The sequence below is a fragment of the Enterococcus sp. 9E7_DIV0242 genome, assembly GCF_002140975.2.
In the GTDB taxonomy this organism is placed as follows: domain Bacteria; phylum Bacillota; class Bacilli; order Lactobacillales; family Enterococcaceae; genus Enterococcus_L; species Enterococcus_L clewellii.
The window spans coordinates 2,835,687-2,893,357 of the sequence record NZ_CP147247.1; the positions used below are offsets into that span (position 1 = coordinate 2,835,687).

A 57,671-nucleotide genomic window follows, 5' to 3' on the forward strand; every position below is an offset into this window, starting at 1 on the left:
CCAGAAAGGCAGTCGGGGATCTAGTGTATCAAGTTCTTCAAAGAAACGCTTGGCGTCTCGATGAGTAAAGGCATATTTGAGAAATTGAACAGTATCGTAAGCAATGCGCAAGGTTGAATCATAGCTGAGTAATTCATCGACAATATCTGTTTGAGTTAATGGACGTTTGAACAGTGAATGATAGGGACGATGTTGACTATCAAGTTCAGAGGAATCTTTTAAGAGTAACTTCCAATACCGTTTGAGTCGACGATATTGCTTCTGTTCTTGCGGTGAGGAATGCCGAAAGGCATTCATTGTCTTTATCCGCAGTTGATTTAACGCTCGATTCATCTGTTGGACAATGTGGAATCGGTCAGTGACGAGTTGGGCATTTGGAAACACAGACTTGAGTAATTGATCATAGCTCGCATTCATGTCCATGACCAGGTACTTTACGTTTTCTCGAGCTTCTTTTGTGTAACGCATAAAGTGTCGGGTTAAGTGTGTTAACCGTCGGTCTTCAAGGACTTCAAGAATCTTGTTGGTTTCTCCATTAACACAAATAAAACTCATTGCTCCTTCACAAGATTTCATTGATTTGAATTCATCAATACATAAAATTTTTGGAAGAAATCGCCAGTTTGGAGAATAAGAAGTAGCTAGCTCTTCCATTAAGCGAAGAACCGTCACGTCTGAAACGAAATGTTTTTGGGCAATCTCTTTCCTAGAAACATTTTTCTTTAAATCAAGCATGATTTGGAGGCAGAGCTGCTTCGATAAATGATGATGCTCTTCAACTAACTCTGTTTGAGCGTGAAAAGTAGCGTGACACTCATGACAACGAAAGCGTGAACGTTTCAGCTCCAATAATGTCAAGCGACCATTAAAAACAGGTAATTGAGTATATGTCCGATGGTAACCGTTTTTGATAATCTGTCCTTGATTTTTAATGCCACAGTTTCTACAATGTGTAGGTATATACGTAAGTGTTGCTTTGATGACCTGAGCCTTAACACCTTTTGAATGACTGTATTCAAGCCAATCCTCTCCAAAGGAGAGATGTTTATCTGTTAGTCCAAGCAATAATCTGGTATTCTTATCCATAGAGGAACAACCTTTCTGATGATTTGTGGTTTTTGTCGATTTCATTTTATCAGTTTGTTGTTCCTTTTTTGTGTTTGAACACTCAAAAAAATGCTGGTGAGTTTTCCTTTAGGAATTTCCACCAACACAATATATTGTAGAACCTTAATCCCTTGAGGAAGCGATCGACTTTTTTTGTTCTATTATTCAGAATCGTCTGAATTGTCAATTTTGTTCAATACATATCGGCCATTTTCGGTATAATGATAGGAAAAGGAGGGGAGCGGATTGGAGAAAAGAACGGTCGTATTTGATACAGATCTATCGATTGAAGCGTATCAGTTTGAAGGGATAAAGCAGAAATTTCCGAATCACTTTCATGAATTCTATGTTTTGGGGTTTATTGAAAGGGGGCGTCGCTATCTTTCCTGTAAGCAAAAAGAGTACACTATCGATGCGGGCGATCTGCTGCTCTTAAATCCCTATGATAATCATTTTTGTGAGCAGATTGGTGCTGAAGCCTTGGACTATCGAAGCATTCATATTATGCCTGAGCGAATGAAAGAGCTGACCATGCTACTGACAGGGGAGGCATTTTTACCTGTTTTCAAGCAAAATGTAGTAGTGGGCTATGAGGGGCTTATTGAGCTAAAAAGCATACATAAGCAAATCAATTTAATTGAAAACAGATTGGAAAAAGAAGAGACTCTCTTTCTATTTTTAAAGGATATCTTGGAAAAATATGCGCAACCTCAGCGCACAGAACAACAGTTGTCCGGAGGTGTTGGATTAGCGTGCGCATTTATAGAAGAACATTATACAGAGCAGGTGACACTTGAAGCGCTGAGCCAGCATACTGGGATTAACCCATTCACATTGATTCGCCAATTTACTAAGGAAAAAGGGGTAACACCCCATCAATATTTGACCACAATTCGAATTGGTGCAGGTAGGAAATTTCTGGAGCAGGGGCTATCTCCATTAGAAGCTGCCGGCTGTTGCGGCTTTGCTGATCAAAGCCATTTTTCAAGATATTTCAAGCAGTTGATTGGCATAACACCAAAGAAATATATGGATATTTTTAGATGGGAGACATTAGATGAAAAAAATCGAGAACCATAAATTATATGGGCATCTTGCCGCGTTATTTACTGTGGGGATTTGGGGGATGACCTTTATCTCTACAAAAATTCTACTGAATGACTTTACCCCTTTTCAAATTCTATTTTTGCGATTTTTACTAGGGTATCTTTTATTATGGCTTGTTTCGCCCAAGCTGCTGAAGGTCAAGGATAAAAAAGAAGAAGGCTTCTTTGCTTTAGCCGGATTATTAGGTATTGTCTTGTACTATTTTTTAGAGAATTTGGCTTTGACACTTACCCATGCTTCAAATGTTGGAATCATTGTGTCAGTCGCCCCTTTTTTTACCGTTCTTTTGGCTAAAGTAGTTACTCCCGGTAAGCAAGTGAATCGCTGGTTTTATATTGGTTTTCTTGTTTCTCTTTCAGGAATCATCTTAATCAGTCTTAGTAGTTTATCGGTGCTGGAAATTCATCCAGTCGGGGATCTGTTAAGCGTGCTGGCGGCTGCAATTTGGGCAGGTTACTCATTGGTAACAAAAAAAATCAGCAGTTTTGGGCATAATGTTCTGTTGGGAACACGCCGTACGTTTTTCTATGGATTGCTTTTCATGCTGCCGGTTTTATTAGTGACGGGAACACCGATGGTCAATTTTAGTAAAATATCAGGAATGAGTCTGTTGAATTTACTGTTTCTTGGGGTTGTGGCTTCTGCAATCTGCTTTGTGACTTGGAATTATAGCGTCAGTAAGCTGGGAGCGGTTCAAGCGAGTGTCTATATCTATGCTGTACCAGCAATCACTGTTGTGACATCGGCATTGTTTCTGGGTGAAGCTTTTACACCGATCATTGCTCTGGGAACAGTCTTGACGACGGTGGGGTTATTTGTATCAGAGCGCTCTTCTGATAAAGAGAGTGAGCAAGAAATACTGTAGAAGAAATAATGAGTAGGTCTCAATATAGTATTCAATTAAATAAAAAAACCTGTTTCCTTAAAAAGGAAGCAGGTTTTGAATTATTGTCTATTAAACACGCTCAATCTTACCAGATTTCAAAGCACGAGTTGACACCCAAACTTTTTTAGGTTTGCCATCTATTAAAACACGAACTTTTTGTAGATTTGGTTTAACAGTACGTTTTGTCGCGTTCAAAGCGTGAGAACGATTGTTTCCGCTGCTTGTTTTACGACCAGTGAAATAACATACTTTTGCCATTGTGAATTTCCTCCTTTGCTTTGATCTTGGAGCGTTAATATTCAGCTCATACCAGACTAATTTATCATATTTGACGGGACTTTGCAAGAAAATTTTGATCATTATAAAAAATCGCCTCTTTTTTTACGTTCAGGAATTCCTGAACGTTTATATGAGAGAAAAAGAAAGGAAATAGATAGTTTAAGAGAATATCGTTAGATGTTGAAAGAATTAGCTAGAATATAAGTAACCTATTTATTTGATTGCTTTGGTGATCATGACTGAAAAAGAAGGTGATGATAATGATAAGAATGAATATGGAGAAAGAGGTGTTCAAGGAAGTAATAGAAAATAGAGAAGATTTATTGACACTTATTAAAAAAGAACAGACTAAACTTCCAATGATTCCGTATGAAACATTGGAAATGATTCAAGAGGCAAATGGCGAGAAATTACCTCTGCTTAGACTTTTCAATTGTTTAGAGGAACAGCCAAGTATGGCTGAAACTTCAGAGAAGTTGGATTTCCGACTCATTATTATTTTTGAAGAAGTTTCTTATGTGAAGCAAGCCTCTGAAAAAAAAATATTTCTTGGAAACATAGCATGTGGCAATCAATTAGCTAGAAATGCTCATTATATCATTTTGCTAAAAAACTCTCCCATACAGAAGGATAATTTTTTAGCAAAAATATCCTCTATATTGGATGAAGAAATGATTGAGTACAAGAAAGAAACAATCGATATTCCTCTTTTGGCTGTTCCTCCACCATGGGAGGTGGAACAGGTCATTAAAACCAATTTAACTATTACAGAAAAAATCTGACTACTGGATTTCCAGCAGTCGGATTTTTTTGTATGTTTAACCAATTTCAATTAGAAAAGGATGCTGTTTCCTTCTACATTCTCTTTTTCTAATGGCATCTATTTCCCCAAAAAGATGGGACAGCTTCTATTTTGAGCATCACGATATATTCCATTCGATCATTAGACAGCTTTGATTAAGGAGGCAACAGTGTATCGATATAAAAGTGAGAAGGAATGTATTTGCACAAGAGACAATGATTCTATCCCTTACTTTAATAGAATAGTTAGCGGAATTGTCAAAACGCCACACGCTTACGTATACGTCAATGAAAAGAGCTATTATGATAAACGGTTAGGGAATCATTAACGTATAAAAAGCTATTAATAATGACGCTAATGCCCACTTTCCTCTGTTTTAGGTCGAAAAGGGTTATGGCATTTTATTCTGAATATAATAAGTAGTGTAAGGCAGATCAAAAAAGCCTAAGACAATAAGATGATTTTGAAGGAGGAGACTAAAAATGCAACTAGTTAATAAAAGCAATTATCTAATTAAAACAAATAATTTATTTAAAACTTACAAAGAGCAGCATGCTGTAAATGAAGTATCTATGACAATCAATAAAGGTGATATTTATGGCTTCATAGGAAAAAATGGTGCGGGGAAAACAACGTTTATTCGTTTGTTAACACAGCTGATTGAAAAGAGTTCTGGGGATTTGGATTTTAATGCAGAAGGAAAAATGAAGATGGGGGCAGTGATCGAAGGCCCGGTTTGTTACCCTTATATGTCTGCAAGAGACAATTTGAAATACTATGCTATTCAACGAAACATAAAAACTGAGAAACGAATCGATGAAGTTCTTGAATTCGTCGGCTTGGCAAATGTGGATAAGAAAAAAGTATTTAAGGATTATTCATTAGGAATGAAACAACGATTAGGAATTGGACTCGCGATATTGGACAATCCGGAGTTTCTAATTCTAGATGAGCCTGTTAATGGTTTGGATCCACAAGGGATTGTTGAGATCAGAGAAATTATTCATCGTTTAAATAAAGAGTTTGGAACGACGATTTTGATTTCCAGTCATATATTATCCGAGCTATCACTCGTAGCGACAAGATACGGAATCATCAATGAAGGAAAACTGGTGAAAGAGCTGACACGTGAGGAATTGGTAGAAGAATGCGGAAAATCTATCTCTTTGAATACTTCAAGTAATCCGTTGGCTATTCAAATTTTGAAAAGCTATGAGTACCAGATCGAAGAAAAAGATGGAGTGATCTTCATCAAAGATGAAAAAGAAGCAATGGCTGGAATCGGAAAATTGTTATTTGAAAATGGCATCTATTTAACTTCTTTAGGCTATAAGGAAGAGAATTTAGAGGAATACTATTTAAATCTAATAGGCGGAGGAAATGGCAATGATTAATACATTAAAAGCAGATTTTTACAGAATCATTAAAAGTTCATTGGGGTTTTATTCAATAGCTGGGCTTATCGTTTTGGGGGTTGTTTTCGGTTTTCTCGCTTCCGCAGATAACGCACCGCAACTTATGGTGCAATCTGGGTTGTCAAATGGCGCGTTATTGATCCCTGTTTTTTTAACAAATATATTCATGATTGCGTGGGGACATGAGTTTAGTTATCGCGTGGTCAACAACTCGTTGATTGCCGGTATGAAGCGCAGCACATTCTTTTTCAGCAAAACAGTATTGACGTTTTTACTAACAATTCTTTTTGTAATGACATTTGCTGGAAGTTTAATTGGTACTGCTTGGATACTGAAAGGTGGATTTTCACTAGTCGTAGCGCTAAAACCATTAGTGGCACAGCTACCATTGTATCTAACAGCAAGCTGTTTAGGGATTCTACTATTTAATGCACTTAAGGCGTCTTATATTTCAGTAGCAGCGTTCATTTCGATTGCTTTCGTTGGAGATACGATTTTCTCAAATATTGTGTCGACGTATCTTGGAAAACTAGATTTTATTTTAGATACGCTGTTCTTTTCCAACTTACGCATGGTTACTGATTTGTCGGCTGTTTCGGCCAGTCAGTTTCAGACGATCATGATCAGTAGTGTCCTATATGGTGCGGTTGCATTGTTTATCAGCTTTAGTTTATTTAGTAATAGAGAATTCAAATAAAAATAAGAAATTAGGGAGAGATATAGTATGAAGAAAAAGTTAATAATTTTAGCAGCAGTATTGGCAACAGGAGGATTCTTTGGATACACAGGGTTTGCAGGGATGAAAACAGAAAATCAAATCGATCTATCCTGGGAATTAGATGATACAAAAATAGAGAAAATTGCTTTGATCGGTGCGGAACAGAGTATAGATGTCACCGTTTTAGAGACAGGAAGTGAGCATACGCGGGTAGTGCTTTCTGGAAAAGTATCTGAAGACAATGAAGCATACCTAAAAAATACGGTGGCAAAAGATGACAGTCTTGAAATCACATTGGCAGAACTGAATCAATTTCGTCTTATGACAACAGCCAATGGAAAAGAGCAATTAAAGCTGACCGTGGAATTAGGAAAAGATGCTTCTTATGAAGTGTTGGAAGTCAATAGCGTTGTAGGAGATGTACAAGCAACGATTCAAGGAAGTTTTGACGGTGAGTACCATTTAGAAACGAATGAGCAAGGAGAAGTGAAAGCAGTTCCTGAAACGAAGAAAACGAGTAAAGATCAAGTACGAATCGATACGATGGGAGATATCACAGTTGAAAAATAGGGAGGAGCAGAAGCTATGTATGCGCATTATATGCAGAAATCAAGTACAGATTGCGGTATAGCTTCACTGAGAGTCATTTTATCTCAACTGGAAATTAAGATAAAAAATGTTAGTGAACTATATAAGCACTACAATCTTAAGAAAGATCAGGGGTTGTCATTAGGTGAATTGAATGAAATCCTACTTAAATATGGTGTTGTTTCAAGTGCCTATGAGGTCAGAGATTTTGAAGAATTAGAAAAAGTTGAGCAGCTGCCGATGGTATTAGTAGTTGAAAATGAGGGGTATGCGCATTATGTTGTGGTGCATGCAATAGAGGGAGAGCATTATACCGTTTCGAATCCGGCAGAGCCTAATTTAAGAGTCTATGAAAAAGAAGAGCTGCGAGCGATATTCTTGGGCTATGCCTTGTGTATTGAAGAAATACAGACTGCGCCCCAGCAAAGTAGTAAAAAATCTAGAGTTAATTTTAGGTGGAAAAGAGAAGCAGATGTGGGCGTTGCTCAAATTCTTTATAAAGAAGTAATGAGCAGTCTATCTTTTAAAACAAAAGCAAGTATGGTTTTCCTACTTTTTCTGAAATATGTATTGCCTTTTGCTACGACAATGTTTATTCAGGCATTGATGCAAGGGATCACGGCGACATCAACAACAATTGATATTTTGAAACCGATTTTTGTTGTCGGCTGGCTGATCTTCTTCTTCTTTATCGTGAATGTACGAGAAGGAAAGCAGAAGGTAAAACTGGAAAATGAGATTCAAGAGAAAATCTTGATGAGCTACTATAATCAAAAAATCAGTGACTTGGATTCAGGAAAAAATTTAGAAAATGTAACGGGGTATTTCTGGAATTTAGTCAATTCGGTTTCTGGTCTGTTTCAAAAATTTTATTTTAAGATTAATATCAGTTACGTCGTTGTTTTAACTATTATTCTGGCAAATATCTCTAGCTGGCTGGCATTGGCCTTACTGTTTTGGAGCGGAGTATACACCTTGTATTTACGGAAAAATATACAGACAATTCGCAACAATGAGATGGACATCATCGGAAAATCATCCGTGTTTTCATCAGCAATTGAAAATAATATCAAGTCTTCACTAGATATCAATGTTTTTTCAAAAACAAGACAATCCGGTACGTTCGTCAAGGATAAGATGAAGAGTTTCCTGTCCGCTCGGTTGAACAATAGTGTGACCGAATTGAATGTCGTATCTGTCTATCAATCGTTGGTTACCTTGATGAGTCTAAGTGCCTTTGTCATTCTAAGCATTATGACACTGTATGGGGAACAGGATATTCTGATCGATACAACGACGGGGATCTTTATCATCTCAATTATATTGAATAGCTTATCACCAGTTGTACAAAGTTGGTTGATGTATCAAAAAAGTACAGTAGCTATCGACTTTATTCAAAGCTCCAATGATTACTGCAGCAATGTAGAGATTGCGGACAAAGAAGTATTGGGTATGGAAACAATTGAAGTGATAGCAGCCGATCATTTGGATTTCAGCTATAGCCAGGGAAAAGAAATATTTAAGAATTTTACGATAAAAATGGATGCAGGAAATATTTATGGAATTAGAGGAGAAAATGGTTCGGGGAAATCAACACTGATCAAATTATTGTCAGGTGTATTGCGGCCAGATGATGGCGAATTTATCATCAATAACACCTATCATTTGCCTTCATTGAAGGAAACAAATATCAACGAATACATCGGAATGTACTCTCCGGAGTTTAATCTTTACAGCAACACAGTCGGACGAAATATTCGGTATAAGGTGTTCAACGAAGAGCTGCAGGAATGGGAGAAAAACCAATATGAAGATATTTTTGGTTTGAAGCTTTCAAATAATCATTTAGTTCAGATGGATGCTGCAAATTTGTCTCAGGGACAAAAACAAAAAATACTTTTAATGAGAGCTTTGTATGAAGAAAAGAGCATCTATATTTTTGATGAACCTACCGGTAACTTGGATAGTGACTCTAAAGCAGCATTGATGACAAAGATTATTGCATTGGCGAAAGAACAAAATAAAATCGTTATTTTGATCAGCCATGAAAAAGATGTCTTGGATTGTTCAGATGAAATCATTGAGGTATATAAAAAGGAGGAGCGCTATGAAAAAGCTTATTAAAATCATTGTTCCCTTAGCTTTGATAGGCGTAGGAATAGTATTTATGGGATTTAATCAAAAAAGTGACTATACAGAAAACAAAATAGAAGCAAAAAAATTAGAGGAAATGAAAGCAGAGAATGAAACGGTTTTTGTTGTCGTAGGTAACCGCTCCTGCTCATCGTGCCAGGAATACAAACCGATAATGGAAGAAGCAATTGGAAAAACGAATGCAACAGTTTATTACATGGACACAGATAATTCTAAAAATAGTGGTTTTCTAAAGGAAAACAATGTAACGGTAACACCAACCATTTTGATGATTAAAGATGGTGAACTGAAACGATTAGAAGGAAGTCGTAAATTAGAAGAAACGGAAGAAATTTTGCTTGGTAGAGCAGATTTCTAGATAAGGAGAAAAAAATGAAGAAAAAATTGATGATTGCAGCTGTATTAACGGGGTTTTTTACAGTTAACTTAGTAACAGCAAATTATGCGTACTCATTAAGTAATGAGGTTGAGGCGAAAGAAGTAGAATTGATCGAATCAAAGGGCAACTATCCGGAAATATATGACACGATTGATGCGATAACAGTTCCTACCTTCAAACAAAAACTTGTACAAGAAGAGTCATTTTACCTTTATGTTGGACGACCAACATGTGGAGATTGTAATGATTTTGAGCCGGATCTGATCGATTTGATCAACGAGTATGATCTTGAGGACAAGCTACTTTATTTGAATGTAGCCAAGCTTAGAACGGATGAACCAGCTTGGGAAAAGTTTAAAGAAACCTATGACTTGATTTATACACCGACCCTTGCCAAGTTTGAGGGAGGAAAATTGATCAGTAAAGTTGAGTGGACGCCTGAAAACGGGATTTCGGCGGACATGGTGGAGACATGGATCAATGAGAATGTAGAAAATGGAAAAAATGAAGGGATGAATGGATAAGATGAAGAAATTGAGTACGAAACAAAGCAAAGAAATTCAAGCGGGAAAATATCTTGCACCGGCTAGCTCATGGTGGTTATATCAAGTTTTCTGCCGCTCTTGGAGATAGAAGAGATCAAAAATTGAACCTACTGTGAGGAACATAAAATGAATAAGAAACGGCTAGAAGAAATTCAAGAAGGAAAAGTAACAACAATAGTGTTATTCATAGGCAATGCCTGTTGGATGTAATGGGTTTTGTTGACGAGCAGCAATGATTCAATCAAATAAAAACAAACGAAATCAATAAAAATTAGGAGGAAATATCATGTTTAAATTGAGTATAAAAAAAGGCACGGAAATCAAAGCAGGAAAAATGTTCTGCGTATTCGATATTTTTGGTCATAAATTACTTTGCTTTACTGTTAAGTAGGCAGTTTTAAAAACGAAGAACTATCATGTATACGAAAAAAGCTGATTAATAGAGCAGAAATATAAGAGAGGGGAGAGCATACTATGTTTAAGTTGAGCATGAAAAAAGGGACGGAGATCAAAGCAGGAAAACTGTTTTGTCTACTGGACATCAACGGGTACAGATTATTCTGTATCAATTATTAAGTGAAGACCATCATAATTGATGATAAAAAAACAAAAAATAGAAAGTGAGGAAAACAAAATGAAAAAATTAAGTCAAGAAATGAATGCGGAAGTCAAAGCGGGGATAAGAATTTGTGCATTTAACGTTTTTGGAATCAAACTATTTTGCTACTACACTTAAGCAGATAACAATAAAATGAAAAACAAAAGATGGAGGAAAATAACATGAAAAAAATGACGAAGGATCAACAAGAAAAAGTAAAAGGCGGCAAATTTTGCGTAGTGGATGCATGGGGCTTTAAATTATTCTGCTGGTATTAAGCCGCAGAACATAAGAACGAGTAAACAAACTAAAAACGAAAGAAGAGGGAAAACAACATGAAAAAAATGACAAAGGATCAACAGGAAAAAGTAAAAGGCGGTAAATTTTGTGTAGTAGATGCATGGGGCTTCAAACTATTCTGCTGGTATTAAGCTGCAGAACATAAGAACGAGTGAACAAACTAAAAACGAAAGAAGAGGGAAAATAACATGGAAAAAATGACAAAGGATCAACAGGAAAAAGTAAAAGGCGGTAAATTTTGTGTAGTAGATGCATGGGGTTTTAAACTATTCTGCTGGTATTAAGCTGCAGAACATAAGAACGAGTGAACAAACTAAAAACGAAAGAAGAGGGAAAATAACATGGAAAAAATGACAAAGGATCAACAGGAAAAAGTAAAAGGCGGTAAATTTTGTGTAGTAGATGCATGGGGTTTTAAATTATTCTGCTGGTATTAAGCCGCAGAACATAAGAACGAGTGAATAAACTAAAAACGAAAGAAGAAGGAAAATAACATGAAAAAAATGACAAAGGATCAGCAAGAAAAAGTAAAAGGCGGCAAATTTTGCGTAGTAGATGCATGGGGCTTCAAGCTATTCTGCTGGTATTAAAAAGTAAAAAAAGATGAAAAATGGAACAGGATATCGTTCGTGATATCCTGTTTGTTTGTGTTTACGTTTAGGTATCAATAATGAACGCTCAGGAAAAAATCAGTGTATTTTTAATCATCTTGTGCATGGTAATTAATCATTTACGCAAGAAATACTTGTACCTAGGATTTATTTGATAAAGTTAATTCAAGGAAACGGAGGGAATAAACGGTGGAAAAAACAATTTGGAATCTGTGGAATGTAGAAAATTATCTTAGCAACAGAATCTTAGCATTTATTTTAGAAGGACGGAACGAGATGGATCGCATAAGTTACTTAAAATGTAAACTGGGCGTAGAATCGATCGTTGTTAACTTGTCCAAGCTCTTATTCATTTATACATCCGCATTAATTCTGAGCGTTGGAGTTGAAACTCTTATTCTACATCTTAGTTTTCTAACAATTCGGGTGTTTGCGTATGGCGAGCATGCCGGAAGCAGCTTTGGTTGTATCATCAGTAGTATTTTATTGTTTGTCGGTTCAACTAGCATGCTAGTTGAAGGCTTGCTCTTTTCGGAAGGAGCTTTACTATTCTTACAGTTGATCAATGTGTTGATCTTAAGTAAATATGCACCAGGAGTCACAAGTAAAAATCCAGTTGGCAGTGAAGAGAAAAAAAGGAGACGAAGGATCCAAGCAATGTGTTCTTGCATGGTTGTGACTGCATTTGCAATGTGTGTCCCTGTACTGCTTATTCAAAATCTACTCATTGTTGGTAACTTTTTATCAAGCGTAACCGTATTACCAGTGCTATCAAAAAAAATGACAGAGGAGAATGGAAAATGAAAAATTTATTAGTCGGATTGTTTACTACTTGGGGAGGACAAAATTTGGTTATGTGTTGTGGGGGATTTCTTGATGAAGTAGAGATCCCTAAAGAATTATTAAATGAATTGAAATGATAATATTACAGCAGTCTTACGGGCTGCTTTTTTATTTGGGAAATTTTCAGTTTGCTTTTACTCTTTCTATAAATGTATAATTTAACTATCTTTGTGGAAAGTTGGACAATTTATGGAAGAAAGTGATGTCATATTAATAGCTGTAATATTTTTTCAGATGATGTTTGCCTATATAACTTTCAAACTGTTAATGGGGAAATGGTCGTTTAAAAAAATAGAAATTGCCCTTTTAGTAATAGGTGGCATTGTTATGGGGAATATTTTTTTATACTCCAACACTTTAGAGATGATCTTGTTAATCTTATATTTATTAGTTTTAGGTTTTATATTTGTTGATGCAAATAAATTTTTCATTATGGGTGCAATATCCTATTCAATGATTATCATGATCATTTGTGACCACATATCTAGCATGTTAGACGTATATCTATGGCATAATAACAATGTTGGTTCAAACTTTCTATCTGCGGTCTTACACATGACAGTAAGTATTGGCTTAGCTATAGGTATAGCATTCTTAATCACTGAAATCAAACCATCTATCGAAAAAAAAGTCCCATTCCTATCTGAATTCTACCCAATCATCAGTATCATGGGAATATTCATGATGGTGATCTATTACAGTAGCATTTTCCTTGGGAAATACCTAGGCAACAATGTGGAGATCATTACATTGAATCTGGTCTTTTTTATTTTCTATTTCTTCATCTCGATCGTCGCATTTCTAATGTATGCCAGCTCAACAAAAAATCGATATGAAGCCCAACAAAAAGAACTGGAGTATCTATCGAATCAGCGGTATATGGATGTGATGGAAAGTCAGTTCAAAGAAATCAGTAAGTTTCGTCATGATTATAAGAATATTTTGACTTCCATGGAGAATTTCATTGTGGATCGTGACATGGATGGGTTAGATGAGTATTACCATTCTATGTTGAAAACTTCTTCTAAAGTGATCGAACAAAATAATTACAAGTTGGAAAAGTTGGGGAATATTCAATTCAGAGCATTGAAAAGTATTCTGGCATCAAAGCTGATTACCGCACAGGAAAAAGGGATAGATGCTCGTATCGAGGTAACGGAGACAATTAACAAAGTAAATATGGATGCGGTATCATTGGTTCGACTGATGGGCATCTTTTTGGATAATGCAATCGAAGAACTGGAAGAATTAGGCAAGGGAATATTGTCCGTTGCAGTTTATCAGGATGAACAGGCCGTTCATTTGATCATTCAAAACAGCTGTCGAGAAGATATACCTAAGCTGCATCAATTGAAGACGAAAGGATTTTCAACAAAAGGGACGAATCGTGGAAATGGTCTGAGCAATGTCCAAGACATTGTGACCGAAGCAGAGAATATTCGATTAGCAACAACGATTGAACACCATTTGTTTACACAGAAGCTAGTCATTGAGTAATAAAGGTATATGTATTTATTAAACCTTATTGTATATTAAAGTTTCTTTTTGTATTATTCAATTTGCGTAAGTTTTTACAAAGATGTATAATTTAATTATCTTTGTGGAAGGTTGGGATTTTGTTGGAAATAAAGGAGTGGATACCTACAATTGCTGTGGGTTTTCAAACGATTTTTAGCTATATAGTTTTGAAATTGTTGATAAATGATAGAAATATCAGAAAAATAGAAAGTATTTTATTGATATTTTTTTCTACTATAATAGGAAGTACATTCTTTTGGGTAGGAACATACGGAAGCGTTCTAATGATTTTGTTTTTGTTGCTCTTCGGCTTTTACTTTATCCCAACAAGAAAATTGTATATTGCAGGTGCGTTATCCTATTCGTTGATATTTATGGTCATAAGTGATCATATTGCAGGTGTAGCTGATGGATATATTTGGGGTACTAAAGGGATATCAACGATTTTATGGGATACGTTCTTACACATGACAGTAAGTATTGGCTTAGCTATAGGTACAGCATTTTTAATTACTAAAATCAAACCATCTGTCGAAAAAAAAGTCCCATTCCTATCTGAATTCTACCCAATCATCAGTATCATGGGAATATTCATGATGGTGATCTATTACAGCAGTATTTTCCTTGGAAAATATCTAGGCAACAATGTAGAGATCATTACCTTGAATCTGGTCTTTTTTATTTTCTATTTCTTTATTTCGACCGTCGCGTTTCTAATGTATGCGAGCTCAACAAAAAATCGATATGAAGCCCAACAAAAAGAACTGGAGTATCTATCGAATCAGCGATACATGGATGTGATGGAAAGTCAGTTCAAAGAAATCAGTAAGTTTCGTCACGATTATAAGAATATTTTGACTTCTATGGAGAATTTCATTGTGGATCGTGATATGGATGGGTTAGATGAGTATTACCATTCTATGTTGAAAACTTCTTCTAAAGTGATCGAGCAAAATAATTACAAGTTGGAAAAGTTGGGGAATATTCAAGTCAGAGCGCTGAAAAGTATTCTGGCATCAAAGCTGATTACCGCACAGGAAAAAGGGATAGATGCTCGCATCGAGGTAACGGAGACGATCAACAAAGTAAATATGGATGCGGTGTCATTGGTTCGCCTGATGGGCATCTTTTTGGATAATGCAATCGAAGAGCTGGAAGAATTAGGCAAAGGAATACTGTCCGTTGCAGTTTATCAAGATGAACAGGCTGTTCATTTGATCATTCAAAACAGCTGTCGAGAAGATATACCTAAGCTGCATCAATTGAAGGCTAAAGGGTTTTCAACAAAAGGGACGAATCGTGGAAATGGTCTGAGCAATGTTCAGGATATCGTAACCGAGGCAGAGAATATCCGATTAGCAACAACGATTGAACACCAACTGTTTACGCAGAAGCTGGTTATTGAATTTTAACTATAGAGACACGAAAAAATTAAGGGAGTTTTTACAAAAGGAGGAGAAGAAATGCTGTCTATTATTATCTGTGAAGATGACTGGAAACAACGCCAGATGTTGGAACAGTACGTGAAGAATTTTATCATGATCGAAAATTTGGATATGGAGTTGGCATTTTCAACGGGTAATCCGACTGAGGTGTTAGAGTTCGTTAAGAGTAAGCCAAAATTTGTGGGGCTATACTTTTTTGATGTGGATTTGCAGCATGAGATGTCTGGGTTGACTTTGGCAGCTGAAATTCGGAAATACGATGATTTGGGGAAAATCGTATTTGTGACAACACATGGCGAGTTGTCTTATCTGACATTTACATATAAAGTGGAAGCAATGGATTATATCATCAAAGATACACAGGAAAATATTCAGAAACGTGTATGTGAGTGCATCCAAATCGCCCATGATCGAAGCCTGAATGATCGGAGCGGGAAAAAGCATTTCTTTAAATTTAAAGATGGGGATGCGATTCGATCAGTAGATATCAATGATATTATTTTCTTCGAGTCTTCTATGTCCTCGCATAAAGTCATCATGCATTTGGAAAATGGAGAAGAAGAATTCTATGGTGCTTTAAAGGATATTGAAGATCAATATGAAGATTTTTATCGTTGCCATAAATCATTCTTGATCAATAAAAACCATGTTGCTAAAATACAGAAGAAAGAACGTGTTGTGGAAATGAGCAATGGCGAGACGTGTCTGGTTTCTGTACGGGCGATGAAGAATTTGTAATAAACATACTAAGATTAGTGGGTAGGTTGTGACAGAAATGATTAGCTTCAAGCGCCAGGTAGGTACTTTTCATCATCTGTTCTGCTCGAAAGAGCACTCACAGTGATTCTAAGCAATAAGGCGAAAATTCCGAAAATGACAAGAAACACGGAATGGAACATTCCGGTGTTGATTGATTCCTACTTGGTATCCAATAAATTTTTGCGAATTCTCGTCTTATTGTCGAAGAGCCTTGAAACACAGTGGTTTACCACTGATGCATTCTCGCTTGTGGCTCGTCGCAGTTTAGGGTCTATGAGTGTCGAGCGGACATCGACGCAGCTCGCTGCTAGTAGCTATTTCGGGAACAACGTTTATCCGGTATCAAGGGGCTGAGACAGACCAATGTCACAGTCCCTTTCCTATTTAAAAATAGTAAACCACGATAGGACGACCTGCAATTAGTTATGAAGATTTTCTTTATATATAGCCTTCTTTGATTTCCTTTCTTTTCATTAATCCTCAGCTATGTTAGAATGTTAAGGAAGAAAATAGGGCAATTGTGCTCTTTAAGGAGGCTTTCATCAATGGCTGTAAAAATCAAAACATCGGCAGGTACCATTGAGATTACCAATGAAGTTATTGCTACAGTAGTCGGCGGAGCTGCTACAGATATTTATGGAATCGTCGGAATGGCTAGTAAAAATCAAATTAAAGATAATCTGAATGAGATTTTACGTAGAGAGAATTACTCAAAAGGCGTGGTTGTACGCCAGGAAGAAAATGGTGTCGCTGTAGACGTGTATACAATCGTCAGCTATGGCACGAAAATTTCTGAAGTTTCTCGTAATGTACAGGAAAAAGTGATGTACAATCTTGAAACATTGCTGGGCGTTACTGCAAACTCTGTGAATGTATTTGTGCAGGGTGTACGTGTGCTGCCTGACTAGAGCAGCTAGCTGTTAGTAAAAGAGTAGATCTCTGAATGGACTAGCAGTGATCTAAAGGAGGATATCTTAGGTGAATGTAACAGAAATCAGCGCAAGTCAGTTCCAGGAAATGGTACAGGCAGGTGCGTCACGTCTGCATGTGAATGCAGAATATGTCAACTCATTAAACGTTTTCCCTGTGCCGGATGGTGACACAGGAACAAATATGAATTTATCAATGACCAGTGGAGCGAAAGCAGTAGCGGACTCCACTTCTGAAAAAGTCGGAGAGCTTGCGACCGCCTTATCAAAAGGATTATTGATGGGTGCCAGAGGAAATTCTGGTGTAATCTTGTCACAACTGTTCAGAGGGTTTTCAAAACAAATCCCAGATGTGACAACATTGAATGCAAAGGATTTTGCGGCGGCTTTCACTCATGGTGTGGAGACTGCATATAAAGCGGTCATGAAGCCTGTTGAAGGAACGATTTTGACGGTCTCTCGTGAAGCAGCTCGTACCGGTGAACGTAAAGCAAAAGAAACAGATGACTGTGTCGAAGTAATGGAAGCAGTGGTTAAAGGTGCGAAACGTGCGCTTGCTAAAACACCGGATTTATTGCCTGTGTTGAAAGAAGTCGGTGTTGTCGATAGTGGTGGTCAAGGTCTTTTATTTATCTATGAAGGATTTTTAGATGTACTATCCGGCAATTACAATCCGGAAGAAGTCTATGAGCCATCTCCGGCTGAAATGGACGAAATGGTAAATGCTGAGCATCATCGTAGTGTGCAAGGGCAAATGGCAACAGAAGATATCCATTTTGGTTATTGTACAGAAATCATGGTTCAGATCGGTGACGGTCCTACAGTTGACAGTAAATTCGATTATGAAACATTCAGAAACTATCTGGATGGTTTAGGTGATTCCCTACTTGTTGTTAATGATGACGAAATCATCAAGGTTCACGTGCATACAGAACATCCTGGTGAAGTAATGAATTACGGACAGAAATTTGGGTCGCTGGTAAAAATCAAAGTTGATAACATGCGCTTACAGCATGAAACAATTCTTGAGCATGACCAACAAACACCGACACCAGTTAAGAAGGAACGTGTTCCTTTTGCAGTGATTGCGATTGCTGCCGGTAAAGGGGTTCAGGAGCTATTTAGAAGTCTGGGCGCAAGCTACATCATCAGCGGTGGACAGACGATGAATCCAAGTACAGAGGATATTTTAAAAGCAATCAAAGAAGTGAACGCAGATAAAGTCATTATTCTTCCAAATAATAAAAATATCTTTATGGCTGCGGATCAAGCAGCAGAAGTTGCCGATTTACCGGTTGCCGTTGTACCATCGAAGACGATCTCTCAAGGGATGACAGCAATGCTGGCGTTCAATGATCAACAATCATTGGAAGACAATAAAGAAAGCATGACAACGATGTTGGAGAGCGTAGTCAGTGGACAGGTAACAACTGCTGTACGTGATACAACCATCGATAATGTAGAAATCAAAAAAGATGACTATCTGGGAATGGTCGATGGAAAAATCGTTATTTCAGAACCGGATATGTTCCAGGCTTCTCTGAACACATTAAACCGTATGGTAGATGAGGACACAGAAATCGTGACAATCATCGTTGGTGAAGATGGTCAGTTATCTGAGGCAGAAAAACTAGCCGCAGCTTTGACTGAGGAACATGAAGACCTAGAAACAGAAATCCATGAAGGCGATCAGCCGGTTTATCCATACCTGTTTTCAGCTGAGTAATCACTTAGTCAGTCAAGACAGATTTTGTATAAAACGCCGCTTTGTGGAACTGGCAGGATAGATGGCTAACAGAGGGAAATTTATCTGTTACAGCTCACTCAGCCGATAAAAGTAAGAGTCTGAACAGTATTCTATTAAGGATATTGGTACAGACTCTTTTCTATAGAAGATACTAAAAAGGGAGCGCTGTTTGTCTAGATCATTTTTTAGCGTTGGCTAGACAAATCTGCTCATTGGTTTCTTTTAAATGAATCGAAGGAAAAGGAAAGGAGGCGCATTGATGAAACTGACAGATCCGTTGCACGTACTTCCCGGCGTCGGGCCAAAGCGTGCAGAAGCATTTAACGAATTGGGGATAAAGACAGTGAAGGACTTGCTGACTTATTATCCGTTTCGTTATGAAGATATACAGGAGAAAGTGATCGAAGAAATCCAAGATCAGGAAAAGGTCACGCTCAAAGGTACAGTTGTTTCAGAAGCAGTTCTCAGTAGATATGGATATAAGAAAAGCCGACTGGTATTTCGAATTATGCAGGATCATGCAGTCATCAATGTATCCTTCTTTAATCAGCCCTATCTAAAGGATAAGATTATTCTTTCAGAAGAAATTGCGGTTTATGGAAAATGGGATGCAAAAAGAAAATCGTTAAATGGCATGAAGATTCTAGCAGCGAAAAACGAAGGAGAAGAGTTTGCACCAATCTACCATGTGAATAAACGGGTTCGCCAAAGCAGTTTAGTCCAGTTGATACGGACTGGATTTGATGAATATGGGCAACTGGTGGAAGAGAGCCTACCGTTAGAGCTGATTCAAAAATACCGTTTGATGGATCGACGGGAAGCAATGTTTGCTATGCACTTTCCACAGAACCCGGAAGAAAGCCATCAGGCAAAACGACGGATGGTATTTGAAGAATTTTTGCTGTTTCAGTTGAAAATGCAAGGACTGAAAAGGCAGGAGAAGGCAGAAAAGAATGGTCTTTCAATTCAATATGATGTGAAGCGATTGAAAGAATTTACGAAAAAGTTGCCTTTTGAGCTGACACAAGCGCAAAAGAAAGTCACGAATGAAATCTGTCGAGACTTGATGAACCCTCACCATATGCAGCGTTTGCTTCAAGGAGATGTTGGGAGCGGTAAAACAGTTGTAGCTGCGATTGCCTTATATGCAGTAATGACTGCTGGATTTCAAGGTGCGTTGATGGTGCCGACCGAAATATTAGCACAGCAGCATATGGAAAGTCTGCAACAGCTCTTTGATCCTCTGGAAGTACGTACCGCGCTCTTGACAGGATCGACAAAAGCAAAGGAACGCCGCGAGATATTGGCACAGCTGGCGGTTGGAGAAATTGATGTGATTATTGGTACACATGCATTGATTCAGCCGGATGTGGTGTTTCAACACCTTGGTTTGGTCATCACAGATGAGCAGCATCGATTTGGGGTAAATCAGCGCAAAATTTTACGAGAAAAGGGTCAAAAGCCGGATGTCCTCTTTATGACAGCGACTCCTATTCCGCGTACCTTGGCGATTACTGCGTATGGAGAGATGGACGTATCGATCATTGATGAAATGCCGGCAGGACGTATTCCTATAGAAACTCGGTGGATTCGTCCTCCTCAAATCGATACAGTGTTGGAATGGATGAAAAAGGAACTGGCAGCAGGGCACCAAGCCTATGTGATTTGTCCCTTGATTGAGGAATCTGAAGCCTTAGACGTGAAGAATGCCACAGAAATTTTTGAGCACATGAGCGCTTTTTTTGCCCCAGATTATCAAGTTGGTCTACTTCATGGAAAAATGAAAAATCAGGAAAAAGATGAAATCATGCAAGAGTTCAAAGACAATCAGTTACAGCTTTTGGTTTCTACAACCGTTATTGAGGTTGGCGTCAACGTGCCAAATGCGACGATTATGCTAATAATGGACGCTGACCGCTTTGGCTTGGCACAGCTTCATCAGCTTCGAGGTCGTGTTGGACGGGGTTCAGATGCTTCTTATTGTATTTTAATGGCGAATCCGAAAAATGAGATGGGCATCGAGCGAATGAAAATTATGACAGAAACGAATAATGGATTTGTGTTGAGTGAAAAGGATCTTGAGTTGCGAGGACCAGGAGAGGTTTTTGGTGCACGACAATCCGGACTGCCGGAATTTATTGTTGGGGATATCATCACGGATTTCAATGTTTTGGAAGTAGCCAGACAGGAAGCATCAGATATTTGGAAGAAAAAAGAGTGGTGGCTACTGCCTGATTATCATGGCTTGGCAGAAGAAATTCAGCCAGCAGATGAAAAACATCAATACTTTGACTGATAAAAAATATGCTATACTGATTGATGAGAAATAGCTGAACAAACGACCAATAACAGGAGCGTTTTTGTCTGTATTATTGAGACAAAGGACATCTTTGTAAAAAGAAACTTAAGAGGATTTATATAGAAGAATTAGGAGGAGTCATTTATGAGAATCGCCGTTGATGCAATGGGCGGAGACAACGCACCAAAAGCAATTGTTGAAGGTGTCATGCTAGCAAAAAAAGATTTTCCGGATATAGAATTTCTGCTTTATGGAAAAGAAAATGAAATCAGAGAATACGTGACAGATGAAACCAACATCACGATCATTCACACGGATGAAAAAATAACTAGTGATGATGAACCAGTTAAAGCGATTCGTCGGAAAAAAGAGGCATCTATGGTCCTTGCTGCGCAGGCAGTAAAGGCCGGAGAAGCAGATGCGATATTCTCAGCGGGGAATACCGGCGCGCTATTAGCAGCAGGTCTGTTCATCGTTGGGCGGATCAAAAATGTTGAGCGACCTGGTCTGATGTCCACTTTACCTGTTATAGGACAAAAAAATGGTGGGTTCGACATGCTTGATTTAGGTGCGAATGCCGATAATAAACCAGAACATCTTGTCCAGTATGCTGTTTTAGGTTCTTTCTATGCGAATCGTGTGCGTGGAATAAACAAACCAAGAGTCGGATTGCTGAATAACGGAACAGAGGAAACAAAAGGGAGCGAGCTGACGAAGAAGACCTTTGAGCTTCTGTCGGAGAATAAAACGATCAATTTTATCGGAAATGTCGAAGCACGTGACCTGTTGAATGGTCCGGCGGATGTCGTTGTAACAGATGGTTTCACCGGTAACGCAGTGTTGAAATCAATCGAAGGAACAGCCTTGAATATGATGTCGTTGTTAAAAACCTCTATTCTAGATGAAGGAATTAAAGGGAAAATGGGCGCGATGCTACTTAAGAACGCACTTAGAGGGATGAAATCTGAAATGGATTACTCCAAACATGGCGGCGCGGTATTGTTTGGCTTGAAGGCACCTGTTGTAAAAACACATGGGGCAACTGGGCCAGATGCAGTCCGGTACACTATTCGTCAAATTCGTACGATGCTGATTACGGATGTGGTTTCTCAGCTTGTGGAATATTACGAAGGAAAATAAGCCGTAGGCAATTGTTGAGAGTAGGTAAACAAGTGGTGAATGAAGCTTAACACCTGTCACCGCAGCAATTTCTACTTGTTTTATTTCAGAAAAATGGATAAATTTTTTTTAAAAACGCAAATGAATTGCAACCAGTCTGTAACAAATTTGAAAAAAAAGTAGACAAAAGTGGATTTTCTGAGTAAAATGTACCATAGCGCTTAAGTCTTTTTATGATTAATGTTTTTAAAGCAGTGGAGGTGAAGACAGTTGACTCGTGAAGAAGTTTTGCAGAAAGTAGCGAATATTATCTCAAATCACTTTGATATTGATGCTGAGAATGTAACTGATCAACTGAATATTAAAGATGACCTGAATGCAGATTCAATCAGTGTGATGGAATTTGTTTTAGAGTTGGAAGATGAGTTTGGAACTGAGATTTCTGATGAAGATGCAGAGAAAATTGAAACCGTGGGTGCCGCTGTAGATTATATAGTAAACAACTTATAATTGATAGGACAAAAAAGAGGCAGAATAGCCGTGCTCAGATCTGAACGGACGCAAGGGCTGTAAGAGAAGAACATGTGTTGTTCCGTCGTTTATTCAGGTTTAAAATTGAGAGAAGAGGTTGGGAGTAATCCTGGCTTCTTTTTTTGTTTAGCTGAACCAGTTCATTCAGCTTTTTTATTTGTCTAGTTTTAAACGTCAGCTCAGTCGACGATAAGATAAATTGCCCTCGTGGTAAAGAGCACCACAAGGGCAGTTTCCTATATCGCTCGGGAGCTACCCAACTTTATTAGCTTTTCTAGTTGTCTAGCTTTATGAACTAGCTCCTTTCAACAATAAGCCAAAACATGTTTTGTGGTAAAGAACACCACATGTCAGTTTTGGCTTATTGCTCGAGAGCTGGGCAAGTTTATTCAGCTTTTCGATTACATCGGAGGACAACCTTTTAAATTTCCTGTAAAAAAAGTATAATAGAGAAGGTTGCAAATAAACTTAAAGGAATGTGGCGAATGGACAACCAGTTAATAAGTGAACTAAAAGAATGTTATGGCATTGTGTTCCATGATGTCAATTTATTGGAACAGGCTTTTACACATTCATCCTATGTGAATGAGCATCGCTACCTGAAACTATCTGATAACGAACGCTTAGAGTTTCTTGGAGACGCGGTACTGGAGCTTTTGGTCTCCCAGTATTTATATCGTAATTTTCCAGAACTGTCAGAGGGAAAGCTGACAAAAATGCGTGCAGCGATTGTACGTGAAGACAGCTTATCCAAGTTTGCCAAAGAGTGTCATTTTGACCAATATATTCTTTTGGGCAAAGGAGAAGAAAATTCTAGTGGTCGGACACGTCCAGCATTGCTCTGCGATGTATTCGAGGCATTTTTAGGTGCCTTGTACCTTGATCAGCAATTGGAAGCTGTCAGAGAGTTTGTATCAAAAATCATTTTTCCCAAAATTGATGCGGGTGCTTTTTCACATGAGATGGATCACAAAACCAAACTGCAGGAGGTTCTGCAGCGTAAAGGAGATGTATCGATCGAGTATCGTTTAGTCAAAGAAGAAGGTCCGGCTCATGATCGGATTTTCTACATTGAAGTCTTTTTAAATGATGCGCTGATTGGAACCGGGCAGGGAAAATCAAAAAAGCTGGCCGAGCAAGATGCTGCAGAACGAGCATTGAAACAATTCTCGGAAGAGTAATAAGCGCTGGAGAGAAAGTAGAATTAGCTGTTCGAGAGGATAACTGTCGCTAGTGGTAACAAGCATCACAAGGTCAATTTTCTATATCGCTCGAGAGCTGAACGACTTCCTTAGCTTTTATAACTTATCTGGCTTAGTGAATTAGACTTGTCGGTAAATAGATAAGAGTGTGGGACAGAACTCAATCCCACACTCCTCTATATATCTAAAACCGAATAAACGGTGGAACAGAAGCAACTACTAGCAGCGAACTGCGTCGATGTCCGCTCAACATCAGTGGTAAACCACTGTGTTTCAAGGCTCTTCGACAATAAGTCGAAATTCAACAAAAATTTGGGATGCAATTTTCGTGAATTCCGTCTTATTGCTTGAAGCTGAACACTTCTGTCCCAACCTCTTCCTAATTTACTCAAAGTCTGATCAAGCTCGTTCAGCTTTTATATCTATCTAGCTTAGTGAATTAGCTCAATCGGCAATAAGTCCAGCTGTCTGCATGATAAAGAGCATCATGAAGACACCTGTTCTTATTGCTTGTGAGCTGTTCAAATTCACTTAGCTTTTATACTTATCTAGCTAAACGAACTAGACTTGTCGGTAAATAGATAAATCTGAGGTAAGCCATTTGTAGATGACTTACTCAGATTTCCTAATTTACTCAAAGTCTGATCGAGTTCGTTCAGCTTTTATATCTATCTAGCTTAGTGAATTAGCTCAGTCGGCAATAAGCCCAGCTGTCTGCATGATAAAGAGCATCATGAAGACACCTGTTCTTATTGCTTGTGAGCTGTTCAAATTCACTTAGCTTTTATAATCGAAAGGAGTATTATTCTTGTTTTTAAAACGTATCGAGATCGCAGGGTTTAAATCCTTTGCAGATCGGACAGTAATAGAATTTGAGAATGGCGTGACTGCCGTCGTAGGGCCTAACGGCAGCGGAAAAAGTAATATTACTGAAGCCGTTCGCTGGGTTTTAGGTGAGCAATCTGCAAAAAGTTTGCGGGGCGGGAAGATGCCGGATATTATTTTTGCCGGATCGGAAGGTCGTAAGCCGTTGAATATTGCAGAGGTAACTGTGGTGCTGGATAACAAGGATCATTATCTTCCTTTGGATTTTTCAGAAATCAGTGTGACAAGGCGCTATCGCAGAACTGGAGAGAGTGATTTCTTTATCAACAAACAAGGCTGCCGTTTGAAGGATATCCAAGAGCTGTTTATGGATTCCGGATTAGGGAAAGAGTCTTTTTCAATCATCTCTCAAGGGAAGGTCGAAGCGATTTTTAATAGTAAACCAGAAGACCGTCGCGGTATTTTTGAAGAAGCAGCCGGCGTACTTAAATATAAGCAGCGAAAGAAAAAAGCGGAACAGAAGTTGTTTGAAACAGAAGACAATCTGAATCGTGTGCAGGATATCATTTATGAGCTAGAAGACCAGCTTACTCCTCTGGCTGCCCAAAGCGAAGCGGCGAAGGAGTTTTTGGCACTCAAAAAGAAATTGACAGAAATCGATGTCAGCTTGACTGTTTCTGAAATCGAACAGACGAAAATAATTTGGGAAACAAAGGCACAGGAATTGTCGGCTGTCGAAGCCGAGTTGGCAGAAATCAGTCAGCGAATTCATCATTCGGAGGATCAGCTATTGCAGCTAAGAAGCCAACGAAATAAACTGGATGAACAGCTGGAACAACAACAAGCACAACTGTTACAAGTAACTGAAGCGTTGAAGCAAACGGAAGGTCAAAAACAAGTGTTGATCGAGCGCTCTAAGCATACCATGCAGTCAACAGCAGAATATCAGGAAAGCTTGACAGAAACCGCTGAAAAGATTCAGTCTTATCGTACAGAGCTTCTGCAGCTAAAAGAGAAGCGTGCACAAAAAGAGCAGGAAAAAGTACAGCTATCCACAGCTATCAAAGAAGCGGAGCTGGAAGTAGAAAAGTACAGCAAATCGTCAAAGGAATTATTGGAAGAGCTACGCAGTGATTATGTGGAAGTAATGCAGGAGCAAGCTAATACAGCGAATGAACTGAAATACCTAGAGCGCCAGTATCAGCAAGAAACAGCAAAAAATAAACAAGCGGTGGAAAAGCATGAGAGCCTAGAAGAGCAACTTTCCGCAGCGCAACAAGAACAGAAAACGCTGGAAGAACAACTGGAAAAATCAGAGCAGCAGCTAGAACAACAACGAACCAATTATACGGCTGCCAAACAGCGATTGGAAAAACAACAACAAGAGCAGTCTGTTAAGCAGAAACAAATGTATCAGACGATGAATCAAGTTCAGCAGGTCAAGGCGAGACGAAAGAGCTTGCAGGAGATTCAAGAGAACTACGCCGGATTCTATCAAGGGGTTCGGGCAGTTCTTAAGCAAAAGGATCAGTTGAGCGGGATTGTCGGTGCAGTGGCAGAATTGATCGAGGTGCCCAAAGAATTCACACTGGCTGTGGAAACTGCTTTGGGGGGCGCGGCGCAGCACGTGATTGTGGAAAACGAAGCAGATGGGCGTTCAGCGATTACTTTTTTGAAGCAACAGCATAGTGGACGTGCAACCTTCCTACCGCTGACTACAATCAAACCACGACAGCTATCCACGGCTATCAGGGAACGAGTGAATACAGTCGATGGCTTTGTGGGAGTTGCCAGCGAGTTGATCCAGTATCCGGGGAATATCAGTCCGGTGATACAGAACCTGTTGGGTGTGACTGTGTTAGCACGTGATTTAGCAAGTGCCAATCAGTTGGCCAAACTAATTAACTACCAATATCGCATAGTTTCTTTAGATGGAGATGTGATGAATCCGGGTGGTTCAATGACCGGTGGAGCGACAAGAAAAGGCAATCAGGGCAGCCTGTTTTCTCAAACGCAGGAGCTTCAAACCTTAACGGAACAGTTAGAACGATTGGAAGCTCAACTGTCAGAAAGTGAAAATCATGTACGCCAATTGACGGAGCAAGTCAAAGAAACAACGGAAGAACTGGAAGCGTTGCGTTCAAAAGGCGAGCAAAGTCGTTTGGACCAGCAGGAGCTGGTTAATAAACGAGCAAATAAAGAAGAAGCAGTGAATCGACTGACGAAGGAAAAACGATTGTTCGAGTTTGAAAGTCGGGAGCTGCATCAGTTTTTAGAAGAGTATCAAGAGAAGCATCAGCAGTTGGAACAGCAGCAAAAAGAACTGGATGTGACGAAAGAGCGGCTAGACCGTGAGATGCAGCAAATCGATCAGGAAGCCAGTCAAATGGAAACCTATAAGGCAAACGCACAGGAGCGTTTGAATAAGCTGCAGGCAGAATGGGCCGTACTCGGTGAGCAGCTATCACATTTAGAAAACCAGATTTCCGATAAACAGTCTCAGTTGGATGAAGTATTGTTGAAGGAAAGTAGTTTAAAGCAGCAGTTGCAGCAGCTGAATGATCATTCTACGGATCATCAGGTCACAGAAGAAGGCTTGGCTGTTCAATTAGAGCAGTTTGCTACGAAACGAACTGAATTGGAAGAAATGATTCAACAAGGGAAAGAAAAACGTCAAGGATTGCAACAGCAAGTCGATCGATTGGATAATAGTCTGACCGATGAGCATAAACAGCAACAGCAATTACTGACGCAGCAAACTCAGCTCGAGGTCGTAAAAAACCGTTCAGAAATCAAACTGGATAATTCTTTGCAGTATCTACAGGAAGAATACAACCTGACCTATGAAAAGGCACAGGCTGATTATCAGTTGGCAATTGAAGCGGACGACGCAAAAATCGAGGTTAAACAATTGAAGCGTAGTATTGAGCGATTAGGGCCAGTCAATCTGAATGCAATCGAGCAATATGAGCAGGTAAATGAGCGACATGTATTCTTGGTAACGCAAAGGGATGATCTGTTGGAAGCCAAGGATCAGTTGTTTGAAACGATGGAAGAAATGGATCAGGAGGTTAAACTGCGGTTCAGCGAGGTATTTGAAGCGATTCGAGGACAGTTCAAAGCCGTCTTCCCCAATATGTTTGGTGGTGGACGAGCAGAATTGGTATTGACGAACCCAGATGATTTACTGAATACCGGGATTGAGATCGAAGCACAGCCACCAGGGAAAAAACTTCAAAGTCTAAGTCTGCTATCTGGGGGAGAACGGGCGTTAACAGCTATTGCGCTACTGTTTTCGATTATTCGCGTTCGACCTGTACCCTTCTGTATTTTAGACGAGGTAGAGGCAGCATTGGATGATGCGAATGTTTCCCGATTCGGTCACTATCTTAGTGAGTTTGAAGATGAGACACAGTTTATTGTGGTGACACACCGTAAAGGAACGATGGAAGCGGCAGATGTATTGTATGGAGTAACGATGCAGGAGTCCGGTGTATCTAAGATTGTTTCCGTTCGTTTGGATGACGTGAATGAAGTCGGAGCAATTTCCACCAGTGCATAGAAAACAGGAGGAACAAAGATGATAAAATTGGTTGCAATCGATTTGGATGGTACCTTGCTGAATAGTCAAAAGCAAATCAGTGATAAAGATAAAAAAACACTGAGTTTGGCAAAAGAACAAGGAGTCAAAATCGTGATTTGTACAGGTCGTCCTCTAGCAGCTATTGTTGGTTATTTGGATGAATTGGGGTTGAATGAACCAGGCGACTACAGTATTACATTCAATGGCGGCTTGGTACAAAAAAATGATACAGGTGAGATTATTGAAAAGGCGCTGATGCCTCTGGAACATATCCATGAGCTTTATGAACTGGCGGTATCATTGAATATTCCTTTGGATGTGTTATCCGAAGGAACAGTCCTCCATTTGCCAACATCAGAAGAATACCCATCTATTTATGGGCGACTGAATAATTTGCTGACATTTGAACCAATAGTATTGACAGAGATGGCTGCAGATCGTATTTACAACAAAGCAGTTGTTGCTATCGATGAGGAATATTTGGATGAACAGATCAAGAAAATTCCGGCTGAGTTTTATGAACGCTATGAGGTAATTAAAACGCGTAGCAATCTTTTGGAATTTATGCCAAAAGGGATCACGAAAGCGTATGGTATTTCGCTGTTAGCAAGAGATTTGGCGATTAAGCAAGAAGAAGTGATGACGATCGGTGATGAAGAAAATGATTTGCCTATGATCGAATATGCTGGAATCGGTGTTGCTATGGAGAATGCGGTGGAAATGGTCAAAAAAGCGGCGGATGTCATTACGAAAAATAATGACCAGTCCGGTGTAGCCGAAGCAGTAAAAGAATATGTATTGAAACCGCTGGAGGGAGCAGACTAATGGGATTTTTTGATCGAATAAAAAAAGCCTTCAAAGCCGATAAACAGGCTGAGCAGGAACAAGAGCAGCTAGTAGAAGAAGTCCCGACAGAGCAGGAAGAGGACAGTAGTGTCGATACTGTGGCTCAAGAAACGCCAATTGTACCTGTTGAGGATGAAATACAAAAACAAGAAGAGACCCCTGAGCTGGAAGTAGAAGCGGCTGCTGAATCAGAGGTAGAAATCGCTGTAACACCAGAACCAATTATAGAAGAAACAGCGCCAACCCTCGAACCAGAAAAAGAGAAACAGAAGAAATATGAAAAGGGCTTGGAAAAAACTAGAAAAACCTTTTCTCAACGGTTCAACGAGCTGATGGCAAATTTCCGTAGTGTGGATGAAGACTTTTTTGAAGAGCTGGAAGAAACGCTGATTGGTGCTGATGTAGGTTTTGAAACAGCAATCAAAATCACCGAAGAGCTGAGACAAGAAGTAAAATTACGCAATGTGAAGAAGACTGCAGAAGTTCAAAATGCAATCATTGAAAAAATGGTCGATCTTTATGAAGCAGAAGGTGTCGATGAAAACAACGCACTGAACATCCAATCAAATGGATTGACTGTAATTCTGTTCGTTGGTGTGAACGGTGTCGGAAAAACAACAAGTATTGGTAAGCTGGCACATGAGTTTAAAGAAGATGGCAAGAAAGTCTTGTTGGCAGCAGCTGATACCTTCCGTGCGGGAGCGATTGATCAGTTAGTTGTCTGGGGCGAACGTGCCGGTGTAGAGGTCGTACGTGGCAACGCAGGCGGCGATCCAGCTGCAGTTGTCTTTGATGCTGTAGCTCGGGCCAAAGACGAAGGAGCAGACATCCTTCTAGTTGATACAGCAGGACGTCTGCAAAACAAAGTCAACTTAATGAACGAGCTTGAGAAAATCAAGCGAGTGATTCAACGTGAGCTCCCTGATGCTCCTCATGAAGTCCTGTTAGTTGTCGACGCAACAACCGGACAAAATGCGATGGCGCAGGCGAAGCAGTTCAAAGAAACCACCGATGTTACAGGCTTAGTATTGACTAAATTGGATGGTACAGCGAAAGGCGGGATCGTTCTGGCGATCCGTAATGAACTGCACTTGCCAGTGAAGCTCGTTGGACTGGGTGAAGGCATCAACGACTTGGAACCATTCGATGCCAATGATTTTGCGATAGGCTTGTTTAAGGGCTTGTTGAGGGAAGAATAAGAAAAAGAGATAGATAAAATAGCTAGTTTTATCTATCTCAATTTTAAAGATGACCGAGTAAAAATTAGATTGGAAAATGGAACTAAGAAATGCTAAAATTATTGAAGTTAATTTACACGAGTGCGTAATGTGAATTTGCTTGTATTTGCATTAACTAGAAAGATTTATTTAATTTAGACATCATGTATGCGGAAAAAGGGGCTGTGACATAACTCATTGTGAGAGCCTATCAAAAAGAAGCGAACCAAAAAATTGTAAAATAATTTGGTTCTATGTCAATTTGTGTTGGTAGGACAAAAAACTGAATAAAATCGTAGAACTTGGAATAAAAATCAGAGACATTCTGGTTTTGTTTCAAGTTCTTTTTTAGAAATAGGAGGACTTCTGCCAATTATCTGGGCAGCTGGCCGGAAGCGACTTGGCAAAAAGCGCCAATTCCATTCCTAAATCGAGTCAAAGTAGCTGTACATGTACTTGGATAACAGCTACTAATTCCCGATTTACCTTTATAGCTGCAGAGATATTGGTTGTGAGCCTCCTTTTAATCTTGAGAAAAAACAAGACCTTGAACAATGTAAATACGTGAACGAAAATGATAGAAATTGCGGTAGCCATAAGCCACTCGTTTGATTACCTTAATCTTGTTGTTCAACCCTTCTGTAATGCCATTAGAAAAAGAAAAACTGAAAGCATTGGTAATTCCTTGTCTGTGCTTCTTGAAGAATCTCAATTTCTTTTTGAACCAGAAAGGCAGTCGGGGATCTAGTGTATCAAGTTCTTCAAAGAAACGCTTGGCGTCTCGATGAGTAAAGGCATATTTGAGAAATTGAACAGTATCGTAAGCAATGCGCAAGGTTGAATCATAGCTGAGTAATTCATCGACAATATCTGTTTGAGTTAATGGACGTTTGAACAGTGAATGATAGGGACGATGTTGACTATCAAGTTCAGAGGAATCTTTTAAGAGTAACTTCCAATACCGTTTGAGTCGACGATATTGCTTCTGTTCTAGCGGTGAGGAATGCCGAAAGGCATTCATTGTCTTTATCCGCAGTTGATTTAACGCTCGATTCATCTGTTGGACAATGTGGAATCGGTCAGTGACGAGTTGGGCATTTGGAAACACAGACTTGAGTAATTGATCATAGCTCGCATTCATGTCCATGACCAGGTACTTTACGTTTTCTCGAGCTTCTTTTGTGTAACGCATAAAGTGTCGGGTTAAGTGTGTTAACCGTCGGTCTTCAAGGACTTCAAGAATCTTGTTGGTTTCTCCATTAACACAAATAAAACTCATTGCTCCTTCACAAGATTTCATTGATTTGAATTCATCAATACATAAAATTTTTGGAAGAAATCGCCAGTTTGGAGAATAAGAAGTAGCTAGCTCTTCCATTAAGCGAAGAACCGTCACGTCTGAAACGAAATGTTTTTGGGCAATCTCTTTCCTAGAAACATTTTTCTTTAAATCAAGCATGATTTGGAGACAGAGCTGCTTCGATAAATGATGATGCTCTTCAACTAACTCTGTTTGAGCGTGAAAAGTAGCGTGACACTCATGACAACGAAAGCGTGAACGTTTCAGCTCCAATAATGTCAAGCGACCATTAAAAACAGGTAATTGAGTATATGTCCGATGGTAACCGTTTTTGATGATCTGTCCTTGATTTTTAATGCCACAGTTTCTACAATGTGTAGGTATATACGTAAGTGTTGCTTTGATGACCTGAGCCTTAACACCTTTTGAATGACTGTATTCAAGCCAATTCTCTCCAAAGGAGAGATGTTTATCTGTTAGTCCAAGCAATAATCTGGTATTCTTATCCATAGAGGAACAACCTTTCTGATGATTTGTGGTTTTAGACGATTTCATTTTATCAGTTTGTTGTTCCTTTTTTGTGTTTGAACACTCAAAAAAATGCTGGTGAGTTTTCCTTTAGGAATTTCCACCAACACAATATATTGTAGAACCAATAATTTTTTGGTTCGCTTCTCTTTTTGATTTTTAGCCCTTTATTTTTCTCTCTAACAGCCAGTTTCATCATATTTAATGCCATGACAACGATGCCTGATTCCTTTCGGACGTTCGCCAATCCTCGAACATGGTATCGTGTGAAACCTAAACAAGCTTTCATACTTCCAAAAACAGTCTCCACATCAATCTTTCGACGCGCGTAAATCTTACTTGTTTCTGAAGTTGAAAGCAATTCTCTTTGTTTTGCCTTAAAATATTCCCACGAAGGATTGACCGTAATCTTTCTTCTGTTTCCTTTTCGAGTCAATGCTTCTGGAATCACCCGTTTATTCTCATCATACTTCTCTGCTTGATATTCTTTGAAATCTCGTACAAATCCCTCTTTATCAGGACGTTTTCGATAGGCATTAAAATTGAATCGAACTCCTTTGGAGTCAATGTAATAGTCTTCTTCTGCATGATACATCCAGTTTATTATTTTTCGTTCATCCGTTTGCCATTTACGACTTTTTTCTTTGCGCATTGTCCCATAAGGGATCAATGCAGTATGTGTCGATAACTCATCCTCCAAATAACGATAGTTTCTTTCAGAACCGTAGCCGGCATCTGCTACAAGGTATGTCTTCTCTTGTTCAGCTATGTTCATTCTTTCCAACAATGGAATCAGTGTTTTTGTGTCTGTTGGATTTTGATAAACGTCATAGCCTAACACAAACTGGTTACAGGTCGCAATTTGTAAATTATAGGCAGGTTTTAATTGACCATTTCTCATCGGGTCTTCTTTGACTCGCATAAAAGTAGCCTCATGATCTGTTTTTGAATAACTATTTCGAGTACCACAAATAGACAGTCGAGTTTGGTGTTCAACCATCCTTTCACGCCGTTCTATCAACTTACGTTTCTGTGATTTTAGTGTCCGCCGTTCTTGTTTCGCTGGGTTAGGAGAGACCTTCTTGGTCTCCTTCACTTTCTCCTCTAGCTCTTCAAGACGTAGCTCCATTCGAGTAATTACTTCATCAACCATCTCTAGCGTGAGGGATGAACCATCAGGGATTTGCTTGTTTCGATAAGCTTCTTTCAATTCCGCCATCATCTGAAGAATGGTCTCTCGATTCATCTGATCAAATTTAATGGTGCTCTTTTTCCAGACAAAGCTGTATTTATTCGCATCGGCTAGAATTTTCGTTCCATCAATAAACACTGTGTCATCAATCAATTGACATTTCCGCAGATAATCGACCAATGAATCCAGCCCTTTAGTAAGTAGGTTCTCTATTTCGACAGAAACCCTAAAACGAGCAATTGTCCGATAAGAAGGCAGCTGTTCTTGCGTCAACCAACGAGCCGGTAGGCTCTCTTCTGCCAGTTGTTCAATCTTACGACTACTGAACACACTACGAGTGTAGGCAAATAAAACTAATTTCAACATAGCAGCTAAGTCGTATTCTCTAGGTCTTCCAAAAAAATAAGGGTCACTGATTTGAAGCGATTCAACTAGTTCATTGATGAACCAAGCCGTATTCTCTTTTTTTGGAATATAGGAAGTAGTAATATCTAAAGTTAGTTGATTCATGTTATAATAAGTATGCATGATTTTAGTCCTTTCGAGGATTAGAATGGGAAGAGTACGGAGTGCAATCTGTACTCTTTTATTGTACCCAAAAAACCTTATGAAATGAACTGGTTTCAGTCGTTTCATAAGGTTTTTTGCTTTTAGAGCTATGACTTATGTCACAGGCCCTTTCTTAATATATTGTTGAGATTAGTTGTTAAGTGCTACGAGTACTATAAAATAAGAGTTTATATCTTTCATCCATTGCTAGTATTATGCTTTACTAATTGTATATAATGATAAAATAAAATATTATCTTGAACTAAAGGTTGGAATAATTTACAATTAATGCATAGTAGAAAGGAGTGATACCTATGCATTTTCTGTACAGCAATACAAAAACTGAAAAGAAGCAGACTACATCAATTGAATTAAACGCCAATTTATTTCAAATTATCATTGATGTAATCTACTTTATAATCAATCCGCCAATTTGGTTACTATGACAAATTTGAAAAGTGTAGTTTGTCTGTGTTTCAGGCACAGGCAAACTTACTTTCCTATTTATTGTACTTAACTATTCTCTATTTGTACACACTATATAGTAAAAAAGGAGGAGATATTTTGCGATTTAAAATTGTTTGTGACGTTTCTGATCAGGTAGTCCCGCTAGATTATCGCAGGAAGATTCTTTCCATGATAAAAAAAGGATTAGAATCCACGGATAAAGAAAAGTATCAGGAGTTGTATGAGTCCAATAAGTTTAAGGAATTTACTTTTTCAGCCTATTTCGGACAAGCGGTATTTCAAAAAAACGTAATTCAGCTGAAGGATAATAAACTCATTCTTAACATTTCTACAGCGAATACGGAGTTAGCCTTCTACCTGTATAATTGCCTGACAAGTTTGAGGTTTAAAAAATTGGATTGGGGAAATGGATTGTCAGTCAAAATTCAAAGTGTTTCCAGAGTCCCGCAGCAATCAATAATAGAGGATTGTGCAATTTTGAAAACGCTGTCTCCAATTGTTGTAAGGGACCATAATAAAGAAACTAATAAAGATTGGTTCTATTCGTTTGAAGCACCTGAATTTTTAGAGATATTAAAACGAAACATGGTGTCCAGTCTTGTTCCGATTCTGGGTGATTATATTCGCTATGATATTGAAGAACTGAAGCTGGAGCCCATTAACATGAAAAAGACCGTTGCCCGTTTCTATGATCGCCAAGTAGAATGTTCGCTTGGGCGTTTCAGCTTGAGTGGAAAGCCGCATTTACTGAATTATTTGGCGCAATCTGGCATTGGATCACTTACGGGAAGCGGCTTTGGGATGTGTGAGCTACAGTAGAAAGGAGGAGATGTCGTGGAAGGGAAAGTTAGTCTGTATCTAGGCGATTGGCAATTCAACGCAGGCTTGATAGGTCTGGTCAATGTTCTGGGAAGAGAAAATGTTGAACTGGCGTATGATCATATCGTTTTCGATTTGAACCAGCTGGATAGATTTGAAGAAGCTTATTTTGCTTATTTTATAAAAACATATAAAAAGCTACTGTCTTGGCATAAGATCGTTTCGTATAAGCAACGACTTGTTCAATTTGAATCAGACGATTTTGAACAGTTTACGGAAACGGATTTGGAAAATCTCAATAAATATATAAAGGATATCCTGAAATACTATTTGAAAAGTGCCAGTTATAAAGCGGCTTATTCATTGATTCCATCTGATACCGATGTTCTTGCATTAGAGAAGGAAATAAAGACAGTGGGGAAAATGAAAAAAGGAGAGACCTTTGCCGATAAAAAGCCGGAGATTATCCAAGAGATAAAGGAGCAGTTACCAAAGCTCAAAGAAGCAATAGATTTTTGTGAAAGTTCTCAAGGGAAAAAATATTTGGCAGCGAAAAATGTCATTTATACAGTGATAAAAAATGGTTGGAATGGTGTTTCTTTTTTGAATCCACAAACCAAAATTCCTGATATGTACGTAGATTATGCTGCAACCTTTGTTCAGCCGGCGAAAGTATATTTGGAAGAAAATGAGGAGGAGCAAACGAAGTATAAATATCATTGTGCCAACTGTAACCGCAAAATTAAGGACCTAAAAAACGATGTAAGCTTTTTAAATGCGACGGGTTTCGATGTGTCAAGAAAAGCAGGGCATGTCTGGGATTCTTTTAACGATACAGCAGTTTGTCCGTTGTGCAAACTTGTCTATTCCTGTGTGTCAGCAGGCTTTACCTATGTATACAATGATGGGATGTTTATCAATGCAAGTACAAATTTGGATGATCTTTACAGAATGAACTATACCTTGAAGCATGAGACGTTAAATGCCGGCGGTGAAAATATTTCGGAGGTGTCGCCTTATCGTGCACTCATTCAAAATTTACAGAAGAAGGATCTGCAGGAGCAAAAGCAACAATTGGAGGATGTCACGTTAGTCAGGTATGAGAATGAAACCTATCGCTTCAATATTTTACCAACCAACAGTTTAAGAACGATTGAGCTGGCTAATAAGCAGTTGGAAGTGTTGATCCCAACAGGGTTTAAGGAAATCAATACCAATTTCAGGATCTATAAATTAGTCCTGCAATCGCTGTTTAATCAGGAAAATCTATTCTATCTGATTCATAAGCTGCTGTATTTCAAGCTGACAAATGTAGGAAATCTCTATTATCAGCCATTTCATGTCAGGAATATCATTGAGATAAACAGTATTTTTCTAGGAGGATTGAATCATATGACAGAGGAAAAAACGAAAACATTGCCTGGAGACATCTCATGGAGGGTCAATCATTTAGGGGAGAAGTTCAAGGCAGAGTACAGTGCACGATTTAATGAAAATAAATTGATCACGATTGCTCATCAAATGCTAGGTGCACTAAAAATCAATAATAGAGATCGATTCATGGATGTTTTATTGAATTGTTATTCGTATATCAACAAGCCTGTGCCAAAGACATTACTAGATGTATTTTCAAGTGATGAAAATTTTAAAACGATCGGTTATAGCTTTGTGGCAGGAATCATTGGAAAAACGGAAAAAACAACTGAGGAGGAAAAATAGATGAAAGCAAAAGGGTTGGCAGTAACAATTATTTTTCAGGCAGAAAGTGCAAATTATGGCGAGTCATTAGGAAATATCAGTGCATTGAAAAAAATCTCAAGAGACAGGGGAGAACAATATACGTACATTTCACGTCAGGCGCTGAGATACAATATGATGGAGCAAATTGGTGAAAAACCGGCTCCTGTCGTTGCTGAAGGAAGTGGGGAGAAAAAAGTCATTCAGTTTGATCCAAGTGCTACGATTACGGATTATCCTGAAATTGATTTCTTCGGCTATTTGAAAACGGAGAAAAAGACTTCCGGGAAGAAACGTTCGGCGAAAGTGCGCTTATCCAATGCGATTTCTCTGGAAACCTATAAAGGGGACTTAGATTTTTTGACGAACAAAGGTCAGGCAGACAAGCTGTCAGAAAACATGAATATTGCGCAGGCAGAAATTCACCGTTCATATTACCGCTATACTATCACAATGGATTTAGAGCAGATTGGTATGGATGATGTGTACGATATCACATTAGCCAATGAAGAGAAAGCCAGAAGAGTCAATCAACTTCTCCATACTATTGCCTTTTTGTATCGTGATATTCGTGGACGCAGGGAAGATTTAAAGCCGTTGTTCATTATTGGAGGACTTTACGATGTGAAAAATCCAGTCTTCCAAAACGCAGTAGATGTCAAGGAGAACAAAATCATTGTCTCAAAAATCGAAGGTGTTTTAGGGTATCCGGAAATTGAAATGGATACAGAAATCGGGATCGTAGATGGTCAGTTTGATAATGACGGGGAAATCAAAGAGAAGCTTCAAACTGTTTCAGTCCCTCAATTTTTTGCGGATCTGACGAAGAAAGTGACTGAGTATTATGCAACAAGCCATTAGAGTAAAGATTTTGCAAGACATGGTGAATTACAAAAAGCCAATGAGCTTCCAACTGAAAGAAACCTATCCTCTGCCTCCCTTTTCCACAGTTATTGGGATGGTACACAAGCTTTGTGGCTATACTGAATATCATGAGATGGACATCGGTGTTCAGGGGAAATATTTTTCAAAAACCAATGATTTGGCGACTCGGTATGAGTTTAAAAATGGCATGAGCTATGAAGCGGGACGCCACAACGTCAAAGTAGGCGACTACGGTGTATCACAGGGGATTTCTACAACAGAGCTGCTTGTCGACGTTGAGCTACTCATTCACATTGTGCCAAAAAATCCGGCTCTCTTAGAGGAAATACAGCGTGCTTTACTGCTTCCAAAAGAATATCCATCGCTTGGGAGGCGAGAAGACCTCGCAATCATTGATGAAGTAAAGGTTGTCTCGTTGGAGAGCAAAGAGGTCGAAGAGGATACGCATTTTCAACATGGCTACAGCTATTACATTCCGGAAACAGTTTATAAAAATGCTCGAGCTAAAGAGGATTATTCGATTCGAAAAAAATACAGCCCTGCACCAGGAACGCGCTATATTCTGACAAAAAAATATACATTGGAGAATGTTGGTAGCGCTAAGAATCCCCGATATTTTAGAAGATGGGAAAAGAAAACCGTTGTTTATGCCTCTAATTTGAAGGTTCTTGAAGAAGGTACGGCACTTTTTGACGAGGATGGTTTCTTAGTATTTCCCATATGATGAGGTGGAGGAAGCATGCATAAAAATGAGTATCTGGCAAAATCTAACGGGGAAACAATCATAGAGCATACACAAAATTTATTAGATAATCTCAGTATTTTACGAAGTTTTTATAAGGATGATCTGTTTGTAGAGGAAGAAATTCTTTGGAATGCCTTGTTTGACGTTTGTCGTTGTCATGATTTAGGAAAAATGGGACCGAAATTTCAAAAAAAATTACATGGTCCCTACGATCCATCAGAGATTCCTCATGGTGTACTGAGTACAGCATTCATTGCTACAAAAGAATGGAAAAATGTTTACGGGAAAAACCTGACAATTGCTATGGTGCATGCCATTGCTTATCATCATGAAAGAAAGCTAGAGCAGTTTGCCCAGACCGATTTGAAAAATGAAATCGAGCTGTTGAAACGTGAAATCGAAAACTTTGATTTTGCTGCATTAAAGCTCTCCCAAAGGAATGGGGTAAAGGCGGTAAGCGGCCGTTATTTCGATCTTGATGACGGAAGACTTTTGGAGGAGGATAATCCGGAAGCGTTCCGCTACTTTGTCCTTCTGAAAGGATTATTGAATCGTCTCGATTACGCTGCCAGTGGTTATTACAAGGTAGAGCTAGCAAATGATTTCTTGAGTGATTCTATGGCTGGTTTGCTAAAGGACTGGCAGAAAGGCAACATTGGGAGCAATTGGAACGAGCTGCAACGATATATGTTGAATCATCAGGAAGAGAATGTTGTTGTAATAGCTCAGACTGGTATGGGGAAAACAGAAGCAGGTCTATTATGGCTGGGGAACAGGAAAGGTTTCTTTACGTTGCCATTAAAATCAGCAATCAATGCCATTTATCAACGTATAATAACAAGCATTGTAAAAGAAAATCAGCAAACTAGGGTGGGGATGCTACATTCAGATACCTATGCTCATTATTTAAAAGGCGTGGAAGGTCATAGCTTCGACTGGGAGGTAGAAGAATATTTTCAGAGAACCAAAGGCCTATCTATGCCTCTAACTATCTGTACACTAGATCAGCTCTTTGATTTTGTTTTCAAATATGCCGGGTCAGAGATGAAAATCGCAACATTATCCTACTCTAAAGTAATCATTGATGAAATCCAAATGTACTCTTCAGATTTGTTGTCCTATTTGATTTTAGGCTTACGTACGATCCAGTCATATGGTGGGAAATTTGCGGTTCTGACTGCGACACTGCCCAGCTTCTTATTGGAATTAATGAGAAAACAGGGAATAGAGTTTACACAACCGGACCATCCATTCGTAGATGACTCATTCGTTCGACATTCTTTAAGCATCTGTCAGGAACCCATTAATATTAAGCAGATAAAAGAACAGTATAAAGAAAATAAGATACTGGTTATATGTAATACCGTCCGCAAAGCAGTGGAGATATTTGACCAACTTTCAGAACATTTTGGTCAGGATGTCCATCTGCTCCACAGTCGCTTCATTAAAAAGGATCGAGCTAAGAAAGAAACAGCAATTTTTCAGATGGGTCAAAGGACTAGTAGTGAATCTGGAATTTGGGTCACTACGCAGATTGTGGAAGCTTCTTTGGATATTGATTTCGATTTACTATTTACAGAGCTGTCGGATTTGAATGGTTTGTTTCAACGTATGGGTCGTTGTTACAGAAAAAGAGCCCTTTCTATGAGTGCATATCCGAATTGCTACGTTTATACAGGAGGTGATGGAGTATGCAGTGGAGTAGGACCAATAATTGATCCATTTATTTTTGAACTTTCTAAGCAGGCACTTTGTCAGTTGGGCAATGGTGTTCTCACAGAATCAGAAAAGGCGGAACTGATTGGTGAAAATTATACCTCTAAGAAACTGAAGGATAGTGCTTATTATGAAAACATCGTGCAGAATATAGCATATATGGATGCATTGTATGACTTTGAATTTGAGAAAAAAGAAGTTCAACAGATATTTAGAAATATTCAAAATATTACCAGTATTCCCAAATGTGTTTATGAGGAAAATCATTTAATTATAGAAGAAAATAAAGGAATTTTAGCTAAAAAAATAAATAGTAAGATGACAGACAGTGAGAAAAAAGAGTTGAAAAGAGCAAAGACGAACGCTCGAACAGTCTTGGCTTCTTATTCGGTAGATCTACCTTTACGTGAGTTGAACGAGAAACAGTTGGAAAGACAGATGTTGAACAAATACGAAACTTTAAATATACTCTCATGTGATTACGATGAACGACGGGGTGTTCAACTAAAAAAATACAAAGAAAAAGATGAATTAACAGAGGTAGAAATAGAAGACAACTTTTTCTAAACCAAAGGAGTGTTCTCATGAGAATTACCGGAACAATGTTTTCTTATTACTATATTTGCCGAAGAAAACTATGGCTGTTTGCCAATCATATTCAATTTGAATCTGGAAATGAAAATGTGCAATTGGGGAAAGTCTTAGATCAAACGAGTTACTCCAGAGAAGAGAAGCATATTTTGATTGATGAAACGATTCAAGTGGATTTCATTCAGAATTGGCAAATTCTTCATGAAGTTAAGAAAAGTACTGCAATGGAAGAAGCTGCAATGTGGCAGGTAAAGTATTATCTCTATTACTTAGAGCAGAAAGGCATAGAAGTTGAAAAAGGAATTCTTGATTATCCTAAGTTAAAAATCAGAAAAGAGGTCATTTTGTCTGAGAAAGACAGAGAGAGGATTCCAAAGATTTTAACAGATATTCAACGAATTGCAGATTCTTCTATTCCAGAACCGTTAGTCAAAAATAAGATTTGTAAAAAATGCGCGTACTATGAATATTGTTTTATTTAAAAAGAAAGGAGTACTAAATGCCGGAAAGCTATTTTCTTTTCTCCAGTGGAGAACTAAGACGTAAAGATAATGTTGTTCGATTAACGGCTGAAGATGGTCGTTTTAAGGATTTAAAAATAGAAACTACCAGAGATATCTATTTGTTTGGAGAAGTAAACACGAATACGAAGTGCCTGAATTATTTATCTGAAAAGAAAATCCCTGTTCATCTGTTTAACTATTATGGGTATTATACAGGTACTTTCTATCCAAGAGAGCAGCATGTATCAGGAAATTTGTTGATTCAACAGGTCACATATTACTCAGAAAAGCAAAAGCGTTTGCTGATTGCCCAAAAAATCATTGAGGCCGCCTGTCATAATATTTTGAGGAATTTGCGTTATTATCAGCAACGTGGTAAGGATTTAGAAAGTTCTATTTCTGAGATAAGACATCTGGAGCGACAAATCTGCAAGACGGAAGCAATAGACGAATTAATGGGGATCGAGGGGAATATCCGGAAGATTTATTATTCTAGTTGGCCAATCATTATCAATCAAAAAATAGAGTTTAAAAAAAGAGTAAAGAGACCACCAGATAACATGATTAACGCACTGATTTCTTATGCGAATACCTTTATGTATACGGTGTGTTTAAGTGAATTGTATGTGACTCAGTTGAATCCAACAATCAGCTATCTTCACAGTGCTAGTGAGAGACGCTTTTCTTTGTCTTTAGATATTGCAGAAGTATTCAAGCCATTACTTGTAGATCGTTTGATATTTTCTTTGCTGAACAAAAACATGATTACAGAAAAAGATTTCGATAAAGAATCCAATTTTTGTTATATGAAACCAGCTGGGCAACAAAAATTCTTAAAAGCTTTTCATGATCGGTTAGAAGAAACAATCAAGCATAGATCTTTAGGTAGAAATGTAAGCTATCGTCGTTTGATTCGTTTAGAAGGCTATAAAGTTATCAAGCATTTGATGAATGAAAAAGAGTATGAAGGGTTTAAAATCTGGTGGTAGCCCATGTATATTATCTTGATTTATGACATTCCTTTAGAGAATAAGGGAGCACGAGTATCTCGTAATGTTTTCAAAATCTGTAAAAAGTATCTCTCACATGTACAAAAGTCTGTGTTTGAGGGGGAGCTTAGTTTGGGTTTATTGAAACAACTAGAAGCTGAGTTAGCTGAATGGATCAGAACAGATACTGATTCTATCATCGTTTTTAAGAGCCGTAATAAACGTTGGTTGGAAAAAGAGTTTTGGGGAGCAGAAGATGATTTGACTTCCAATTTCTTCTAAAAAATCTATCTGTCGACCTGTGGTAATGTAAAAAGACTGGGAGATCGACAGATAGAAAAAATCCCGTGGTTATTGACTTTCTATAGTTTTGTCCCGTAAAATGATTCGTATGAGAAGTGAAAAGTATGGGGTCGACAGAATACCCTCTACAAACCCTTATGTAGCAAGGGCTAAAATAGGGTGGGTCTTAATCTAAACAACGTGTAATGTAAATTCCTCATTGTACCCTGACATTTCAAGTGAGATAGCGTCTTAATCTAAACAACGTGTAATGTAAATGAGTGTAAGTATTGTAACAAAGTAGATATTGAGAATGTCTTAATCTAAACAACGTGTAATGTAAATGTTCCTTAGACATGTTCATTACACTCGCCTGTTCTCGTCTTAATCTAAACAACGTGTAATGTAAATTATAGCAGCAACCATCAAGGAATTGCTGACTTTATGTCTTAATCTAAACAACGTGTAATGTAAATGATTTTCAAGGGACTCTGTGGGATGGTCGATCAATCGTCTTAATCTAAACAACGTGTAATGTAAATGTAGACCGTCGTTCAGTTCTTGTTGCCGGCGAGACGTCTTAATCTAAACAACGTGTAATGTAAATCTTGCCATCCCTCCTTAGAAATCGCCAAGCTCGATTGTCTTAATCTAAACAACGTGTAATGTAAATTTATTTGAAACCTGATAATTAAATAAGGTTTTTCCGGTCTTAATCTAAACAACGTGTAATGTAAATTCTTACATCAAAAGCCAAGAACGTATTTTCAAAGTGTTTTAATCTAAACAACATGTAATATGCATGAAAGCATCGGTTTTCCGGTGTTTTTTTGTTTTCTCGTCTTAATCTAAGCAATGCGTAATGTAAACATTCACGATTAAGAAGCCACCTCTCCATTAATAATGATTTCTCCGCTAAACAGTAGACTATGTAAATTAAGAAATAGCAAGCTCTCCAGTTGTCAATGGTTCTTTATTTAGATGATTACTTGAAAAATCAATATCATCTAAAAATTAAGAAAACATTAAGAAAAAACTATGTCTGTTTATTATATTTCATTTGTGTTACAATTATTTCGAAAGAGTGACTTAGTTGTTTCGTTAATATAAAGGGATTAGATGAAAGAGTAAGATTGTTGGGTGGAGTATTTTGGTCAGTTTTTATGTAGTAACAATATGAGGCTATTTTATAGGATGGAATTGGCTAATATGGACACATTGGCTCTGAGCTTGAAGTGAGTTATGTTGAGTAAGAATTTCGATAGTATCTTTAGAAAAATAGGTTAGTTTATAGGAATAATGAAATTAAAAGAAGCCATCATGTTTTTTATTTCTGTTTTGTTACAAAAATTTCTTTTAAGTAATATAGTTCAGAGAGGAGAGTTCAAAATGAAAAAAAAGTGGATTTTGGGTATTGGGTTATTGCTAAGTATGAGTATGGTTGCTCCGTGTCAAGTGATGGCGGAATCAACAGTGAACAGCAGCGAGCAGTCTGAGGTCGTGAATAATGAGGGAACTGGTGGGCAGACAGATGAGCTAAAAGCAGTAGAAGAAACAGAGGGTGGCGCTGGAACTCAGAATGTTCAAGGAAATGAGATGAAAGAAACTGATGAAGCTGACACAACGAAAAAAACGGAAAACGATGCAGCGAATGAATTGAAGATCTGGGATGTCATCTATGATGAAGAGAAGGATCAGATTACTGGAAAAACAGAGCCGAATGCACATGTGATGGTTGTCCATGTAGATACTGGCAATTCAAATGGTGGGGTATTTGTTGCAGACGCTGACGGTAACTTCACGTGTATTAACTCGATGGCTGGAGTGAATCGCTTTGAAGCATATCTAAATGGGAGAACAAGCGCTCCATATGATATTGAAGTAGTGAAGAAGAAAGTGAACGTATCGTTGAATATTGTGAATGTTACCTACGATATTAAGACAAAGACAATTCATGGTTTAACGGCTCCAAATGCAACAGTTTATACCTATCTTCCAAGTACTGGTGGTCAAGGGATGGTCAAAGTAGACGAATATGGTCAGTTCAGTGTGACCGATCAGTTTAAACCAGGTACAGAGGTCGTTCTGACAGCTCAGGACAGCGCAGGAAGTAAAGGGGAACCATTCAGCTTTATGATTCCTTCTGAAGATGTTATGAACGCGTTGAAAATAAGAGATGTGTATTATGATCACGCAGCAAAGAAACTAACTGGAAAGACGGCTCCAAATGCAACAGTTTATGCGTCGATTGTTGATGGGGGTCAAGGGATGTTTCAGGCAGATGCAAATGGAAATTTTGAAATAAAAGAAGAGTTCAAACCAGGAACGGTGATTCGTATAGGTGCCTATTTAGATGGTGTATACAGTGAGAATGTTGAGTACACGATTCCGGAAGCACCGACAAGTGAGACGACCACGACATCTGTGGAAAAGGCAGCAACAAAGCCGGATGGTAAAAAAGGATTTCCTAAGACAGGTACAACTGTGAATCTGGCCCTTTCGATTGTTGGTGGGCTAGCCGTGCTAGTTGCGGGAGTGCTAATTATTACACGAAGACTTGCTGGAAGAAAAGGCTAGAAGTATCTTATCGAGGAAGAGTTGCGATAATGCTGCTTCATTACTATAGATGAAATACAATCAATGAGTAAAAGCAATTAGAAATGTTGCTGTTTGAATGGATGCAGTCAATGAGTATGTTGGTGATTCGAAAAGAGCATTCATTGACGTCACTGCAGACATTGGTAGAGAAGTAATTACTTGCTTGATTGGCAATGAGGAACAGGGGGCGTAGCTCTTAGTGGCAGGTTCTTCAAAAAATTGGTAAAAAAGAGGGAACAGAGAATGTGGATTGAATGATTTATCTATCTGAGTTGCCTTCAAAAGGAGAGGGGCAATTCAGTAGGTAAAATGGCTTCTGGTCTTTTCTGAAATCTTTAGCGATCCATGAAGCAAGTGAACTTTTTAGGAGTAGAAGGCCGCTTGTGGATCCGATTGGATGGAAATAGGTAAAGAAGCAGTGATGACGGTATTGAATGTGGCGAGTGAGGCTTGCTGCAGCTATGATTTAGATTGAAGTTGGTTGAAATACAAGAGTATTTTCTTAAAATGAGTAGAATGAAAAATAAGGTTAAGATAAAGTACGGATAATCCACACGATTCTCTGAAACCTCTTTTTTAATAAATAAAACACAGGAAAGAAATCTACGATCAGATTCTTACCTGTGTTTCTTTGCTATTTTGTTGTGACACGTCCAACTTCATCATTCTTAGCAGCTGAACCGATTTTGTTGATAGAAACATCTGCTACATGATCCATGTTTGTCAGGACCACTACAACCTCTGTTCCTTTACCGGCTGCTTTTATTTTATCGAAGTCGACATCAGCTAATAATGTGTCTGGCGTGACTTTCTGACCTTCAGTGACATGAAGACTAAAAGGTTCGCCTTTCAGCTCAACTGTGTCTAATCCGATATGAACCAGTACTTCAAGACCTGTATCTGTCAGGATACCGATAGCATGCTTTGTTTCGAAAATAGTTGTAATTGTTCCGGAAACCGGCGCATAAACTTTTTCATTGATTGGTCGAACTGCGTAGCCGTCGCCCATCATTTTCTTTGAAAAGACGGGATCAGCTACTTCGGAAATCGTGATGACTTCTCCGTCAGCTGGAGCGAACAATGTTTCTTTAGCGGCGGTAGCTGTAGGTGCTGCTGTTGTATCTGCAGCAAAACCTTGTGGTGCATTCCCAGCCATTGCCAATTCTTCAGCATATAATTCTCCAGTTGCTTCATCAACTGGATCAACCTTGTTGAAAATCCCTTGTCTACGGAAGAAAATGGTCAGAACAAATGGTAGGGCAATAGCGATCACCATTGCGATAATGAAGGATAACCAATCCTGTGCACGAATGGCCAAAATACCTGGAAGGCCACCAACTCCGATTGCGTTGGCACGTACCCCCATTAACGTAGCGAACATCCCTGCTAGACCGGAGCCAATCATGGCTGCGACAAATGGATAAACATATTTCAAATTGATTCCGAACATGGCGGGTTCTGTTACACCTAGATAACAAGAAATCATAGAAGGAATAGAAATCTGTTCCTCTTTTTTATTGCCTCTGTGTAGGAAGATAACCCCTAATACAGCAGATCCCTGTGCAATATTTGACAAAGCGATCATTGGCCAAAGGTTCGTTGACTGGAAGTCTGCAATCAGTTGTGTATCAATGGCATTCGACATATGATGTAGACCAGTAATTACCAAAGGTGCATATAGGAACCCAAAGACGGCACCAAATAGCCAGTTAAAGGCAGAAGTCAGTCCTGTATTAACAACGCTAGAGATAAAGTTACCGATCGTCCAACCGATTGGACCTAAAATCACGTGAGCTGCAAAAATTGTTGGCAGCAGCGCGAAAAATGGAACAAAAATCATTGAAACGGCTTGAGGAATAATCTTTCGGAAGAAGATTTCCAGATATGCCAACATGAATCCAGCTAGCATTGCCGGTATAACTTGTGCTTGGTACCCAATCATATCGATTTGCGCAAAGCCGAAATCCCAGAATGGAATATCCGCTGCGGCAGTTCCTGCTACGCCATATGCGTTCAATAGCTGCGGCGATACTAAGGTAATCCCCAATACGATCCCCAAAATCTGTGTCGTTCCCATCTTCTTAGCAATACTCCATGTGATTCCTACAGGTAGGAAATGGAAAATCGCTTCACCAGGTAACCATAAGAAGTGGTTGACCCCACTCCAAAATTGAGAAGATTCAACAATTGTCTGTCCGCCAAGCGCACCGAACTGGATGCTTTCTAATACATTTCGGAAGCCTAGAATCAATCCCCCAACGATAATCGCCGGAATGATTGGTGTAAAGATTTCCGCCAGTACACCGATTGCTCGTTGAACGGGGTTTAGATTTTGTTTTGCTGCTGATTTCCCTTGTTCTTTTGATACTCCGTCGATTCCGGAAACTGCTGAAAAATCGTTAAAGAATAATGGCACATCGTTCCCAATAATGACTTGAAATTGTCCGGCATTTGTAAACATCCCCTTGACACTTGGAATGTTTTCGATTGCTTTCTCATCTGCTAAGGACGGATCGTTTAGTACAAAACGCATGCGGGTGGCACAATGACTGACAGCTGCGACATTTTCTTTCCCGCCAATATCTTTTAATAGCTGTTCTGCATCTGCTGTGTATTTACCCATCAGAAAAACTCCTTTCGTTAACTTGTATACACAAGTTGTTTATTTCGACTTAATAATAACTGCTAATCAGAAAAAATGCAAGCGTTTTACAATAAAAAGTTTTTTTCTGCTTGAATTTCTAAAAAATAACGTATTGGTAAAAAGAGGTGGAAATGGATGGGAATATTTGTTTGTTACTATCTGATTTTATTGAATTGATTGACTGTATATATAGTATAAAAAAACAACCGAACAGAATGATGATAACGCTTGAAAAAAAGAATCAAGAATTGTATAATGATTTTGAACATGTATAGACAAGTAAGGGAGAGGCGGCTCATGAAGTATATAAACATAGTCATAGATGGACAACATCTATGTGTAGACAATGAAACAAAGAAAATTGATTTTTCCTATGATGGTAAAGAAGCAGTGCAGGAGATAACTAAGTTATTGGCTGAAAAAGGATTAGATGGTTGTGTGATTCAATATGAAGCGACTTCTATAGAGGTTGAACAGCTAGATAAGTTCCGTTTCCAATTGGAAGAGACCTTAAATGTACCAGTCATTTTTGCATCAGAGATTGTAGATTCTGTTGAGGCGGCTCTTCAATTGGAACGGGAAAAGTGTAGCTGGACACTTGTCTATCATGATTTCCGTCAAGGAAAAGATGAGTATGCAGCTGAGGCATTACTGACAACAGGGAATGGATTTATTGGTCTGCGGGGCACTACGCCGGAAATGCGTATTACAGAGGATACTTATCCGGCAACATATCTTGCAGGATTGTATAATACAGCCGTTTCAACCGTTGAAGGTCAGGAAATCAAAAATGAAGATTTTGTCAACGCGCCGAATCTACAATATTTGGCTGTAGCTGTGGATGGAGAAGTCCTGACTTTTTCGGAGCAGACAGTAAAATCATTTAAACGTACATTGGATATGCGTAATGGTCTTTTTCAAGCGACCGGTATTTTTGAATCAGCTTCCGGAAAGCAACTAGAGATCGTTTCCAGACGTGTAGTGAGCATGGCAGATATGCATGAGTATAGCCTTTCTTATCAACTAACTCCGTTGAATTTCAGCGGATCAGTGACTTTTTTGACTGAAGCAGACGGGACAGTATTTAACTATAATGTTGCTCGCTATAGAAGCTTGACGAATCAGCATTTGACAGTACTTGAGACTGCCGCAGAAGGGGCTAAAAGTCGTCTAATAGCGAAAACATTAGATTCAGGAATCACGATTGTTCAGGAAGCGCAGCTATTTAGCCCAGATTTGGATATTTCTACTGTCCAGACAGAATTGACAGAAGAAAAAGTGATTCAATCTGTTGAACTAGCAGTTGTAGAAGGACAAAGTTATACGTTAGAAAAGAGTGTGGCCATCCACGTATATCGTGCGGAGGAAGCGAAACAGGATCATAATTTTGCTCAGTTTGAGATTGCTGATTTTTCTGCCATTCACGAGGCTTCGGCAGCTGTTTGGGCAGGGTATTGGCAAGAAGCGGCAATGAGTGTTGAGGGAGATATGATGTCCGAAAAGATGTTACACCTCCACACGTATCATATGTTGGTTTCCGGGTCACCGGTTGCGAATCCATCATTGGATGTATCGATCACAGCTAGAGGATTGCATGGAGAAGCTTATAGAGGGCATATTTTCTGGGACGAGCTGTTTATCCTACCGTTTTATATCATCCATTTTCCGGAGATTGCGCGTCAATCCCTGATGTATCGTTATAATAGACTGGCGGCAGCGAAGGCAGATGCCCAGAAAGCTGGTTATCAAGGAGCGATGTTCCCGTGGCAATCTGGCTTGGATGGAACAGAGCAGTCACAAGAACTGCATTTGAATCCAATCAGCGGAGAGTGGGGCGAAGACCACAGTCGCTTGCAACGCCATGTTTCTTTAGCGGTTGCTTATAATGTCTGGCTGTACAATATGAATACAGAAGATAAAGAATTCATGATTCATTATGGGATTGAGCTTCTGCTCGAAATCAGTAAATTCTGGCTAAGTATTGCGGAATATGATGAGCAAAAGCAACGCTATTCCATTTCCGGAGTGATGGGACCGGATGAATTCCATGAGGCGTATCCCGGCAGTGATAAGGGCGGCTTGACGGACAATGCGTATACCAATATGATGGTAGTGTGGCTTTTTGAAGAAATCGAAAAGTTGTATGCATCGTATGATGCAGATGATTTGATGGCCGTACAAAAAAAGGTTGGGTTGACGAATGAGGATTTGGCTCAAATGAATCAAATCAGACAAGAGTTGAATTTGACAATCGACGAACAAGGGGTCATCGCACAACATGATGGGTACTTCGAGCTGAAGGAAGTCGATTTTGATTATTATACGGAAAAATATGGCAATATCTATCGTATGGATCGTATTTTGCGCGCAGAAGGACACAGTGCAGATGATTATAAAGTAGCGAAGCAAGCGGATAGTCTGATGATTTTCTACAATTTCCGAAAAGAAACAGTGGATCGCATTTTAGCTGATTTAGGGTATGAACTGCCGGAGGATTATCTGGAAAAGAATTTGGACTATTACCTGTCCAGAACCTCTCACGGCTCTACCTTGTCTCGTATCGTCCATGCTCAGTTGGCTTCGATCGTGGAAGATAAAGATTTGTCTTGGAAGCTGTATCAACAAGCGTTGTACTCTGACTACCAGGATATTCAAGGAGGAACAACAGCTGAAGGTATTCATGCCGGCGTTATGGCGGCAACTCTGTTTATCACGTTGACAACTTTTGCAGGCATCGATATTCGTCAAGAAGCGTTAGAAATTCACCCGCAGCTGCCTGAAAAATGGCAAAAGCTCGCATTCCGTTTAAACATTCGAAATGTGCATTATCAAGTGACGATCGATAAAGAAAAAATCTCTATCGAAGCGGATCAAGCGGTATCTCTGACAGTCGGCGGCAGAAGTGTGTCTCTGGTTGGCGGTCAACCAAAAGAAATAGTCTATGGAGGAGTCAGCGTATAATGAGAAAAGGATTTATATTTGATTTAGATGGTGTTATTACTGATACTGCGAAATATCATTATCTTGCGTGGAAGGATTTGGCTGAATCAATCGGCATCACTATTGACGTAGTGTTCAACGAGCAGCTGAAGGGGATCAGTCGGATGGATTCCTTGGATCGTATTTTGGCATTTGGTGGAAAAGCAGATGCGTTTTCCCAGTCGGAAAAAGAGCAGATGGCAGAAAAGAAAAACGATCACTATGTTGAATTACTAGAATCCCTTACACCGGATGATTTGCTTCCGGGTGTAAAAGAATTTATGGCGCAAGCGAAAGCCAAAGAAATTCCGTGCGCTTTAGCGTCTGCTTCAAAAAATGCACCAGTCATTTTAGCGAAGCTAGGTGTATTGGAAGATTTTCGTTATATTGTTGATCCGGATAGCTTAGCAAAAGGAAAACCTGATCCAGAGATTTTCCTAAAAGCAGCGGAAGCTTTGGCTATCACGCCAGCGGAAGCGGTTGGTTTTGAAGATGCACAGGCTGGGATCGATGCAATCAATGCAGCAGGCATGTATGCCGTTGGTGTGGATGCGGAAGGACCATTAACAGGCGCGGATCAGTTGGTTCACCGTCTAGACGAGCTGGATATTGACCAGCTGCTGGCAAAATAGAAAAGAATAGATAGATGAATGAGGGAGCTGGGACAAACCGATGTCACAGCTCTTTTCAACTTATTTGTCGCTGCTTTTGATTGTGTCAGTCTAAAAATAGGGAAAATCAAAGTTGAATTCGTTGACCATTTTTTGAAAGAAAAAAAGTAACCGCTTTAGGAAAGGTTGCAGTTTGATTTAGGAGACATTATAATAACTATCGACGGAGGTAGGAGATAGTGATGAATAAATTTAATGAGATTTTTCTGGATTTGGAGAAGAAAATCTTGGCAGGGGAATATCCGGCACACACTCTTTTGCCGAGTGAGAATCAGTTGATTCAAGTTTACGGGGTTTCCAGAGAAACCATTCGTAAGGCGTTGAATTTACTGTTGAACGCAGGCTATATACAAAAGAAGCAGGGGAAAGGCTCGATCGTTCTAGATTTGAACCGTTTTGATTTTCCTATTGCCGGCTTGACGAGCTATAAAGAATTGCAGGAAACACAGCGTATTCCGAGTGAGACGATTGTTCGTGTGCTGGAGGAAGTGCCGGTTACTGAGAAGCTGAATGAGAAGACGGCTTGGACGGTGGGAGAAATGGCCTGGAAGCTGATTCGTCAGCGTAAGATCGATGGCGAAATCGCCATTTTGGACAAGGACTATTTGTTGCAATCAGTTGTTCCTGAACTGCCGGAGGAAAGAGCGCAGGATTCGATTTATGAGTATTTTGAAAATGATCTGAAGTTGGCGATTTCCTATGCGCAGAAAGAAATTACCGTAGAGCCGGTAACACAGGAAATGCAAGAATTAATGACGTTGCATGGTGATAGCCATGTTGTTGTCGTTCGAAGCCTGGTTTATTTAGAAGATACAACTTGCTTTGAATACACGGAATCGATTCACCGACTGGATAAATTCCGCTTTATCGAATTTGCCCGTCGGAGAAAAGGGTAAAATGAACAAATTAATGGAGAGTGCAAGAGGGAATCTAAGGAATCAGTTGAAGTCTTGGATTCTTTTTTTGCACTCTTTCTTTGTTCACTGTTAAAGGAGGACAACACTATAGAGGAGAAGCGGGAGAGTAGCAACTTTGAATGCTAGATATAGCTTGTTTTTATCTTAGATTTTTACTTTGCCCCCCTCTTTTTAAACAGAAAGATTCTCTTTCTAGCCATTATTCTATATAATAGTAAGTGATGTGAATTATTCGACAGACAGAAAGGCGAAAGTGAATGAATATAAATATAAAAGAGTTATTGAGTAAAACGGACGTCCGTCCTTATGCGATGTCTGCTCGTTTTGGATTAGAAAAAGAAAGTCAAAGAGTGACGTTAGATGGCGCACTTGCCAAAACAGATCACCCAAGCATATTAGGGAATCGTTCGTTCCATCCCTATATTCAAACTGATTTTAGCGAAACACAGATAGAGTTGATTACACCAGTAGGGGATTCAATTATCGAAACCCTGCGGTATTTGGCCGCTGTTCATGATGTAGCGATTCGATCTATTGGAAATGGTGAGATGCTTTGGCCGTTAAGTATGCCGCCGAGATTGCCTGAAAATGACCGAGATATCAAAATTGCAAAATTGGATAAATATGAGGATGTGCTTTATCGACGTTACTTGGCTCGCGAGTATGGAAAAAGAAAACAGATGGTCAGTGGTATTCATTTTAACTTTGAGTACGGAGAAGAATTGATGGCGCGTTTATACCACTCGCAAGAAGCGTACACAACGCTTGAAGCATTCAAGAATGTTCTGTATATGAAAGCTGCGCGCAACTATCTACGTTACCGTTGGCTAATTACCTATTTATTTGGGGCATCACCGGTTAGTGAATGGGGTTATTTCACCGATAAGGAAAATCGACCGACAGAACCGCTTCGAAGTATTCGTAACAGTTCATTTGGGTATCGTAACCGTGAAGATGTGAAAGTTTCCTATGTTTCACTAGAGAAGTATACAGAGGATATTCAGACGATGGTGGAAAATGGCGTCTTATCCGAGGAAAAAGAATTTTACGCACCTGTTCGTTTGCGCGGCGGCAAATGTATGGCGGATCTTCCTAAGAAGGGCATTCGCTATATCGAGTTAAGAAATCTTGATTTGAATCCATTTGCTCCTATGGGAATTGATGAAGACACGATGCAATTCATGCATTTATTCATGCTGTTTTTGCTATGGACTGATGAAAAAGAAAAGGCGGACGAGTGGGTAGCGACAGGCGAGCTGTTGAATGAGCAGATTGCGCTAAGTCATCCGTTTGCCCAAATTGCATTGCAGGCAGAAGGCGATCGAGTTTTTTCTGAAATGATGGAGATGGTGACCGAGCTGGGGATTTACGGTCAGAAGGAATTGCTGACGACCTATCAGGAGCAGCTGAGAATGCCTGAAATGACAATTTCCGGTAAGATGTGGACAATCATTGAGGCCAATTCAAATACCGAACTGGGCATCGTTTATGGGAAGGAATATCAGGGGATTGCATTCGAGCGCCCTTATCAGCTAGCAGGCTTTCGCCGTATGGAGCTTTCCACACAATTATTCCTATTTGATGCGATTCAAAAAGGGCTGGAAGTGGAAATACTGGACGAAAATGAACAGTTTTTGAAGCTGAAGTACCAGAACCATGTAGAGTATGTGAAGAATGCCAATATGACAAGCTTGGATACGTATATTGTGCCGTTGATTATGGAAAATAAAACGGTGACAAAAAAAGTTTTGAAGGAAGCAGGCTTTCGTGTGCCTGAAGGTGATGAGTTTACTTCACTGGAAGAAGCAGAGCGCGCGTATTTGAAATATGAAAATCGGGCGTTCGTGGTCAAGCCGAAATCAACAAACTATGGTGTAGGAATCTCCATTTTCAAGGACGGTGCGTCTGGCAAGGATTATATTGAGGCTTTATCGCTAGCCTTCAAGGAGGACACGTCCATCTTGATTGAAGAGTTTCTGGTGGGGACGGAATATCGCTTCTTCGTGCTTGATAATGAAGTAAAAGCCATCTTATTGAGAATACCGGCTAATGTTGTCGGTGACGGGGTTCACACTGTTGAAGAGTTGGTAGCTGAAAAGAATACGCATCCGTTGCGCGGCAGCAACCATCGAGCGCCGCTTGAGCTGATTCAGCTTGGTGAATTGGAACGTCTGATGTTGAAGGAGCAAGGGTTGATGATTCATTCAATACCTGCAAAGGATCAGATTGTTTATCTAAGAGAGAACTCCAATATCAGTACGGGAGGAGATTCGATCGATGTGACCGATCAATTTGATGAAAGCTATAAAAAGTTGGCGGTAGATGCGGTAGCAGCATTAGGCGCTAAGATTTGCGGCATCGATTTGATTATTCCGGATAAAACGATACCGGCAAATAAGGAAATACCGAATTATGGAATTATTGAAGCGAACTTCAATCCAGCCATGCATATGCACATTTATCCGTATTCCGGAACGGGAAGACCTCTGACGATGGATGTTCTTAAATTACTCTATCCAGAAGTGTTTAAATAAGAAGATTAAAGTAGCATCGGCCCGTAGCTGTACTTATCCTAACGAATAGGACAAGCACAGTTACGGGCCGATCGTTTTTTAATTATGTTAGTTACTCGTCATTTTTTGTGATTTTTCCTGGTCCGGAACGGTAAGTGATGACCGTTTCCCCTTTAAAATCTGTTGAGCAGGTCAGATCGACAAGTACGATGTGTTCGTCCGTTGCAGAATCAACACCCAATTGATTCGTCAGTTTTCCGCCTTGTTCTTGGGTATCAAGCGTAGGAATAAAGCCTTCCTCTTCGACTAAGTACGTCATGTACTCCACTAATTCTTCTTCACTGATGCTGCCTTTCTTGTAGGTGATTTCCGTTGTGCGCACATCGTCTTTGATGCTGCTGTTTGTACCGGTGATCTTCTTTTCCCCAATTACTTTGTAAACGGATGGGATCTTATCATCATTTATTTCGATCTCCTCCGCCGTGCTGGAAGCACAACCTGCTAAGGTAATTAAAACAACCCCTACTAACCATAACCACTTTTTCTTCATTGAACTCTCTCCCTTTGTTGTGCGTAGTACGCTAGATTTTAATGCTCAAAGTGCCAAATGCTGTTCAACCATAATAAAGATGATAAATCAGCAAGCGTTTCCTTGAAGGGATATTATAGCATAGGGAAATAACTGTTAAAAGAGGAAGTAGGAGCAATGCTTTTGTCGTTGGTACAAAATGCCATTTTTTTGAAATATAAAAAAATGGATAAGACCAGATACTGTCTTATCCATAGGGCTTTAGTTTGTTTCTAGCATGTTCCTTCGCTCTTATCTAAATAAGTTGAAGAAGTTAGACGTTACAGTTAACCAATATTGAACGATATCAATCCACATTTTTCATACCCTCCTTACTTTTTACAATGTAATTCTAACATAAAATAAAACATATGTTAATATATAAATTGGATTTTGTTTTAATTATATGACTAAAAATCGGTTGATTGTGATGCGTTGTAGTAAGTATAAAAAATGGTGACTGTGTTTTGTCTGGAAATATGTTTGTTGATGAATGTTCAATATAGAGTTTATCGTAAATTTTATCTCATCATAGCCTGTGAAATAAGTTATACTATTTATTAAGAAAACGTTTGTTATAAAACAGGGACGAAAAGGTAGGGGAAACAATGAATATCAAACAAAATAAGCAATTATTCATGAGAGGGGTTGGCCAGCTTGCGTTATTTATGCTACTGGTGAATGTGGTACATCGACTCATTTTACAGCCATTGACCAATTTTATATTTTTTATGGCACTACAAACTACAGGCTATCAGGTCTTGTTTAATACAGATATGGTGTCATTTTTCTCTACACCACAGGCTATTTTGGCTGTGCTTTTGATTATTGGGATTGCATCGTATGCGGCATATTTGGAATTTTCAGTCATCATCCTCTTGAGTCAATATTTAAAACAAGGCGAGCTGCTGTCTCTTCGTTCGGCGTTCAGAAAGGCATTGACCACCATTTCCAGTATGAAGGGAATCGGTGTTATTGGTTATTTTGTCTATGTATTTATTTTTCTGCCGATTTCTGGGATGGGTTTAAGTAGTGCGCTATTTTCTCGTTTTCAAATTCCTAATTTTATCACTGGAGAGATTACCAAAAATAACTGGGGCGGCCTTGTCATTTTTCTTATTTATGGAGGGATAACGCTGTTCTTTTTCTTGACGATTTATACGATTCCGATGATGGTTTTGGAAAAGTGGCGCTTTTTTAAAGCATTCAAAAAGGGCATCAACTATGTTTGGATGAACAAACGACAGGTGTATAAGCCTTTCTTATTATATGGTGTGGTCTGGCTTGTGGTAGATTGGCTGCCGCGAGAGGTATTTTTACGTGCCCTTCATTCCACAACTGTCACGTTTGAATCTGTTTATCAGATGTATCGATTGTCATTCCCATCGATTGGTTTTGGGCTGATATTTTTGTTTTATTATGTGGGTAAAATTATTTTGATGCCGTTATTGCTTTCAGTCGTTGTGATGTTCTATACACCTAAGAATCAGCAAGTGATCGATCCAACAATGGAACAGATAGTAGACGATAAACTGGCTGATGCCCAAGATTCTTTAGTGAGTGCTGGAAAGAAAATAGGTAAAAGAAGAAAAACAGTGATTTTTTTCTCTGTTTTGATTGCTTTTCCTATGGGAGTGTCTTTGTACCGGATGGTAGCGAGCGGCGAAGATCTACATGAGCCGATCGTGATCGGACATCGAGGCAGTGTGGCTGGGGTTGAAAACTCACTTGCTGCTGTGCAAGGGGCGATCGATACGGGAGCAGAGTATGCAGAAATCGATATTTTGCTATCCTCCGATGGCATTCCAATGGTCATACATGATGATTCCTTGAGTAGGCTTGCTGGTAAGAGTTCCTCTGTTCACGAAATGACGGCTGAAGAGCTGAGTACAATAGTATTGAAGCAAAATGGTTTGGAGGGAGAGATCCCGACACTTGAAGAAATGATTCAGTTGACCAAAGGGAAAATAAAGTTGGCCGTTGAATTGAAACGGCATGGTCATGAAAAGAAAAACCTAGTCGATGAAGTGGCAGCTGTACTAAAGAAACACGGTCTACTAGAAGAATCGATCTTTTTATCCTTAGAGTATAAGCTGGTTGAAGAGATGAACACGAAGCATCCTGA

The 57,671-nt window shown here is 39.0% G+C and carries 44 protein-coding genes, 1 pseudogene and 1 CRISPR repeat array (2 of these 46 cut by a window edge); of the genes and pseudogenes, 39 read left to right on the forward strand and 6 right to left on the reverse strand.

Translation table 11 applies throughout. The features are described 5' to 3' along the window. A protein-coding gene (locus A5888_RS13545) for an ISL3 family transposase (protein ID WP_086348568.1) crosses the window boundary here: on the reverse strand, nt 1-1,086 show its 5' portion. It extends 201 nt beyond the left edge of the window; the window shows 1,086 of its 1,287 coding nt (coding positions 1-1,086); the start codon lies at nt 1,084-1,086; its stop codon lies off the left edge, out of view. A gap of 267 nt (nt 1,087-1,353) precedes the next feature. Between A5888_RS13545 and A5888_RS13550 the strand changes: the two genes are divergently transcribed. Next, a complete protein-coding gene (locus A5888_RS13550) occupies nt 1,354-2,187 on the forward strand; it encodes an AraC family transcriptional regulator (RefSeq protein WP_086348569.1) in 834 nt (277 codons plus the stop codon). Further along, on the forward strand, nt 2,165-3,079 hold the full coding sequence (locus A5888_RS13555) for a DMT family transporter (RefSeq protein WP_170924732.1): 915 nt from the start codon (nt 2,165-2,167) through the stop codon (nt 3,077-3,079). Before A5888_RS13550 ends, A5888_RS13555 begins: the two co-directional genes overlap by 23 nt. 90 nt (nt 3,080-3,169) lie before the next feature. Here A5888_RS13555 and rpmB read toward each other — a convergent pair whose 3' ends face one another. Further along, entirely contained in the window at nt 3,170-3,358 is a 189-nt protein-coding gene (gene rpmB / locus A5888_RS13560; RefSeq protein WP_069639165.1) for a 50S ribosomal protein L28, read from the reverse strand. A gap of 281 nt (nt 3,359-3,639) precedes the next feature. Between rpmB and A5888_RS13565 the strand changes: the two genes are divergently transcribed. From A5888_RS13565 to ftsY, 23 genes are all read left to right on the forward strand, one after another. Beyond that, nucleotides 3,640-4,161: a hypothetical protein gene (locus A5888_RS13565; protein WP_086348570.1), complete on the forward strand. Its 522-nt coding sequence runs from the start codon at nt 3,640-3,642 to the stop codon at nt 4,159-4,161. Nucleotides 4,162-4,350: 189 nt separating this feature from the next. Further along, nucleotides 4,351-4,509, forward strand: a complete 159-nt coding sequence (locus A5888_RS13570) for a hypothetical protein (protein WP_170924733.1) — start codon at nt 4,351-4,353, stop codon at nt 4,507-4,509. A gap of 154 nt (nt 4,510-4,663) precedes the next feature. Further along, the gene (locus A5888_RS13575) at nt 4,664-5,575 is read left to right on the forward strand and encodes an ATP-binding cassette domain-containing protein (RefSeq protein WP_086348571.1); all 912 of its coding nucleotides are present in this window, start codon (nt 4,664-4,666) and stop codon (nt 5,573-5,575) included. Further along, nucleotides 5,568-6,293 carry a hypothetical protein gene (locus A5888_RS13580; RefSeq protein WP_086348572.1) on the forward strand — a complete coding sequence of 242 codons (726 nt, stop codon included), beginning with the start codon at nt 5,568-5,570 and terminating at the stop codon, nt 6,291-6,293. The genes A5888_RS13575 and A5888_RS13580 overlap by 8 nt, the downstream gene beginning before the upstream one ends. Nucleotides 6,294-6,320: 27 nt before the next feature. After that, nucleotides 6,321-6,884 (forward strand): hypothetical protein, encoded by a 564-nt coding sequence (locus A5888_RS13585; protein ID WP_086348573.1) that lies wholly within the window; start codon nt 6,321-6,323, stop codon nt 6,882-6,884. Between the two features lie 15 nt (nt 6,885-6,899). Then, a complete protein-coding gene (locus A5888_RS13590; protein WP_086348574.1) occupies nt 6,900-9,026 on the forward strand; it encodes an ATP-binding cassette domain-containing protein in 2,127 nt (708 codons plus the stop codon). Next, nucleotides 9,010-9,414 (forward strand): thioredoxin family protein, encoded by a 405-nt coding sequence (locus tag A5888_RS13595; RefSeq protein WP_170924734.1) that lies wholly within the window; start codon nt 9,010-9,012, stop codon nt 9,412-9,414. The genes A5888_RS13590 and A5888_RS13595 overlap by 17 nt, the downstream gene beginning before the upstream one ends. 14 nt (nt 9,415-9,428) lie before the next feature. Next, nucleotides 9,429-9,959 (forward strand): thioredoxin family protein, encoded by a 531-nt coding sequence (locus A5888_RS13600; RefSeq protein ID WP_086348576.1) that lies wholly within the window; start codon nt 9,429-9,431, stop codon nt 9,957-9,959. 1,719 nt (nt 9,960-11,678) lie between these two features. Then, nucleotides 11,679-12,293 carry an accessory gene regulator AgrB gene (locus A5888_RS13605; RefSeq protein ID WP_086348577.1) on the forward strand — a complete coding sequence of 205 codons (615 nt, stop codon included), beginning with the start codon at nt 11,679-11,681 and terminating at the stop codon, nt 12,291-12,293. Beyond that, nucleotides 12,290-12,409, forward strand: a complete 120-nt coding sequence (locus A5888_RS13610) for an AgrD family cyclic lactone autoinducer peptide (protein ID WP_139843831.1) — start codon at nt 12,290-12,292, stop codon at nt 12,407-12,409. The genes A5888_RS13605 and A5888_RS13610 overlap by 4 nt, the downstream gene beginning before the upstream one ends. Before the next feature lie 250 nt (nt 12,410-12,659). Further along, on the forward strand, nt 12,660-13,829 hold the full coding sequence (locus tag A5888_RS13615) for a GHKL domain-containing protein (RefSeq protein WP_139843830.1): 1,170 nt from the start codon (nt 12,660-12,662) through the stop codon (nt 13,827-13,829). Nucleotides 13,830-14,134: 305 nt separating this feature from the next. Then, nucleotides 14,135-15,262, forward strand: a complete 1,128-nt coding sequence (locus tag A5888_RS13620; protein ID WP_139843832.1) for a sensor histidine kinase — start codon at nt 14,135-14,137, stop codon at nt 15,260-15,262. A 51-nt stretch (nt 15,263-15,313) separates the two neighbouring features. Continuing rightward, nucleotides 15,314-16,033, forward strand: coding sequence for a LytR/AlgR family response regulator transcription factor (locus A5888_RS13625; RefSeq protein ID WP_086348578.1), 720 nt, complete (start codon nt 15,314-15,316; stop codon nt 16,031-16,033). Between the two features lie 135 nt (nt 16,034-16,168). After that, complete coding sequence (locus tag A5888_RS13630; RefSeq protein ID WP_170924736.1) at nt 16,169-16,408, forward strand: hypothetical protein; 240 nt, start codon at nt 16,169-16,171, stop codon at nt 16,406-16,408. Nucleotides 16,409-16,599: 191 nt separating this feature from the next. Then, nucleotides 16,600-16,962 carry an Asp23/Gls24 family envelope stress response protein gene (locus tag A5888_RS13635; RefSeq protein ID WP_086348579.1) on the forward strand — a complete coding sequence of 121 codons (363 nt, stop codon included), beginning with the start codon at nt 16,600-16,602 and terminating at the stop codon, nt 16,960-16,962. A gap of 70 nt (nt 16,963-17,032) precedes the next feature. Next, entirely contained in the window at nt 17,033-18,709 is a 1,677-nt protein-coding gene (locus tag A5888_RS13640; protein ID WP_086348580.1) for a DAK2 domain-containing protein, read from the forward strand. Between the two features lie 277 nt (nt 18,710-18,986). After that, a complete protein-coding gene (gene recG / locus A5888_RS13645) occupies nt 18,987-21,026 on the forward strand; it encodes an ATP-dependent DNA helicase RecG (RefSeq protein WP_170924737.1) in 2,040 nt (679 codons plus the stop codon). 147 nt (nt 21,027-21,173) lie between these two features. Then, nucleotides 21,174-22,169, forward strand: coding sequence for a phosphate acyltransferase PlsX (gene plsX, locus A5888_RS13650; RefSeq protein ID WP_086348582.1), 996 nt, complete (start codon nt 21,174-21,176; stop codon nt 22,167-22,169). A 249-nt stretch (nt 22,170-22,418) separates the two neighbouring features. Next, complete coding sequence (gene acpP / locus A5888_RS13655; protein ID WP_086348583.1) at nt 22,419-22,658, forward strand: acyl carrier protein; 240 nt, start codon at nt 22,419-22,421, stop codon at nt 22,656-22,658. Nucleotides 22,659-23,164: 506 nt separating this feature from the next. Continuing rightward, nucleotides 23,165-23,860, forward strand: a complete 696-nt coding sequence (rnc, locus tag A5888_RS13660) for a ribonuclease III (RefSeq protein WP_086348584.1) — start codon at nt 23,165-23,167, stop codon at nt 23,858-23,860. An 829-nt stretch (nt 23,861-24,689) separates the two neighbouring features. Continuing rightward, on the forward strand, nt 24,690-28,268 hold the full coding sequence (gene smc / locus A5888_RS13665; protein WP_086348585.1) for a chromosome segregation protein SMC: 3,579 nt from the start codon (nt 24,690-24,692) through the stop codon (nt 28,266-28,268). A gap of 18 nt (nt 28,269-28,286) precedes the next feature. Next, entirely contained in the window at nt 28,287-29,114 is an 828-nt protein-coding gene (locus tag A5888_RS13670) for a Cof-type HAD-IIB family hydrolase (RefSeq protein ID WP_086348586.1), read from the forward strand. Then, nucleotides 29,114-30,334, forward strand: a complete 1,221-nt coding sequence (ftsY, locus tag A5888_RS13675) for a signal recognition particle-docking protein FtsY (protein WP_086348587.1) — start codon at nt 29,114-29,116, stop codon at nt 30,332-30,334. The genes A5888_RS13670 and ftsY overlap by 1 nt, the downstream gene beginning before the upstream one ends. 541 nt (nt 30,335-30,875) lie before the next feature. Here ftsY and A5888_RS13680 read toward each other — a convergent pair. Both A5888_RS13680 and A5888_RS13685 read right to left on the reverse strand, forming a co-directional pair. After that, on the reverse strand, nt 30,876-32,162 hold the full coding sequence (locus A5888_RS13680) for an ISL3 family transposase (protein WP_086347253.1): 1,287 nt from the start codon (nt 32,160-32,162) through the stop codon (nt 30,876-30,878). 163 nt (nt 32,163-32,325) lie between these two features. Continuing rightward, a pseudogene (locus tag A5888_RS13685) lies at nt 32,326-33,900 on the reverse strand (IS1182 family transposase); the annotation flags it as partial. A 585-nt stretch (nt 33,901-34,485) separates the two neighbouring features. Here A5888_RS13685 and cas6 point away from each other — a divergent pair. The 9 genes from cas6 (at nt 34,486) to A5888_RS13730 (ending at nt 45,233) form a co-directional block, all read left to right on the forward strand. Beyond that, a complete protein-coding gene (gene cas6, locus A5888_RS13690) occupies nt 34,486-35,208 on the forward strand; it encodes a CRISPR-associated endoribonuclease Cas6 (RefSeq protein WP_086348588.1) in 723 nt (240 codons plus the stop codon). Nucleotides 35,209-35,223: 15 nt separating this feature from the next. Continuing rightward, nucleotides 35,224-36,927, forward strand: coding sequence for a type I-B CRISPR-associated protein Cas8b1/Cst1 (cas8a1, locus tag A5888_RS13695; RefSeq protein ID WP_086348589.1), 1,704 nt, complete (start codon nt 35,224-35,226; stop codon nt 36,925-36,927). Beyond that, nucleotides 36,928-37,806, forward strand: coding sequence for a type I-B CRISPR-associated protein Cas7/Cst2/DevR (gene cas7i, locus A5888_RS13700; RefSeq protein ID WP_086348590.1), 879 nt, complete (start codon nt 36,928-36,930; stop codon nt 37,804-37,806). A 19-nt stretch (nt 37,807-37,825) separates the two neighbouring features. After that, entirely contained in the window at nt 37,826-38,554 is a 729-nt protein-coding gene (gene cas5b, locus A5888_RS13705; protein WP_249274468.1) for a type I-B CRISPR-associated protein Cas5b, read from the forward strand. A gap of 15 nt (nt 38,555-38,569) precedes the next feature. Beyond that, nucleotides 38,570-40,858 carry a CRISPR-associated helicase Cas3' gene (gene cas3 / locus A5888_RS13710; RefSeq protein ID WP_339101657.1) on the forward strand — a complete coding sequence of 763 codons (2,289 nt, stop codon included), beginning with the start codon at nt 38,570-38,572 and terminating at the stop codon, nt 40,856-40,858. A gap of 17 nt (nt 40,859-40,875) precedes the next feature. Further along, nucleotides 40,876-41,364: a CRISPR-associated protein Cas4 gene (gene cas4 / locus A5888_RS13715; RefSeq protein ID WP_339101658.1), complete on the forward strand. Its 489-nt coding sequence runs from the start codon at nt 40,876-40,878 to the stop codon at nt 41,362-41,364. Nucleotides 41,365-41,381: 17 nt separating this feature from the next. After that, nucleotides 41,382-42,374 (forward strand): type I-B CRISPR-associated endonuclease Cas1b, encoded by a 993-nt coding sequence (cas1b, locus tag A5888_RS13720; RefSeq protein ID WP_086348596.1) that lies wholly within the window; start codon nt 41,382-41,384, stop codon nt 42,372-42,374. Between the two features lie 3 nt (nt 42,375-42,377). Then, the gene (gene cas2 / locus A5888_RS13725; RefSeq protein ID WP_086348597.1) at nt 42,378-42,656 is read left to right on the forward strand and encodes a CRISPR-associated endonuclease Cas2; all 279 of its coding nucleotides are present in this window, start codon (nt 42,378-42,380) and stop codon (nt 42,654-42,656) included. A 184-nt stretch (nt 42,657-42,840) separates the two neighbouring features. Further along, nucleotides 42,841-43,526: direct repeats of the CRISPR family, unit length 30 nt; unit sequence GTCTTAATCTAAACAACGTGTAATGTAAAT. Between the two features lie 519 nt (nt 43,527-44,045). Further along, complete coding sequence (locus A5888_RS13730; protein WP_086348598.1) at nt 44,046-45,233, forward strand: LPXTG cell wall anchor domain-containing protein; 1,188 nt, start codon at nt 44,046-44,048, stop codon at nt 45,231-45,233. A 655-nt stretch (nt 45,234-45,888) separates the two neighbouring features. On the opposite strand, the gene treP is transcribed toward A5888_RS13730, so the two are convergent. Further along, on the reverse strand, nt 45,889-47,877 hold the full coding sequence (gene treP / locus A5888_RS13735; RefSeq protein WP_086348599.1) for a PTS system trehalose-specific EIIBC component: 1,989 nt from the start codon (nt 47,875-47,877) through the stop codon (nt 45,889-45,891). 318 nt (nt 47,878-48,195) lie between these two features. On the opposite strand from treP, the gene A5888_RS13740 reads away from it, so the two are divergent. The 4 genes from A5888_RS13740 (at nt 48,196) to gshAB (ending at nt 54,999) form a co-directional block, all read left to right on the forward strand. Next, nucleotides 48,196-50,859 carry a glycosyl hydrolase family 65 protein gene (locus tag A5888_RS13740; protein ID WP_086348600.1) on the forward strand — a complete coding sequence of 888 codons (2,664 nt, stop codon included), beginning with the start codon at nt 48,196-48,198 and terminating at the stop codon, nt 50,857-50,859. Then, nucleotides 50,859-51,509, forward strand: a complete 651-nt coding sequence (gene pgmB / locus A5888_RS13745; protein ID WP_086348601.1) for a beta-phosphoglucomutase — start codon at nt 50,859-50,861, stop codon at nt 51,507-51,509. The genes A5888_RS13740 and pgmB overlap by 1 nt, the downstream gene beginning before the upstream one ends. A gap of 221 nt (nt 51,510-51,730) precedes the next feature. Then, nucleotides 51,731-52,444, forward strand: coding sequence for a trehalose operon repressor (treR, locus tag A5888_RS13750; RefSeq protein ID WP_086348602.1), 714 nt, complete (start codon nt 51,731-51,733; stop codon nt 52,442-52,444). A gap of 284 nt (nt 52,445-52,728) precedes the next feature. Further along, on the forward strand, nt 52,729-54,999 hold the full coding sequence (gene gshAB / locus A5888_RS13755) for a bifunctional glutamate--cysteine ligase GshA/glutathione synthetase GshB (RefSeq protein ID WP_086348917.1): 2,271 nt from the start codon (nt 52,729-52,731) through the stop codon (nt 54,997-54,999). Between the two features lie 91 nt (nt 55,000-55,090). Here gshAB and A5888_RS13760 read toward each other — a convergent pair whose 3' ends face one another. Beyond that, nucleotides 55,091-55,528: a hypothetical protein gene (locus A5888_RS13760; protein ID WP_086348603.1), complete on the reverse strand. Its 438-nt coding sequence runs from the start codon at nt 55,526-55,528 to the stop codon at nt 55,091-55,093. Nucleotides 55,529-56,154: 626 nt separating this feature from the next. On the opposite strand from A5888_RS13760, the gene A5888_RS13765 reads away from it, so the two are divergent. After that, nucleotides 56,155-57,671, forward strand: the 5' portion of a protein-coding gene (locus A5888_RS13765) for a glycerophosphoryl diester phosphodiesterase membrane domain-containing protein (protein WP_086348604.1). It continues 313 nt past the right edge of the window; the window shows 1,517 of its 1,830 coding nt (coding positions 1-1,517); its start codon is at nt 56,155-56,157; its stop codon lies beyond the right edge, outside the window.

Excerpts from the sequence above, each read along its gene's own strand:
- A5888_RS13555 (WP_170924732.1), top strand. The coding sequence starts at position 2,165 with ATGAAAAAAATCGAGAACCATAAATTATATGGGCATCTTGCCGCGTTA.
- rpmB (WP_069639165.1), bottom strand. The coding sequence starts at position 3,358 with ATGGCAAAAGTATGTTATTTCACTGGTCGTAAAACAAGCAGCGGAAAC.
- A5888_RS13565 (WP_086348570.1), top strand. The coding sequence starts at position 3,640 with ATGATAAGAATGAATATGGAGAAAGAGGTGTTCAAGGAAGTAATAGAA.
- A5888_RS13575 (WP_086348571.1), top strand. The coding sequence starts at position 4,664 with ATGCAACTAGTTAATAAAAGCAATTATCTAATTAAAACAAATAATTTA.
- A5888_RS13580 (WP_086348572.1), top strand. The coding sequence starts at position 5,568 with ATGATTAATACATTAAAAGCAGATTTTTACAGAATCATTAAAAGTTCA.
- A5888_RS13585 (WP_086348573.1), top strand. The coding sequence starts at position 6,321 with ATGAAGAAAAAGTTAATAATTTTAGCAGCAGTATTGGCAACAGGAGGA.
- A5888_RS13590 (WP_086348574.1), top strand. The coding sequence starts at position 6,900 with ATGTATGCGCATTATATGCAGAAATCAAGTACAGATTGCGGTATAGCT.
- A5888_RS13595 (WP_170924734.1), top strand. The coding sequence starts at position 9,010 with ATGAAAAAGCTTATTAAAATCATTGTTCCCTTAGCTTTGATAGGCGTA.
- A5888_RS13600 (WP_086348576.1), top strand. The coding sequence starts at position 9,429 with ATGAAGAAAAAATTGATGATTGCAGCTGTATTAACGGGGTTTTTTACA.
- A5888_RS13610 (WP_139843831.1), top strand. The coding sequence starts at position 12,290 with ATGAAAAATTTATTAGTCGGATTGTTTACTACTTGGGGAGGACAAAAT.
- A5888_RS13615 (WP_139843830.1), top strand. The coding sequence starts at position 12,660 with ATGGGGAATATTTTTTTATACTCCAACACTTTAGAGATGATCTTGTTA.
- A5888_RS13620 (WP_139843832.1), top strand. The coding sequence starts at position 14,135 with ATGATTTTGTTTTTGTTGCTCTTCGGCTTTTACTTTATCCCAACAAGA.
- A5888_RS13625 (WP_086348578.1), top strand. The coding sequence starts at position 15,314 with ATGCTGTCTATTATTATCTGTGAAGATGACTGGAAACAACGCCAGATG.
- A5888_RS13630 (WP_170924736.1), top strand. The coding sequence starts at position 16,169 with ATGACAAGAAACACGGAATGGAACATTCCGGTGTTGATTGATTCCTAC.
- A5888_RS13635 (WP_086348579.1), top strand. The coding sequence starts at position 16,600 with ATGGCTGTAAAAATCAAAACATCGGCAGGTACCATTGAGATTACCAAT.
- plsX (WP_086348582.1), top strand. The coding sequence starts at position 21,174 with ATGAGAATCGCCGTTGATGCAATGGGCGGAGACAACGCACCAAAAGCA.
- rnc (WP_086348584.1), top strand. The coding sequence starts at position 23,165 with ATGGACAACCAGTTAATAAGTGAACTAAAAGAATGTTATGGCATTGTG.
- A5888_RS13670 (WP_086348586.1), top strand. The coding sequence starts at position 28,287 with ATGATAAAATTGGTTGCAATCGATTTGGATGGTACCTTGCTGAATAGT.
- ftsY (WP_086348587.1), top strand. The coding sequence starts at position 29,114 with ATGGGATTTTTTGATCGAATAAAAAAAGCCTTCAAAGCCGATAAACAG.
- A5888_RS13680 (WP_086347253.1), bottom strand. The coding sequence starts at position 32,162 with ATGGATAAGAATACCAGATTATTGCTTGGACTAACAGATAAACATCTC.
- cas7i (WP_086348590.1), top strand. The coding sequence starts at position 36,928 with ATGAAAGCAAAAGGGTTGGCAGTAACAATTATTTTTCAGGCAGAAAGT.
- cas5b (WP_249274468.1), top strand. The coding sequence starts at position 37,826 with ATGGTGAATTACAAAAAGCCAATGAGCTTCCAACTGAAAGAAACCTAT.
- cas3 (WP_339101657.1), top strand. The coding sequence starts at position 38,570 with ATGCATAAAAATGAGTATCTGGCAAAATCTAACGGGGAAACAATCATA.
- cas4 (WP_339101658.1), top strand. The coding sequence starts at position 40,876 with ATGAGAATTACCGGAACAATGTTTTCTTATTACTATATTTGCCGAAGA.
- cas1b (WP_086348596.1), top strand. The coding sequence starts at position 41,382 with ATGCCGGAAAGCTATTTTCTTTTCTCCAGTGGAGAACTAAGACGTAAA.
- cas2 (WP_086348597.1), top strand. The coding sequence starts at position 42,378 with ATGTATATTATCTTGATTTATGACATTCCTTTAGAGAATAAGGGAGCA.
- A5888_RS13730 (WP_086348598.1), top strand. The coding sequence starts at position 44,046 with ATGAAAAAAAAGTGGATTTTGGGTATTGGGTTATTGCTAAGTATGAGT.
- treP (WP_086348599.1), bottom strand. The coding sequence starts at position 47,877 with ATGGGTAAATACACAGCAGATGCAGAACAGCTATTAAAAGATATTGGC.
- A5888_RS13740 (WP_086348600.1), top strand. The coding sequence starts at position 48,196 with ATGAAGTATATAAACATAGTCATAGATGGACAACATCTATGTGTAGAC.
- pgmB (WP_086348601.1), top strand. The coding sequence starts at position 50,859 with ATGAGAAAAGGATTTATATTTGATTTAGATGGTGTTATTACTGATACT.
- treR (WP_086348602.1), top strand. The coding sequence starts at position 51,731 with ATGAATAAATTTAATGAGATTTTTCTGGATTTGGAGAAGAAAATCTTG.
- A5888_RS13760 (WP_086348603.1), bottom strand. The coding sequence starts at position 55,528 with ATGAAGAAAAAGTGGTTATGGTTAGTAGGGGTTGTTTTAATTACCTTA.